This is a genomic window from Mesorhizobium sp. B2-4-3, from assembly GCF_006442815.1.
In the GTDB taxonomy this organism is placed as follows: Bacteria; Pseudomonadota; Alphaproteobacteria; order Rhizobiales; family Rhizobiaceae; genus Mesorhizobium.
This window is the reverse complement of the sequence record NZ_VFVL01000003.1, coordinates 230651-285673: the sequence shown is the minus strand read 5'-3', so window position 1 is coordinate 285673 and position 55023 is coordinate 230651. Positions and strand designations below refer to the sequence as shown.

Annotated in this window: 56 protein-coding genes and 1 riboswitch (2 of these 57 only partly in view); of the genes, 28 read left to right on the top strand and 28 right to left on the bottom strand. The window is 64.7% G+C overall.

Going from position 1 to position 55023, the window contains the following annotated elements; all coding sequences use genetic code 11:
- From FJ956_RS05480 to rpmB, 4 genes are all read right to left on the bottom strand, one after another.
- A protein-coding gene (locus FJ956_RS05480) for a GtrA family protein (protein ID WP_140679660.1) crosses the window boundary here: on the bottom strand, window positions 1-1059 show its 5' portion. 717 nt of this gene lie to the left of the window's left edge; the window shows 1059 of its 1776 coding nt (coding positions 1-1059); its start codon is at window positions 1057-1059; the stop codon falls past the left edge of the window.
- Between the two features lie 81 nt (window positions 1060-1140).
- Entirely contained in the window at window positions 1141-1815 is a 675-nt protein-coding gene (locus tag FJ956_RS05475) for a hypothetical protein (RefSeq protein WP_140679667.1), read from the bottom strand.
- Window positions 1816-1936: 121 nt separating this feature from the next.
- Window positions 1937-2623 (bottom strand): queuosine precursor transporter, encoded by a 687-nt coding sequence (locus tag FJ956_RS05470; RefSeq protein WP_140679674.1) that lies wholly within the window; start codon window positions 2621-2623, stop codon window positions 1937-1939.
- Window positions 2624-2733: 110 nt separating this feature from the next.
- The gene (gene rpmB / locus FJ956_RS05465; RefSeq protein WP_027167505.1) at window positions 2734-3030 is read right to left on the bottom strand and encodes a 50S ribosomal protein L28; all 297 of its coding nucleotides are present in this window, start codon (window positions 3028-3030) and stop codon (window positions 2734-2736) included.
- 257 nt (window positions 3031-3287) lie between these two features.
- Here rpmB and FJ956_RS05460 point away from each other — a divergent pair, with 257 nt between their 5' ends.
- The 3 genes from FJ956_RS05460 to FJ956_RS05450 are packed head-to-tail and all read left to right on the top strand — an operon-like array spanning window position 3288 to window position 5668.
- Entirely contained in the window at window positions 3288-4079 is a 792-nt protein-coding gene (locus FJ956_RS05460; protein WP_140679681.1) for a DUF3108 domain-containing protein, read from the top strand.
- Window positions 4080-4112: 33 nt separating this feature from the next.
- Window positions 4113-5000: a DMT family transporter gene (locus FJ956_RS05455; RefSeq protein ID WP_140679688.1), complete on the top strand. Its 888-nt coding sequence runs from the start codon at window positions 4113-4115 to the stop codon at window positions 4998-5000.
- Window positions 4997-5668, top strand: a complete 672-nt coding sequence (locus FJ956_RS05450) for a lysoplasmalogenase family protein (RefSeq protein WP_140679697.1) — start codon at window positions 4997-4999, stop codon at window positions 5666-5668. The genes FJ956_RS05455 and FJ956_RS05450 overlap by 4 nt, the downstream gene beginning before the upstream one ends.
- Here FJ956_RS05450 and FJ956_RS05445 read toward each other — a convergent pair.
- Complete coding sequence (locus FJ956_RS05445) at window positions 5665-6099, bottom strand: cupin domain-containing protein (protein WP_140679704.1); 435 nt, start codon at window positions 6097-6099, stop codon at window positions 5665-5667. The genes FJ956_RS05450 and FJ956_RS05445 overlap by 4 nt on opposite strands.
- A 65-nt stretch (window positions 6100-6164) precedes the next feature.
- The gene (gene gloB, locus FJ956_RS05440; protein WP_140679712.1) at window positions 6165-6932 is read right to left on the bottom strand and encodes a hydroxyacylglutathione hydrolase; all 768 of its coding nucleotides are present in this window, start codon (window positions 6930-6932) and stop codon (window positions 6165-6167) included.
- Window positions 6933-7050: 118 nt separating this feature from the next.
- Between gloB and FJ956_RS05435 the strand changes: the two genes are divergently transcribed.
- From FJ956_RS05435 to FJ956_RS05425, 3 genes are all read left to right on the top strand, one after another.
- Window positions 7051-7827: a methyltransferase domain-containing protein gene (locus FJ956_RS05435; RefSeq protein ID WP_140679720.1), complete on the top strand. Its 777-nt coding sequence runs from the start codon at window positions 7051-7053 to the stop codon at window positions 7825-7827.
- A gap of 117 nt (window positions 7828-7944) precedes the next feature.
- On the top strand, window positions 7945-9774 hold the full coding sequence (locus FJ956_RS05430; protein WP_140679727.1) for an ABC transporter ATP-binding protein/permease: 1830 nt from the start codon (window positions 7945-7947) through the stop codon (window positions 9772-9774).
- A 52-nt stretch (window positions 9775-9826) separates the two neighbouring features.
- Complete coding sequence (locus FJ956_RS05425; RefSeq protein WP_140679734.1) at window positions 9827-10627, top strand: DUF1194 domain-containing protein; 801 nt, start codon at window positions 9827-9829, stop codon at window positions 10625-10627.
- Window positions 10628-10643: 16 nt separating this feature from the next.
- Here FJ956_RS05425 and FJ956_RS05420 read toward each other — a convergent pair whose 3' ends face one another.
- Window positions 10644-11573 carry a glycosyltransferase family 2 protein gene (locus tag FJ956_RS05420; protein ID WP_140679738.1) on the bottom strand — a complete coding sequence of 310 codons (930 nt, stop codon included), beginning with the start codon at window positions 11571-11573 and terminating at the stop codon, window positions 10644-10646.
- Between the two features lie 332 nt (window positions 11574-11905).
- On the opposite strand from FJ956_RS05420, the gene FJ956_RS05415 reads away from it, so the two are divergent.
- Window positions 11906-12226 (top strand): DUF1330 domain-containing protein, encoded by a 321-nt coding sequence (locus FJ956_RS05415; RefSeq protein WP_140679744.1) that lies wholly within the window; start codon window positions 11906-11908, stop codon window positions 12224-12226.
- A 23-nt stretch (window positions 12227-12249) separates the two neighbouring features.
- On the opposite strand, the gene metW is transcribed toward FJ956_RS05415, so the two are convergent.
- Both metW and FJ956_RS05405 read right to left on the bottom strand, forming a co-directional pair.
- Window positions 12250-12864 (bottom strand): methionine biosynthesis protein MetW, encoded by a 615-nt coding sequence (gene metW / locus FJ956_RS05410; RefSeq protein WP_140679747.1) that lies wholly within the window; start codon window positions 12862-12864, stop codon window positions 12250-12252.
- A gap of 79 nt (window positions 12865-12943) precedes the next feature.
- Window positions 12944-14113: a homoserine O-acetyltransferase gene (locus FJ956_RS05405; RefSeq protein WP_140679749.1), complete on the bottom strand. Its 1170-nt coding sequence runs from the start codon at window positions 14111-14113 to the stop codon at window positions 12944-12946.
- A gap of 96 nt (window positions 14114-14209) precedes the next feature.
- A riboswitch (SAM riboswitch) is annotated at window positions 14210-14287 on the bottom strand.
- 148 nt (window positions 14288-14435) lie between these two features.
- Here FJ956_RS05405 and hisC point away from each other — a divergent pair.
- Together hisC and FJ956_RS05395 are read left to right on the top strand one after the other, a co-directional pair.
- A complete protein-coding gene (gene hisC / locus FJ956_RS05400) occupies window positions 14436-15539 on the top strand; it encodes a histidinol-phosphate transaminase (RefSeq protein ID WP_140679751.1) in 1104 nt (367 codons plus the stop codon).
- Between the two features lie 6 nt (window positions 15540-15545).
- Window positions 15546-16481, top strand: a complete 936-nt coding sequence (locus FJ956_RS05395) for a prephenate/arogenate dehydrogenase family protein (RefSeq protein ID WP_181170258.1) — start codon at window positions 15546-15548, stop codon at window positions 16479-16481.
- 120 nt (window positions 16482-16601) lie between these two features.
- Here the strand turns inward: FJ956_RS05395 and FJ956_RS05390 are convergent, their stop codons facing one another.
- Both FJ956_RS05390 and FJ956_RS05385 read right to left on the bottom strand, forming a co-directional pair.
- A complete protein-coding gene (locus FJ956_RS05390) occupies window positions 16602-17546 on the bottom strand; it encodes a sugar kinase (RefSeq protein WP_140679755.1) in 945 nt (314 codons plus the stop codon).
- 90 nt (window positions 17547-17636) lie between these two features.
- Window positions 17637-18635 carry a DUF2125 domain-containing protein gene (locus FJ956_RS05385; RefSeq protein ID WP_140679757.1) on the bottom strand — a complete coding sequence of 333 codons (999 nt, stop codon included), beginning with the start codon at window positions 18633-18635 and terminating at the stop codon, window positions 17637-17639.
- 125 nt (window positions 18636-18760) lie between these two features.
- On the opposite strand from FJ956_RS05385, the gene FJ956_RS05380 reads away from it, so the two are divergent.
- From FJ956_RS05380 to FJ956_RS05370, 3 genes are all read left to right on the top strand, one after another.
- The gene (locus FJ956_RS05380) at window positions 18761-19282 is read left to right on the top strand and encodes a gamma-glutamylcyclotransferase (RefSeq protein ID WP_140679759.1); all 522 of its coding nucleotides are present in this window, start codon (window positions 18761-18763) and stop codon (window positions 19280-19282) included.
- A 237-nt stretch (window positions 19283-19519) separates the two neighbouring features.
- Entirely contained in the window at window positions 19520-20467 is a 948-nt protein-coding gene (locus tag FJ956_RS05375; protein ID WP_140679761.1) for an aldo/keto reductase, read from the top strand.
- Between the two features lie 230 nt (window positions 20468-20697).
- Entirely contained in the window at window positions 20698-21318 is a 621-nt protein-coding gene (locus tag FJ956_RS05370; RefSeq protein ID WP_140679763.1) for a LysE family translocator, read from the top strand.
- A 4-nt stretch (window positions 21319-21322) separates the two neighbouring features.
- Here FJ956_RS05370 and FJ956_RS05365 read toward each other — a convergent pair whose 3' ends face one another.
- Together FJ956_RS05365 and FJ956_RS05360 are read right to left on the bottom strand one after the other, a co-directional pair.
- Window positions 21323-22117 carry a 1-acyl-sn-glycerol-3-phosphate acyltransferase gene (locus tag FJ956_RS05365; protein WP_140679765.1) on the bottom strand — a complete coding sequence of 265 codons (795 nt, stop codon included), beginning with the start codon at window positions 22115-22117 and terminating at the stop codon, window positions 21323-21325.
- A 195-nt stretch (window positions 22118-22312) separates the two neighbouring features.
- Window positions 22313-23215, bottom strand: a complete 903-nt coding sequence (locus FJ956_RS05360) for a LysR family transcriptional regulator (protein WP_140679768.1) — start codon at window positions 23213-23215, stop codon at window positions 22313-22315.
- Between the two features lie 102 nt (window positions 23216-23317).
- Here FJ956_RS05360 and FJ956_RS05355 point away from each other — a divergent pair, with 102 nt between their 5' ends.
- A complete protein-coding gene (locus FJ956_RS05355; RefSeq protein WP_140679770.1) occupies window positions 23318-23869 on the top strand; it encodes a peroxidase-related enzyme in 552 nt (183 codons plus the stop codon).
- Window positions 23870-23987: 118 nt separating this feature from the next.
- Complete coding sequence (locus FJ956_RS05350; protein WP_140679772.1) at window positions 23988-24614, top strand: pyridoxamine 5'-phosphate oxidase family protein; 627 nt, start codon at window positions 23988-23990, stop codon at window positions 24612-24614.
- 2 nt (window positions 24615-24616) lie between these two features.
- Here FJ956_RS05350 and FJ956_RS05345 read toward each other — a convergent pair whose 3' ends face one another.
- The 3 genes from FJ956_RS05345 to ftsE form a co-directional block, all read right to left on the bottom strand.
- Complete coding sequence (locus FJ956_RS05345) at window positions 24617-25306, bottom strand: YdcF family protein (RefSeq protein ID WP_246672123.1); 690 nt, start codon at window positions 25304-25306, stop codon at window positions 24617-24619.
- A gap of 194 nt (window positions 25307-25500) precedes the next feature.
- Entirely contained in the window at window positions 25501-26493 is a 993-nt protein-coding gene (locus FJ956_RS05340) for an ABC transporter permease (RefSeq protein ID WP_140679778.1), read from the bottom strand.
- Entirely contained in the window at window positions 26486-27145 is a 660-nt protein-coding gene (gene ftsE, locus FJ956_RS05335; RefSeq protein ID WP_027167480.1) for a cell division ATP-binding protein FtsE, read from the bottom strand. The genes FJ956_RS05340 and ftsE overlap by 8 nt, the downstream gene beginning before the upstream one ends.
- A gap of 222 nt (window positions 27146-27367) precedes the next feature.
- Between ftsE and FJ956_RS05330 the strand changes: the two genes are divergently transcribed.
- From FJ956_RS05330 to FJ956_RS05320, 3 genes are all read left to right on the top strand, one after another.
- On the top strand, window positions 27368-27955 hold the full coding sequence (locus tag FJ956_RS05330; RefSeq protein WP_246681605.1) for a hypothetical protein: 588 nt from the start codon (window positions 27368-27370) through the stop codon (window positions 27953-27955).
- Between the two features lie 178 nt (window positions 27956-28133).
- On the top strand, window positions 28134-28676 hold the full coding sequence (hpt, locus tag FJ956_RS05325) for a hypoxanthine phosphoribosyltransferase (RefSeq protein WP_027167478.1): 543 nt from the start codon (window positions 28134-28136) through the stop codon (window positions 28674-28676).
- An 83-nt stretch (window positions 28677-28759) separates the two neighbouring features.
- On the top strand, window positions 28760-29131 hold the full coding sequence (locus tag FJ956_RS05320) for a response regulator (protein ID WP_140679784.1): 372 nt from the start codon (window positions 28760-28762) through the stop codon (window positions 29129-29131).
- On the opposite strand, the gene FJ956_RS05315 is transcribed toward FJ956_RS05320, so the two are convergent.
- A complete protein-coding gene (locus tag FJ956_RS05315; protein ID WP_140679786.1) occupies window positions 29114-30079 on the bottom strand; it encodes a DMT family transporter in 966 nt (321 codons plus the stop codon). The genes FJ956_RS05320 and FJ956_RS05315 overlap by 18 nt on opposite strands.
- A 190-nt stretch (window positions 30080-30269) precedes the next feature.
- Between FJ956_RS05315 and FJ956_RS05310 the strand changes: the two genes are divergently transcribed.
- Complete coding sequence (locus FJ956_RS05310) at window positions 30270-31154, top strand: LysR family transcriptional regulator (RefSeq protein ID WP_140679788.1); 885 nt, start codon at window positions 30270-30272, stop codon at window positions 31152-31154.
- Between the two features lie 52 nt (window positions 31155-31206).
- Here FJ956_RS05310 and FJ956_RS05305 read toward each other — a convergent pair whose 3' ends face one another.
- A complete protein-coding gene (locus FJ956_RS05305; RefSeq protein WP_140679791.1) occupies window positions 31207-32229 on the bottom strand; it encodes a permease in 1023 nt (340 codons plus the stop codon).
- 73 nt (window positions 32230-32302) lie between these two features.
- Here FJ956_RS05305 and FJ956_RS05300 point away from each other — a divergent pair, with 73 nt between their 5' ends.
- Complete coding sequence (locus FJ956_RS05300) at window positions 32303-33175, top strand: LysR family transcriptional regulator (protein WP_140679793.1); 873 nt, start codon at window positions 32303-32305, stop codon at window positions 33173-33175.
- 35 nt (window positions 33176-33210) lie between these two features.
- Here FJ956_RS05300 and FJ956_RS05295 read toward each other — a convergent pair whose 3' ends face one another.
- Together FJ956_RS05295 and FJ956_RS05290 are read right to left on the bottom strand one after the other, a co-directional pair.
- Window positions 33211-35829 (bottom strand): TIGR02302 family protein, encoded by a 2619-nt coding sequence (locus FJ956_RS05295; RefSeq protein WP_140679795.1) that lies wholly within the window; start codon window positions 35827-35829, stop codon window positions 33211-33213.
- A 114-nt stretch (window positions 35830-35943) separates the two neighbouring features.
- Entirely contained in the window at window positions 35944-36885 is a 942-nt protein-coding gene (locus FJ956_RS05290) for a threonine/serine dehydratase (protein WP_140679797.1), read from the bottom strand.
- A gap of 50 nt (window positions 36886-36935) precedes the next feature.
- Between FJ956_RS05290 and FJ956_RS05285 the strand changes: the two genes are divergently transcribed.
- The gene (locus tag FJ956_RS05285) at window positions 36936-37238 is read left to right on the top strand and encodes a metalloregulator ArsR/SmtB family transcription factor (RefSeq protein WP_140679799.1); all 303 of its coding nucleotides are present in this window, start codon (window positions 36936-36938) and stop codon (window positions 37236-37238) included.
- 16 nt (window positions 37239-37254) lie between these two features.
- Here the strand turns inward: FJ956_RS05285 and lysA are convergent, their stop codons facing one another.
- From lysA to argH, 3 genes are all read right to left on the bottom strand, one after another.
- Window positions 37255-38523: a diaminopimelate decarboxylase gene (gene lysA, locus FJ956_RS05280; protein WP_140679801.1), complete on the bottom strand. Its 1269-nt coding sequence runs from the start codon at window positions 38521-38523 to the stop codon at window positions 37255-37257.
- Window positions 38524-38577: 54 nt separating this feature from the next.
- Entirely contained in the window at window positions 38578-38784 is a 207-nt protein-coding gene (locus FJ956_RS05275) for a lipoprotein (protein ID WP_127253283.1), read from the bottom strand.
- A gap of 153 nt (window positions 38785-38937) precedes the next feature.
- Window positions 38938-40338 (bottom strand): argininosuccinate lyase, encoded by a 1401-nt coding sequence (gene argH, locus FJ956_RS05270; protein ID WP_140679803.1) that lies wholly within the window; start codon window positions 40336-40338, stop codon window positions 38938-38940.
- Window positions 40339-40370: 32 nt separating this feature from the next.
- Here argH and FJ956_RS05265 point away from each other — a divergent pair, with 32 nt between their 5' ends.
- Entirely contained in the window at window positions 40371-41054 is a 684-nt protein-coding gene (locus tag FJ956_RS05265) for a TlpA disulfide reductase family protein (protein ID WP_140679805.1), read from the top strand.
- Window positions 41055-41059: 5 nt separating this feature from the next.
- Here the strand turns inward: FJ956_RS05265 and FJ956_RS05260 are convergent, their stop codons facing one another.
- Window positions 41060-43516 carry an EAL domain-containing protein gene (locus FJ956_RS05260; RefSeq protein ID WP_140679807.1) on the bottom strand — a complete coding sequence of 819 codons (2457 nt, stop codon included), beginning with the start codon at window positions 43514-43516 and terminating at the stop codon, window positions 41060-41062.
- A 159-nt stretch (window positions 43517-43675) separates the two neighbouring features.
- Window positions 43676-44716, bottom strand: a complete 1041-nt coding sequence (locus FJ956_RS05255) for an endonuclease/exonuclease/phosphatase family protein (protein WP_140679809.1) — start codon at window positions 44714-44716, stop codon at window positions 43676-43678.
- Between the two features lie 241 nt (window positions 44717-44957).
- Between FJ956_RS05255 and FJ956_RS05250 the strand changes: the two genes are divergently transcribed.
- The 5 genes from FJ956_RS05250 (at window position 44958) to FJ956_RS05230 (ending at window position 50229) form a co-directional block, all read left to right on the top strand.
- Window positions 44958-46310, top strand: a complete 1353-nt coding sequence (locus tag FJ956_RS05250; RefSeq protein ID WP_140679811.1) for an extracellular solute-binding protein — start codon at window positions 44958-44960, stop codon at window positions 46308-46310.
- Window positions 46311-46478: 168 nt separating this feature from the next.
- A complete protein-coding gene (locus FJ956_RS05245) occupies window positions 46479-47363 on the top strand; it encodes an ABC transporter permease subunit (protein WP_140679813.1) in 885 nt (294 codons plus the stop codon).
- Window positions 47364-47371: 8 nt separating this feature from the next.
- Complete coding sequence (locus FJ956_RS05240) at window positions 47372-48286, top strand: ABC transporter permease subunit (protein ID WP_140679815.1); 915 nt, start codon at window positions 47372-47374, stop codon at window positions 48284-48286.
- A 12-nt stretch (window positions 48287-48298) separates the two neighbouring features.
- Window positions 48299-49408 carry a sn-glycerol-3-phosphate ABC transporter ATP-binding protein UgpC gene (gene ugpC, locus FJ956_RS05235; protein WP_140679817.1) on the top strand — a complete coding sequence of 370 codons (1110 nt, stop codon included), beginning with the start codon at window positions 48299-48301 and terminating at the stop codon, window positions 49406-49408.
- Between the two features lie 23 nt (window positions 49409-49431).
- Window positions 49432-50229: a phosphodiesterase gene (locus FJ956_RS05230; RefSeq protein WP_140679819.1), complete on the top strand. Its 798-nt coding sequence runs from the start codon at window positions 49432-49434 to the stop codon at window positions 50227-50229.
- Window positions 50230-50380: 151 nt separating this feature from the next.
- Here the strand turns inward: FJ956_RS05230 and FJ956_RS05225 are convergent, their stop codons facing one another.
- From FJ956_RS05225 to FJ956_RS05215, 3 genes are all read right to left on the bottom strand, one after another.
- The gene (locus FJ956_RS05225) at window positions 50381-51463 is read right to left on the bottom strand and encodes an ABC transporter ATP-binding protein (RefSeq protein WP_140679821.1); all 1083 of its coding nucleotides are present in this window, start codon (window positions 51461-51463) and stop codon (window positions 50381-50383) included.
- Window positions 51460-53016 (bottom strand): iron ABC transporter permease, encoded by a 1557-nt coding sequence (locus tag FJ956_RS05220; RefSeq protein ID WP_246672125.1) that lies wholly within the window; start codon window positions 53014-53016, stop codon window positions 51460-51462. The genes FJ956_RS05225 and FJ956_RS05220 overlap by 4 nt, the downstream gene beginning before the upstream one ends.
- Before the next feature lie 193 nt (window positions 53017-53209).
- Window positions 53210-54211 (bottom strand): iron ABC transporter substrate-binding protein, encoded by a 1002-nt coding sequence (locus FJ956_RS05215; RefSeq protein WP_140679825.1) that lies wholly within the window; start codon window positions 54209-54211, stop codon window positions 53210-53212.
- A gap of 206 nt (window positions 54212-54417) precedes the next feature.
- Between FJ956_RS05215 and FJ956_RS05210 the strand changes: the two genes are divergently transcribed.
- On the top strand, window positions 54418-54954 hold the full coding sequence (locus FJ956_RS05210) for a sigma-70 family RNA polymerase sigma factor (protein ID WP_140679827.1): 537 nt from the start codon (window positions 54418-54420) through the stop codon (window positions 54952-54954).
- 1 nt (window position 54955) lies between these two features.
- Window positions 54956-55023 carry the start of an NrsF family protein gene (locus tag FJ956_RS05205; protein ID WP_140679829.1) on the top strand. Its footprint extends 571 nt past the window's final position, so the window shows 68 of its 639 coding nt (coding positions 1-68); the start codon lies at window positions 54956-54958; its stop codon lies beyond the right edge, outside the window.

The following is a 55023-nucleotide window of genomic DNA, read 5'->3' as shown; positions in this document are numbered from 1 at the left end:
GGGCGTCACATAGCGCGCCGCCATCAGCTTCGGCTGGTGGACGGCGACGCTCCAGAAGGGCTGCGCCTCGACCACGTCGGCCAGCCAATAGGCGCGGATACGCTCGTCCATGCCCGCATAGGGGGACGCCAGGCATTGCGGGAAGAACAGCATCGCGGCGGCCGCGACCACCAAAGCAAGCGCCAGCGTGAAGCCGAGCCGCGCCCGGGTTATCGACCCGGTCAATGCAGCGGCGATCGCCAGGCCGAAGCCGGACAGCGCGGCAACCGCGAGCTGGAAGGACGAGAAGGCGTCGCATTGGGCCACGCCCCAGTCGGCTGGCCGGATGGTCGCCACGAAGACCAGCGAGGCGATGCCGGCAAATCCGAGGCCGAAGCCTCGGGCGATGACGCGCTCATTGTCGTCGAGGATGAACAGCACAGCGGCACAGATGCCAAGCACCGCCACATAGGGAGCGGTCTCCATGCCGACAGCCAGCGTCAGGCCGGCGCAAATGCCCGACAGAAGGGCCGCGGGCCGCCAGGAAGGCGCTTCCATCAGGAGCCAGAGGCCGGCCGCCGTCAGCAACAGCTGGACGTTGTGGTGATCGATCACGCCCGGGCTGTAGATCACCAGGAAGAAAAGGCCCGCCGTCGACAGGACGAGCGCCGGCATCGCGACATTCGCGCCGGCGAAGCGCTGCGAGGCGCGCATCAGCACGAATATGGTCAGCCCGTAGAGCAGGGTCGGCCAGATGATCTGCGCGGTGCGTTCGGCGGTGGCGGTGCTGGCGCCGAGCGCATCGAAGGCCATGATGATCAGCGCGAGCGGCGTGTCCACAAGCCGCGACCAGTGCATGACGAAGCCGCCCGGGGCGCCCATCCTGTATTGATGGAGGTCGAACCAGCCCTGGCCGCCGAGCAGGTCGCGGACCTCGACCAGCCGCAGCATGCTGTCATTGTCGGCGCCGTAGTTGGCAAGGGTGGGGAAGCCGGAAACCGCGTTGATCGTCAGCACCACAAGCGTGGCGCACAACGCAAGCAGGAGATCGTTTTTCCAACCGGTGCCTTGCACGGTCATGCTGGTCGCAATGCCCTGGAGAATTTTCGCGATCCTGCATCATCGGGCGTAACAAAGCGTAAAGCTGCGGCTGGAAAGGCGTCAGGGCCTGTTGGCTGCAACCCAGATGACATGGCGAGCGCCGCGCTTGCCGTTGGCCCGCGTGTTGATCTCCTCAACCGCAAAGCCGGCCTCTTTCAGCCGCCGGGTGAAGCGGCTGTCCGGTCCCTGCGACCAGATAGCCAGAACACCGCCGGGCTTCAAGGCGCCGCGCGCGGCCGCGAGGCCGGCGGCGTCATAGAGCGCATCATTGCCCTTGTAGACGATGCCTTCGGGGCCATTGTCGACGTCGAGCAGGATGGCGTCCCAGGCGGCTTTTTCCACCCTTATCAGATGACCGACATCGGCCTCGCGAATGGTGACGCGGGGATCGTCGAGGCTGCCGTCGAAGATTCCCGCCATCGGGCCGCGCGCCCAGGCGACAACCGCGGGAACCAGTTCGGCGACGGTGACCGCGGCGTCGCGATCGAGCGCGGCGAGGGCGGCGCGCAAGGTGAAGCCCATGCCGAGCCCGCCGATGAGGATGCTTGGCCGCTTGCGGTCGGCGATCCGCTCGCAGGAAAGCCTGGCGAGCGCCTCTTCGGAGCCGCTGAGGCGGCTGTTCATCAGCTCGTTGGTGCCGAGCATGATCGAGAATTCAGCCCCGCGCCGCTTCAGGCGCAGTTCCTGCGCGCCATCAGGCGTGCGGGCCGAATCGAGCTGAACCCAGGGGATCACGGTCTCTCTTTTGGTTTGAGCACGATCTTTTCCAAAAACCGGGTCCCACTTTTCGGGATCATGCTCTCTCTTTTTGTTTGGAGCATGATCTTTTCCAAAACCCGAGTCCCACTTTTTGAGATCATGCTCCGACCGCGACCGCCGGCTGGCTCCAGCGGGCGGCGAGCAGCCGGTAGGGGATCAGCGCCACCACGGCAATGATCAGCTTGACCGAAAGGTCGCCAAGCGCCCAGGACACCCAGCGCATCGTCTCGACCGGCAGCACGCCCATCAACGGCGCGGTCTCCAGCGCGAAGCTGTCATTGGGGCCGGCAAAGGCGAAGGCGGCGGAGAAGGCGACGCCGAAGAAGACGATGGTGTCGAACACCGAGCCGACCAGGGTGCCGACGATGGGCGCGCGCCACCAGCTCTGCCGGCGCAGCCGGTTGAAGACGGTGACGTCTAGCAATTGCGCGGTGAGGAAGGCGGCACCCGAGGCAGCCGCGATGCGCACCAGTCGGTCGGCGGCGGTCTCGAACTCGATCAGGCCGTGGCGGAACAGGAAAGGCGGGATCAGGATCGAGCAGGTCACCGCCGTCATGAAGCCGACGAACACCACCTTGCGCGCCACGGCCGGACCGTAACGGCGGTTGGCGAGGTCGGTGACCAGGAAGGAGAACGGATAGGTGAAGGCGCCCCAGGTGAGCACGTCCGCCAGCGACAGGCCGCCGACCTGGCCCTGCATCGGGAACTGGACAAGGATGTTGGAGGCCACGACGACAAGCGCCATGGCGGCCACAAAGGGCAAATATCGCGTCAGGAAATTCATTTTTTTATCCTGGGTAATGGAACCAGCCGAGCGCCATGCCAACGCCCGCCCTTGTTTCGAGCACCGGTCTGGCCGGGCTCGAGGCGGTCGTCCCCCGCCTGAAAGCTGCTTTAAGCGGCCGGCTGCTCGGCCAGCTTCTTGGCGATCTGCTTCTTGAGCAGACGCGCGCGCTGCGACAATTCCTTGACGTCGGCCTTGGCTAGGAAGGCGTCGAGGCCGCCGCGGTGCTCGACCGAACGCAGCGCGTTGGCCGAAATGCGCAGGCGAACATTCTGGTTCAGCGCTTCGGAAATAAGCGTCACATTTACCAGGTTCGGCAGGAAGCGGCGCTTGGTCTTGTTGTTGGCGTGGCTCACATTGTTGCCGGTCTGAACTGCCTTGGCAGTGAGTTCGCAGGTGCGGGACATTTGTCTAACCTTCAGTTTCTAAACCTGCCAAACCATTCTGCCCGCGCCGGGCGGCGCGCGGTCTCGGTCAGGCGGCCTTTGGAAAAGTTGGCGTTCCATAGTGGCATTTCACCACTGCGTCAAGCTCCGGCACGCGGCCAGCCGTCAGGCACGCTCCATATAAAGGCCGGATTTCACAGTATAAGCCCATCGCGAAGGGATATGCCAGGCTGGAGCCGCTGCGTTCCGGCCGAACCGCCAGGGATTCGCCAGCCGCCATGCTCCGTCCATCTCATGCATTCGCCAGCCTGCTTGCCCTTGCCGTGCCGGCAACGAGCTTCGCCGCCGCGGCGCCGCAGTCCTTCAAGGGCGAGTATACGGTGTCCTATCTCGGCCTTTCGATCGCCAGGGCGACTTTTTCCAGCCGCTACGAAGGCGACAGCTATGCCATCGACGGCACCGTCTCGGCCGCCGGCCTCGGCAAGCTCTTCGACGACACGAAAGGCACGATCTCGTCGAAAGGCACGATTTCCGGCAAGCAGATGCAGCCGCATGCCTTCAGGGCCGATTACACGTCCGGCAAGAAAACCTCGATGGTCGACATCCGCTTCAACAATGGGGCGGTCGCCTCCACGCAAGTCGTTCCGGCGCCGAAGAAGCGCGATCCGAAGAGCTGGGTGCCGCTCGGCGATAGCGACCTGAGATCGGTGCTCGATCCCATGGCCGCGACCGTCATCCACGCCGACAGCCTGGATAAGGTCTGCGGACGGACAGTCAAATTCTATGACGGCGAGATGCGCGCCGACCTGACCTTGACCTATGCCTCCAAGGGCTCGATCTCGGTGCCCGGCTATAAGGGCGACACGGTGACCTGCAAGATGGGCTTCGAGCCGGTGGCGGGCTATCGCAAGGGCCGCAAGGCGCTGAATTTCCTGAAGAACAAGAGCCGCATGCTGGTGACGTTTGCACCGCTCGGCCAATCCGGCGTATATGCGCCGATCCGCGCCACGGTCGGGACCCAGATCGGTCCGCTGACCATCAGCGCGGGACGGTTCGAAGCAGTCAACTAGATCAGGCGCTACCGCGCGCCGGCGGGGGAACGAATGGCGCGCGCAACACTGATCGGGTTCTCGGCGGTCGCCATGTGGGCGCTGCTGGCGCTGCTCACCGACGCCTCGGGCCAAGTGCCGCCGTTCCTGCTGTCGGCCATCACCTTCGCCATCGGCACCTGCGTCGGCCTGGCGGCGCGGCTGTTGATGCCGGCGCCCGACCGGAGCCAGAAGATTCCGCCGCAGGTCTGGGTGATCGGCATAGCCGGGCTGTTCGGCTACCATTTCTTCTATTTCACGGCGCTGCGCAACGCGCCGGCGGTCGAGGCGAGCCTGATCGCCTATCTGTGGCCGCTGCTGATCGTGCTCGGCTCGGCGCTGATGCCGGGCGAGCGGCTTGCCTGGAACCATGTCGTCGGCGCGCTGCTCGGCCTTGCCGGCACCTTCCTGATCGTCACCAAGGGCGGCGCGCTCGCCTTCGACGCGCGCTACGCCTTCGGCTATGCGATGGCCGCCGTCTGCGCGCTGTTGTGGTCGTCCTATTCGCTCCTGTCGCGGCGCTTCCCGTCGGTGCCGACCTCGATCGTCACCTGGTTCTGCGCGGCGACGTCGGTGCTGTCGCTTATCTGCCATTTTCTGCTTGAGAAGACGGTGCTGCCGGATGGCCTTGGACAGTGGCTGGCCGTCATCGGGCTCGGCCTGATGCCGGTGGGCGCGGCCTTCTACGCCTGGGACATCGGCGTCAAGCGCGGCAACATCCAGGTGCTGGGCGCCGCGAGCTACGCCGCGCCGCTTTTGTCGACGCTGGTGCTGATCGCTGCCGGCGTCGCCGAGCCGTCGCTGCGCATCCTCGCGGCCTGCGTGCTCATCACCGGGGGCGCCACGCTCGCGGCAAAGTCGCTGCTGATGCGCAAGCCGGCGGCCAAAGAGGTCAACGCATGATGCCGTTTCCCGGCGGCGTCGAGGCCAACGCCAACGCGACGCTGCTGTTCTCGTTCGTCGCGGCGGTGATCTACGCCTTTGCGCTCGACATGCCGCCGAAATGGACGCGCACGGCGGCAAAGACGCTTGCCGTGGCTTTGCTGGCCGTGCTTGCCGCCATGCAGGGCGGTCCGTTGCTGCTCGTCGCGGCGCTGGCACTCAGCGCGACCGGCGACGCCTTCCTGTCGCGCGACGGCGAAAAGGCCTTTCTCGGCGGGCTGGCGAGCTTTCTCGCCGGCCACATCGCCTATATCGCGCTGTTTTTGCAGGTGGGCGGCGGGCTCGGCCTGTTGAGCGCCGAATCCTGGCGGGGCGCGATTGCGCTCGCCATGGCCGCATTCAGCATCGTCATGCTTGCCGCGCTCTGGCGCCGCGTCGGCCCGCAACTGCGCGTCCCGGTCGCCGTCTATGTCGCGGCGATCCTCGCCATGGGCATTTCGGCGCTCACGACGAACTATCCCGGGGTGATTGCCGGCGCGGTGCTGTTCATCGCCTCGGACGGGCTGCTGGCGGCCGAGCGCTTCCTGCTCGCGGCAATCTCGCCGCATCGCCTGTGGATGCGGTACGCGGTCTGGGGGCTTTACTACGCCGCGCAACTGGCGATCACGCTGGGTTTTCTTCTCAGTTAGGCGATATTCGGCTGCCAGCCCGGCTCGGCCAGCTCGAAGGCGGCAAAATCGAAGCCCGGCGCCACGGTGCAGCCGACCAGCGTCCATTCGCCGAGGCTGCGCGCCGACTGCCACCAGCCGGCCGGCACGACGATCTGCGGCCGCTCGCCGGCGGCAAGAGCCGTGCCCAGCACCTGTTCGATGACCACGCCCGCGCCTTCCCCGTGCATCGACAGCGCCAGCGGCGCGCCGGCATAAAAGTGCCAGACCTCGGCCGCGTCCTTCACCCGGTGCCATGCCGAAAGCTGGCCCTGCTCGAGCAGGAAATAGATCGCGGTCGAATGACCGCGCGAGCCGCCCGCGGCGTCGCGAAAGGTCTCGGCATACCAGCCGCCCTCGGGATGCGGCTTGAGGCCTAGCGTTGCGATGATCTCGGCGGCGCTAGTGGTCATTCGCATCCTTTGTCTTGATGCATGTCGTTATCCCAAAATCCGCCGCACACTTTGGGCGATATGCCTCAAAAATTATCCTTGCGCTTGCGGATCTCGGCAAAGACCTCGGCGTCCGAGGCTTTCTCCATGCCGAGATGCTTGCGGATCGCCGGGTCGTGCCAGCGCAGGAACGGGTTGGTCGACAATTCCTCGCCGATGGTCGTCGGCAAGGTCGGCTTGTTGTCGGCGCGCAGCGCTTCGATTTTAGCTGCGCGTTGCTTCAGCACCGGATTGCTGGGGTCGACCGTCACCGCGAAGCGGGCATTGGCCAAGGTGTATTCGTGGCCGCAATAGATGGCGGTTTGCGCCGGCAGCGCCGCCAGTTTCTTCAGCGATTCATACATGACCGGCGGCTTGCATTCGAACAGGCGGCCGCAACCCAGCGCAAATAGCGTGTCGGCGGTGAAGGCCACCTTCGAGGCCGGCAAATAATAGGAGACATGGCCGGCGGTATGGCCGGGCGTCTCGATGACTTCGACCCTTTCCTCGCCAAGGCGCACGACCGACCCCTGGCCAACCGTCTCGTCGATGCCGGGGATCTTCGCCTTTTCGGCTTCCGGGCCGACGATGCGCAATTTGAAGCGTTCCTTCAGCGCCAGATTGGCTTCGACATGGTCGGCATGATGGTGCGTGGTGAGGACCAATGTCGGCGTCCAGCCGGTGCGCTTGATCGCCGCCAGGATCGGCGCCTCCTCCGGCGCGTCGATGATCGCCGTCTGCCCGCTTTTCGGATCGTGAACCAGCACGCCGAAATTGTCGGTGCGGCACATGAACTGCTCGATTTCGACCGGCATCGACATTTCTCTCCGTTATCGCCGCAGAGATAGGGCGGCCGGCCGCCGATGTCATCCGCCTTTGTTGAGCTTGACCGCTTTGTTGAACTCGGGCTCCTTCGCGGCTACCGTCCCGCGCATGCATTCGGATATCGTCGACCTGCGCTCCTTCTACTCGACCACGCTCGGGCGTCTGGCCGAGCGTTCGATCACCATGGCGCTGTCGTCCATATGGGCAACCGTTCCCAACGAGCGGCTGGTCGGCCTCGGCTATACGCTGCCCTGGCTGGAACGCTTCGGCACCGATGCCGAGCGCGTCTTCGCCTTCATGCCGGCGACGCAGGGCGCGGTGGTGTGGCCGGTGTCGGGGCCGACGGCGACGGCGCTGGTCTTCGACGAGGAACTGCCGCTGGTCGATTCCTGCATCGACCGCGTGCTCCTGGTGCATTCGCTCGAACATGCCGAAAACCCGCGCGAGACGCTGAACGAGATCTGGCGCGTGCTGTCGCCGGCGGGCAGGGTCGTCATCGTCGTGCCCAACCGGCGCGGCGTCTGGGCGCGGTTCGAGCACACGCCCTTCGGCAATGGCCGGCCGTTCTCGCGCGGCCAGTTGACCGAGCTGCTGCGCGAGGCGAACTTCACCCCGGCGACATGGAGCGACGCGTTGTTCTTCCCGCCGTCGCCAAGGCGTTTCATGATGCGCTTCCACAACGTTCTGGAGAAAGCCGGCCGGCGGTTCTGGCCGATCTTTTCCGGCGTCATCGTCGTCGAGGCGCAGAAGCGACTCTATCAGGGCGTGCCGGTCGCGCAGCGCGCCTCTCGCCGCGTGTTCGTGCCGGTCTTCTCGCCACAGGGCGCAACGCGGCTTGGCCGGCGCGCGGCTGACGTCGCGCCCGGCCAAGTGACGCGTTCGTGATCGCTACCACGCCTTGCATCGCGCGGCGATCGTCACCCTATCTGAGGCATGCCCGATCTAAGCAATGCTTGTTTGGCGCGGCATTCATGACCGCCACGGAAACCAGGAATATCCTTCATGGACGATCAGACCGATAGAAAGCCGGGCCCGCAAAGATCCGCCGTCTCGGTGGAGGCGAGCAGCCTCGCCGACCAGGTGGCGACGATCAAGCTGGGGCTGAAGTCCTCGCCGGTGCGCAGGCAGCTTGGCTGGGTCTCCATCGGCATCGTCGCGGTCATCGTCGCAACCTCGATCGGACAGGTGCTGCTCAACCGCTGGAACCAGCCTTTCTACGATGCGCTGGCCCGGCGCGACATGGCGGCTTTCCTGCACCAGCTCCTCATCTTTGCGATGATCGCCGGCGGGCTTCTGGTGCTCAATATTGGCCAGACCTGGCTCAACCAGATGATCCGTCTGCGGCTGCGCGAGGCGCTGACGCTGGACCTGATCGATCAATGGATGCGTCCGGCGCGGGCCTTTCGGCTGGCCAATGCAGGCGCCATCGGCGTCAATCCCGACCAGCGCATGCAGCAGGATGCCGCTCATTTGTCGGACCTGTCGACGGATCTCGGCGTCGGCCTGCTGCAGTCGTTCATCCTGCTTGTCTCCTTCATCGGCGTGCTGTGGGAGCTGTCTTCCGGCTTCGTGTTCCACGTCGGCGGCTATTCACTGGAGATACCGGGCTACATGGTCTGGGCCGCGTTCCTCTATGCCGGCATCGCCTCGTGGCTGAGCTGGCTGGTCGGGCGTCCGCTGATCGGCCTCAACAGCGAGCGCTACACCCGCGAGGCGGAGCTGCGCTCCTCCATGGTGCGGGTCAACGAGAACGTCGACGCGATCGCGCTCTATCATGGCGAGCCCGACGCCAGGCGCCGGCTCGAGCTCGATCTCGGCACGGTGCTGGGCGCCATGCGACGCATCTTCACCGCGCAGATCAACCTCGCCTGGGTGACCGACACCTATGGCTGGATAACGGTGGTGGCGCCCATCCTGGTGGCGTCGCCGGTCTACTTCTCGGGCGACATCTCGTTCGGCGGATTGATGATGGCGGTCGGCGCCTTCAACCAGGTTCATTCATCTCTGCGCTGGTTCATCAACAACATCGGCAGTATCGCCGACTGGCGCGCGACGCTGATGCGCGCGGCCGATTTCCGCATCGCGCTCACCGAAACCGACGCGCTGCATGACACGGAAAAACACATCCAGTTCGGCGAAAACGCCAATGGCAGCCTGACTTTCGACACGCTTCAGGTGGCTTCGCCGGAAGGCTGCACCAAGCTTGCCCAGACGGATGTCGAAATCCACTCCGGCGAGCGCGTCATGATCACCGGCGAGCCGGGCGCAGGCAAGACTTTGTTCTTCCGCGCCATTGCCGGCCTGTGGCCATGGGGGAGCGGCCGGATCGGCCTGCCGGCCGGCGAGACTCCCATCTTCGTGCCGCGCGTGCCCTATTTCCCGGCCGGCACGCTGCGCGAGGTGCTCGATCACCCGAACGGCGAGGCCCCGGCCAGCGATGCCGAGATCGCGGCAGTGCTTGGCGAGGTCGGCCTCGATCGACTGGCAACCACCCTTGATCATCCCGGGCGCTGGGAACGCGAGTTGGGCGACGACGAACAACGCTCGCTCGCTTTCGCCCGATTGGCCTTGCGCAAGCCGAAATGGGTGATCATCGACGAAGCCCTGGATGCGTTCGACGGGCCTACGTTGCGGCGGGTGCTGGCCATGCTGCAGAAGCGCCTGCCCGAAACCGCGATCGTCAATATCGGACGCGGCCAGCACAACACTCAGTTCTTCCCGCGCGCGCTGAACATCGTGAAGGATACCGGCGCGCCGGCTTTGAAGCCGGCTCGTGTCCGCGCCGGCGCGATCGAGCCACCACCCATCGCCGCCCGTCACGGGAAGAAATAGCTTTATTTTCGCCGCGATCGCCCGGAAAATCGCCGGGTCGTTCGAGGCTGCCATGCTTGCGATGCTCGGCCTGCTTATGTGCCTTGCCTGCGCCGAGGCGGCGCCATTGCCCATGCCGGGCAAAGGCGCGCCGGTGGACTTGGAACTCGTGCTTGCCGTCGACATCTCGCAGTCGATGGACGAGCGAGAACTTGCCCTGCAGCGCGCCGGCTATGTCGAAGCGCTGCGCCACCCCGACTTCATCAACGCCGTACGCTCGGGTCCAAAAGGCCGCATTGCGCTCGCCTATTTCGAATGGGCAGGCGTCGTGCGCGAGGACGGGGCCATTGCCTGGCAGATCATCGACGGCGAGGACAGCGCCAACGCCTTCGCCGACAAGATCGCCGCGCGGCCGTTCCGCAGCTTCCGCGGCACCTCGATTTCAGGCGCCCTCGGCTTCGGCGCCGGGCTTCTGGAGAGAACCGGCTTTTCGGCGCCACGCCGTGTCATCGACATATCGGGAGACGGGCCGAACAATACCGGGCTGCCCGTCACCGCAGTCCGTGACGCCGCCGTCGCCAGCGGTATCGTCATCAACGGCCTGCCCATACTCATCAGTCCGTCGCCGAGTGTCGGCCGTCTCGACCGCTACTACGCCGACTGCGTGACCGGAGGAGCCGGTTCGTTCGTGCTGCCGATCTACCAGGCGTCCGAATTCTCGACCGCCGTCCGCCGCAAGCTGGTCCAGGAAGTCAGCGGCCTGACAGACGCCAAATCCTTCCATGTCGAGGATGCGACGCCGGTCGATTGCCTGCTGGGCGAGCGCCTACGGAAGCGGTTTTCCGATCCGTATTTTCCGGAACTCGACAGATAGCCGTCTTGCGGTTTTCTCAGACCGCCCGGGCGCCGTATTTGGCGCGGAACTCATCATAGCAGTCGCGCCGCCAGCGGCGGCCGACGACATAGCCGCGCAAGAGTTTGGCTGGCGAGTAGCCGAGCGACTTGGACGACCGGTTGGCGTGATAGCCCGAAAACGCCTGCGGCAACCTGCCTTTGAGGATATCGGCGATGATCTGCCGCGCGATCATGTAAGGCGGAACGTCGGGATAGCGGTCGGCGATGTAAGGATGCTTGTCGATCAGACTGGCATAGGCCTCGACATAGCCGTCGCGGCGGCCGGAGATCGAATTCTCCGAATTGTACTTCTTCCAGTCGATGTCCTGCGACAGCAGGGCGCCGCTGCGTTGGGCAAAGCGCAGCAGCAATTCGCGATCCTGCATGCGCGTGATGTCGCTGTCATAGCCGCCGATCGCGAGCAGCGACTCGTGCCTTGCCGTGATCGCCGAGCCGGCAATGAAGATGGTCTGCGAGACCAAAGCGCGTTGCAGCGTGCCCTTGTCGAGCAATGCGTCGCGATTGATGCATTTGGTGCTGCGGCCGCCCTTCAGTGACAGGAACGAGCTGATCAGCACCTCGAGCGAAGGATTTTCGTCGAAGCGCGCCAGCGTCCGCTCCAGCCGGTCGGGCAGATAGACGTCGTCCGAATCGAGGAAAGTCACCACCGGCGCCCGCGCGCGCTCGATGCCCGCATTGCGCGCCGCATTGGCGCCGCGCCATTTGGCGCCGACATAGATCAGCCTCGGGTCGCGGATTTCGGCCAGCGCGGCGGCCGTCCCGTCGGTCGAGCCGTCATCGACCACGATGTGCTCGAAGCGGGTAAGTGTCTGCGCCAGAACGCTTTCCACCGCGCGCACGACCTGGCTGCGCCGGTTGTGGGTCGGCGTGATCACTGAGATCAGCGGAACGTCCTGGTTCGACATCGGGCTGCCACTGCCGGTCGGATCTGGCGTTTGTCGGATGGGTCTGATGACTATCCTCGTACCCCACCTTTGATTTGCGGCTGACGCTACAAAAAAGCCACCCTTGTGTCACGCCAAGCTGGCCGAGAAATGCCGAAGTTAGTGGCTTTTCCGCAACATTGCGGTTTGATGGCAACACAACTGACGTCCTGGCTATGCGACAGCCCGCGGGGCGATGGTCGGAGGCCGGCCTTGTCTCGATGATCTCCGAGGTAATCGACCAGACTACCTGACTTTTGCATCATGATCCAACGAGGCCGGCCGATCGGCTTCAACCCTGAAGGAGCAGGATCATGACCGCTTACGCCGTTGCCCACATGCGCCAAGTCACGCCGGGTCCCTGGATGATCGAGTATCTGGAGAGGATCGACGCCACGCTGGCGCCGTTCGGCGGGCGCTTCGTCGTCCATGGCGGTGATGTCGAGGTCGTCGAAAACAACTGGCCCGGGCATCTGATCGTCATCGAATTTCCCGACAGGCGGCATGTTCGGGATTGGTATAGTTCGCCGGCCTATCAGGCGATCCTTTCGCTGCGCACCGAGAATTCGCTGTCCGACGTGGTCTTCGTCGACGGCGTCGAGCATCCGCACAAGGCTACGGATGTGCTTGGCTAGATTGTGGAATTCGCGCCGTGGCGTCAACGTCTCAGCAGAAACACCGCCTGCTGGCCGAAGAAATTCCAGAACCACCAGGGCATCGACAGGCCGATCTTCTGGCCGTTGGCGTCGAGCGCGGTCGCCTTCTCGACGGTCGCGCCGAGCTCCTCGCACAGGTTGACGAAGTCGCGGATGGTGCAGAAGTGGATGTTGGGCGTGTCGTACCAGGAGTAGGGCAGGTCCTTGGTGACCGGCATTCTGCCCTTGACCAGCAGCGAGAAGCGCACGCGCCAGTGGCCGAAATTGGGGAACGAGACGATGGCGCGGTTGCCGATCCGGAGCAGCTCGTCGAGCACGATCTTCGGGTTGCGCGTCGCCTGCAGGGTCTGCGACAGCACGACGAAGTCGAAGCCCTTGTCGGCGTAGAATTTCAGATCCGTGTCGGCGTCGCCCTGGATGACCGACAGCCCACGCGCCACGCATTCATTGACGCCGCGCTGCGACAGTTCCAGCCCGCGGCCGTCGACCTGCTTGGTCTCCTGCAAAAGCTCCAGAAGCACGCCGTCGCCCGAGCCGACATCGAGGACGCGCGAATTGGCCGGGATGAGATCGGTGACGACCTCGAGGTCGACACGCTGGGCGCGATTGACGCTCATGGCCTCGCCTCCTGCATGGAGCACGATCCCGCTCCGAAAAGTCCGCAACTTTTTGCGTTCGCCCACCTTCGGTTCGGGGTCATAGGCTGAGCCCCCTGACGCGGGCGGCCGACGCGATGAAGCCGTTGATGGCCGCGAACAGCTCCGGCTCGTCGAGCAGGAAGGCGTCGTGGCCGCGATCGGTCTCGATCTCGACGAAGGAGACGGAAGCGCCCGCCGCGTTCAAGGCATGCACGATCGACCGGCTCTCCTCGGTCGGGAACAGCCAGTCGCTGGTGAAGGAGACCAGGCAAAAGCGCGTCTTGGTGCCGGCGAAGGCATCGGCGAGGCGCCCGCCGTGATCGGCGGCAAGGTCGAAATAATCCATCGCGCGGGTGAGATAGAGGTAGGAATTGGCGTCGAAGCGGTCGACGAAGGTCATGCCCTGGTGGCGCAGGTAGCTCTCGATCTGGAAATCGGCGTCGAAGCCGAAGGTGAGCGCCTCGCGGTCCTGCAAATTGCGGCCGAACTTGCGGTGGAGCGCGGCTTCCGAAAGGTAGGTGATGTGAGCGGCCATGCGCGCGACGGCGAGCCCCTTTTCCGGGCGCTTGCCGAAATCGAGATATTTGCCGCCATGCCACTCCGGATCGGCCATGACGGCCTGCCGGCCGACTTCATGGAAGGCGATGTTCTGCGAGGAATGGCGGGCGCCGGTGGCGATCGGCAGGGCACAGAACACACGCTCCGAATGGCTCGCCGCCCATTCCAGAACCTGCATGCCGCCCATCGAGCCGCCAAGCACGCAAAACAGCTTTTCGATGCCGAAATGATCGACCAGCATCGCCTGCGCGCGCACCATGTCGCGAATGGTGATGATCGGCAGGTCGAGCCCATAGGGCTTGCCCGTCGCCGGATTGGTCGAGGCCGGGCCGGTCGAGCCGAGGCAGCCGCCGATGACGTTTGCGCAGATGACGAAGAAGCGGTTGGTGTCGATGATCTTGCCGGGGCCGATCAGCACCTCCCACCAGCCCGGCTTGCCGGTCACCGGATTGGTGTTGGCGACGTGCTGGTCGCCGGTCAGCGCGTGGCAGACGAGGATGGCGTTGGAGCGTGCGTCGTTCAAGCTGCCGTAGGTCTGGTAGGCGATCTGGAAAGGCGAAAGGATGGTACCGGCGTCGAGCTTCAGCGGCTTGTCGGGGCCGAACTGCAGCACCGGGCTCGACGGATGGTCGGCCTCGTTCTTGGTCCTTGCAGCGCGCTGAGCGGCCATGTCCGTCCTCATCCTGTGCCGCAACGGTCTCGTCCCGACGCGGTGTCCGGCCGGCGGCGGACAACAAAAAACCGGCATTGCCGTCGCAAAGCCGGTTACAGGTTGCAAACGGCCCTTTAGCGAGTTGTTTAACGTGGCTGCAAGCCGACCGGCCAAATCACCACGGAAGTCTGGCAGTCCTTCTAGGACCAGCGCCGCGCTTCGTCAACGGGTAGCCTCCTCGCTGGCGTTCGCATGCACCAGGCGCCGGCACTCGACATTCCAGCCCGTGGCCTGTATTTCCGCTGCGGCCTTGAAGAGGCCCTCTCGACGGATTTGTGACATGAAGCAGGATCAGCCCCGTCCGGCGCCCCGCGCGGGCATCATGGACATCGAGGCCTATGTGCCGGGAAAAAGCACCGCGCCGGCCGGCGTGGCGAAAGTCTACAAGCTGTCGGCGAACGAAAATCCGCTCGGGCCCTCGCCGAAGGCGATCGAGGCCGCACGCGAAGTGGCGGCGAAGCTCGATGTCTATCCGGACGGCTCTGCCCGCCGGCTGCGCGAGGCGATCGCCGAGGTGCATGGATTGAACCCGGCCAACATCATCTGCTCCAACGGCTCCGACGAGATCCTTGGTCTTTTGGCGCAGACCTATCTCGCGCCGGGCGACGAGGCCGTGTTCACCGAGCACGCCTTCATGGTCTACAAGATCTACATCCAGGCGGCGGGCGCCAAGCCGGTCGCGGTCAAGGAAACCGACGAACGCGCCGACATCGACGCGATCCTCGCCGCGGTGACGCCGGCGACGCGGGTCGTGTTCCTCGCCAATCCCAACAATCCAACCGGCACCTATGTGCCGTTCCAGGAAGTGCGCCGGCTGCACGCGGCATTGCCGAAGGACGTGCTCCTGGTGCTCGACGCGGCCTATGCCGAATATGTACGGCGCAACGACTATGAAGCCGGCATCGAGCTGGCGGGCAGCTCCGAGAACGTGGTGATGACCCGCACCTTCTCCAAGCTCGGGCTCGGCGGCGCGCGCGTCGGCTGGATGTACGGCCCGGCGCATATCGTCGATGCGATCAACCGCATCCGCGGCCCCTTCAACGTCAACGCCACCGCGATCGAGGCCGGCATCGCCGCGATCCGCGACCGCGCCCATATCGAGCGCAGCGCGACGCATAACGAGAAATGGCTGGCCTGGCTCAGCGCGGAGCTGACCGGGCTCGGCCTGCGCGTCACGCCGAGCGTCGGTAATTTCGTGCTGATCCATTTTCCCGACGGCAAGAAGCATTCGGCGGCGGCAGCGGACGATTATCTCAGTGCGCGCGGTTACATCCTGCGCCGCGTCACCGGCTACGGTTTCCCAAACGCGCTGCGCATGAGCATCGGCACCGAAGAGGCCAATCGCGGCGTTATCGACGCGCTCAAGACCTTCCTGAAAAGCTAGAACACCATGACATCACCGATGTTCGAGAAAATAGCGCTGGTCGGCATCGGCCTGATCGGCTCGTCGCTCGCTCGCGTCATCCGCCGCGAGAGCCTGGCGCGCCATATCGCCATCGCGACGCGCAGCGCATCGACGCTGAAGCGCGCCGAGGAGCTTGGCCTTGGCGACTCCTACGGCACAGACGCCAGCGAAGCGGTGCGTGACGCCGACCTCGTCATCGTCTCGGTGCCGGTCGGCTCGTCCGGCGAGGTAGCGGCCGAGATCGCGTCGGCGCTGAAGAAGGGCGCCATCCTCACCGATGTCGGCTCGACCAAGGCCTCGGTGATCGCGCAGATTGAGCCGCATGTGCCGGAAGGCGTGCACTTTATCCCCGGACATCCGCTGGCCGGCACGGAAAAGTCCGGACCCGATGCGGGCTTTGCCGATCTCTTCGAGAACCGCTGGTGCATCTTCACGCCGCTGCCGGGCACCGATCCCGCCGCGCTCGAGACGCTTTCGGAATTCTGGCGGCGCTGCGGTTCCAACATCGACACGATGGACCCGCAGCATCACGACATGACCTTGGCGATCGTGTCGCACCTGCCGCACATCATCGCCTACAACATCGTCGGCACGGCGGACGATTTGGAAGCGGTGACCAAGAGCGAAGTCATCAAATATTCCGCTTCCGGTTTCCGCGACTTCACCCGCCTTGCCGCTTCCGACCCGACCATGTGGCGGGACGTGTGCCTGCACAACAAGGACGCCATCCTGGAGATGCTGGCGCGTTTCTCGGAGGACCTGGCCTCGCTGCAGCGGGCGATCCGCTGGGGCGACGGCGAAAAGCTGTTCGACCTCTTCACTCGCACCCGCGCCATCCGCCGCTCGATCATCGAGGCCGGCCAGGACATTGATGTGCCGGACTTTGGCCGGCAGGCGGTCGAGCACCCCAAAGGGAACTGATATTCAGGTGAGGCCGGCCTGCAAATGACGGCTTTCTGCGCTTCCGGTGCTCACGTACGAAAAGTACGCTCCGCTCCGGTTCTCGAAATCCGCCATTTTCGACTCGGCCTGACCTGAATCTCAGCTCCCTTTGCCTTCTTGGGATGCCGGCCAGTGCGCCGCCATCATCGCCATCGTCTCAGCCCGATCCGGCGCGCCGAGGCGGCCGCCGAAGCGCCGGCATTTGAGCGCCGCGGCGGCGCTGGCGAAGCGCAGGGCTTCCTCCATGCGCATGGCCTCGGCGAGGCCGACGGCGAAGGCGCCATGGAAGACGTCGCCCGCGGCGAGCGTATCAATCGCCTTGACCCTCGGCGTCTCGACATGGCGCACGCGCCCGGTCGCCCGGTCATGCCACCAGGTGCCGGCGGCGCCGCCGGTCACCGCGACGAAGGCATCGGTGCGCGAGGCAAGGTCGGCGCAGGCGCTTTCGGGGTCGAGCGCGTGGCCGCAGACGATGCGCGCTGCCGGCTCCGAGGCGACGATGTGCGAGGCCAAGGGCAGGAGCCGCTCCAGCACCTCGACGGGCGCGGTGTCGGCATCCAGGATCGCCGGGCGGCCGATCGATCTGGCTGCGCTCAGAGCAAGCGCCGCGGCCCCCGGCCAGCGGACATCCACCAGCACCGCATCGAAAGCGGAGAGGTCGGCTAGCGGCAGCGCCTCGGGATCGGCTTGCGCCTTTTTGTCGTAGAAGGGGACGATGACGCGCTCGCCATGCGCATCCACCAGGATCGCCGCCAGCGCCGACCGCGCGCCGGCGACGCGACGGATGAGGCTGCAGTCGACGCCTTCGACCTCGATGTCGGCGATCAGCTGGTCGCCGACCGGGTCGTCGCCCGCGCTCGCCCATAGCGAGACCTGGGCGCCGAGGCGCCGTGCGGCGCAGGCGGCGCTCGTCGCCATGCCGGAGGCGATCTGGACGCCGTCGCTGGCGATGAACTTGCCTTGATGCGCGGGCAGCGTTTCGACGCGAAGGATCGTGTCGAGGGTGAAGGCGCCGACGCTGAGCAGTCTGACCGGCTGTGCCATCGCCGTGTTACTCTTCTTAGCCGGCATGGTCTTACCCGAAAACCGGTGCCCAATTTTTTGCTACGCGGACCTTCGGTTCGGGACCATGCTCTATTCAAGCGGCTTGATCTTGCCGAGCGGGATGAAGCCCAGCGAGGCCTTGCCCTTGACGATCCTGAGCGGCAAGGACGGTTCCTTGCCAAGCATGGCGATGGCGGCAAAGCCCTGGTCGATTTCGCTTTTGTGCTCCGGCATGGCACCGCCAAGGATGGCCGCCACCGCCTTGGGGTCCTTGAGCTTGATCGTCAGGCTTGCGTCGATCAGGCCTTCCGCGTCGACGGAGACCGGTCCGGACACCGTGATGCGCGCGGTTCCCGACGACAGGTCGAGCTTGGCGATGTCGATCGATTGGCCGCGCAGGCTTTTAGGCGGTGCCGCGATCAAGGCCACGCCGTTCTTCAGCGTCACGTCGCCGCTGCCGTCCAGCGCCGGCAGCACGCGCCCGTCGATAGCATCCGCGTTGATCTCCAGGTCGCCGAAGCTGCCGACATAATTGACGTCCTGGCCGGACGGCCGCAACTGGCCGTCCGCCTTGCCGGCGCTGAACAATTGCATCGGATCCGTATCGTCTTGCGGATCGGTCTGACCGTTCAGGCCTTCGGCCCGCAGCGAAACGCTCCTTGGCAGCGGCCACCACACTTTGACATTGGCCTGCAACCGGTCCCAGTCGATCCAGAGCGGCGGCATGCCGGGCGCCATCGTCCGCAGCGGCCCGCGCAGATCGGCGACCGGCGACAAGGGTCCGGTGATCCCGGCGACGGCATTGAAGCTTCCGGTGGAGGCGGCGACCTTCCGGGCGTCGTCCTCGTAGGCGATGTTGTCGCAGGAGACCGTGAAGCTCATCGGATAGCCGCTGACGGCGAAGTTGGCGCAGCCGGCGGCGATCCCTTTGCTGCCCAGCCTCGCTACCGCCTGGTCGGCCTCGGCCTTGAGCCTGTCGGCGAGATAGAACCAGCCGCCGCTGTAAATGGCGAACAGCACGAGGATGAGTGCGGCAAGCCAGAACAGCCGGCGGCGAGGTTTGGGCGATCGCTCGTCACTTGACGTCATGCTGCGGCTCTCGTTAACCCCTCATCCAGCGAGCGGGCATTCACTCTCACGCAGACAAGCGGGCGACAGATGAAGCACCTTGGCGGTGCGGTGTCGTTCACTCGAATGCGATCAGGCTTGGCGATATGGGCGATTTTTGGGTTTTTGGCTATGGGTCGCTGATCTGGCGGCCCGGATTTGCCCATATCGAGACGCGTCGGGCCCGGCTTTACGGCTATCGCCGCTCGCTTTGCGTCTATTCCTTCGTGCATCGCGGCACACGCACCCGGCCGGGCCTGGTGCTCGGCCTCGACCGGGGCGGCTCCTGCATCGGCCTGGCATACCGTGTTCCCGGCAATTTGCGCGACGAGGTGCTTTCCTACCTGCGCGAACGCGAGCTGGTGACCAGCGTCTATCTCGAACGCATGCTCGACATCCGGCTGAATGGCGGCGGTTCGGTCGAGGCGGTCGCCTACATCGTCGACCGGCAGCATGAGCAATATGCCGGCGCGCTCGACGCCGGTCACGCGGCAAAAATCGTTCGCGGCGCCACCGGTCGGTCCGGCAAGAACGAGGACTATGTGCTGAGCACGCTCGAGCATCTCAAGGCACTCGGCATCCGCGACCATTGGCTGGAGGAGGTGGGCCGTCAGGTCGCGTCTTCGTGAAGAGTATTTCCGGCGAAAAAAGATCGCCGCAATGCTCTGTCTTTTTGTCTTTACGCAATTCCGGACGCAAGGCCACGGCGAAGCCGCCGAGCCTAACCGCTACCCACTTTTGCTGGAATTGGCTCTGGTCCGATCAAAAAGCAAAACCATGCCTTTGACCTCGGCCGGGCACGACCTAGCTTAGCGGCAACCCCATCCCTGGGCATCAAGCCCTTTCCAGCACCACGGAGATCAGTCTTGCAGAAACGCCGTCTCGGTCGCACCGACCTTTCCATCGCGCCTCTGGTCCTGGGCGGCAACGTCTTTGGCTGGACCGCCGACGAGAAGACCTCCTTCGACCTGCTCGACCGGTTCGTCGGCGCCGGCCTGAACGCCATCGACACGGCCGATGCCTATTCGCGCTGGGTTCCCGGCAACAAGGGCGGCGAATCGGAAACGATCATCGGCAACTGGATGAAGAGCCGCGGCAACCGCGATAAGGTCGTCATCATCACCAAGGTCGGTTCCGACATGGGCCAGGGCAAGCGCGACCTTTCCGCGGCCTATATCGAAAAGGCGGTCGACGCGTCGCTGAAGCGGCTGCAGACCGATGTCATCGATCTCTATCTATCGCATTGGCCGGATCCGGCGACGCCTTACGAGGAAACGCTCGGCGCCTATCAGCGGCTGCTCGAAAAGGGCAAGATCCGCTATCCCGGCGGCTCCAATCTCGATGCCGGGCAGTTGCGCGCGGCGCTCGACGTCGCCAGCCTGCGCAGCCTGCCGCGCTACGAGGTGCTGCAGCCTGAATACAATTTGTACGACCGCTCGTCGCTCGACGGACCGCTGCTCGACCTCTGCAAGGCCGAGGATATCGGCGTCATCACCTATTTCAGCCTGGCCAAGGGATTCCTGAGCGGCAAATACCGCAGCAAGGCCGATCTCGGGCAAAGCGCGCGCGGCGAAGACGTCGCCGAATATCTCAACGAGCGCGGCATGCGCATCCTGTCCGCTCTCGACGCCCTGGCAGAGCGTCATTCGGCCAAGCAGGCGGAGGTGGCGCTGGCCTGGATCATCGCGCGGCCGGGCGTTGCCGCGCCGATCGCCAGCGCCACGACGCCCGCCCAAATGGACAGTTTGATCCGCGCCGCGTCGCTCAAGCTTTCGGCCGACGACATTGGGGCGCTGGACCGCGCCAGCGCCTAAGGCGTGTTGATCTTCGGGTGAGGCCGGTCTGCAAAATGGCAGCTTCCTGCGCTTCCGGTGCTCACGTACATAAGTACGCTCCGCTCCGGTTCTCGGAACCCACCATTTTCGACTCGGCCTGACCTGAATCTCAGCGCGCCTTAACGCCGTGGGCGTCGTGCACGATCGTCCAAGACGGCCATGACCAATCTTTCGTAAATCCTGTCGCATCGCGGCAGGAGAGTTTCGGCATGGCTGGTGGCGTTCTGGCTGAGGCGCAGCCTTGGCAGCAATTGCTGGCGCTGATCGTGGCAGCAACTGTCGTCATGGGCAGCCCAGGGCCATCGACCATCAGTGTCACAGCCGTCGGAGCGGCGTTCGGCCTGCGTTCCTCGCTGGGCTACGCGTCAGGGCTCGTGCTTGGAACGATCGCCGTGCTGTTGGTCGTGGCGGCCGGCATCGTCGGCATGCTTGCTTCGATGCCTGAGCTGGCCAAGGTTCTGACCATCCTCTCGGCCGCCTACATCCTTTATCTCGCTTTCAAGATTGCGACGGCGCCGCCGCTGGCCGAAAGCGGAAGGCAAGCGGCACGTCCGACCTTTGCCGGCGGCTTCACGCTCGCCGTCGCCAATCCGAAAGCCTATGTGGCGATCGCCGCCGTCTTCGCCGGCGCTTCATCGCAAGTGCATGCGCTGGGCGGTCCTGCGAAGTTGCTGGTGCTTGCCGCGATGATCGTCGCCATCCATGTCGCGTGGCTGCTTGCCGGAACGGCTTTCGCGCGCTTCCTGCGCCATCCGCTGGCCTCGCGGATCATCAATCTGGCGTTTGCCGCCACGCTCGTGCTGACCACTGCGCTGGCGGCGTTGCGGTAGCCGATCAGGTCTTCGCGGCCACGCCGAGCTCCGCCAGCCGCTTCAGCGCCGTCGGCGGCATGGGCGGCGGGTTCGGCGCCTGCGCTGCCTCGACAAGCATCTGATCGCAGGCGGCTTCGGTCTCGCCGATCAGCCGCTGCATGAATTCGTCCTTGCCGAGACCGGGCGGGATCGGCGGCAGGAAGCGGGCCTTGATGGTGCCGGGATAGCGCAGGAACTTGCGGCGCGGCCAGTAGAGGCCGGCGACATGGGCGACCGGCACCACGGGCACGCCCAGTTGCGAATAGATCTCGACAATGCCGTATTTGTAGGACGGCTCGGCGCCCGGCGGGCGGCGGGTGCCTTCGGGGTAGATGATGAGCTGGCGCGGATTGCGATCCATTTCCTGCCTCGTCGCGGCAACGACCGCCTTCAGCGCCTTCGAGCGGCTGCCGCGATCGACCGGGATCATGCGCATCTTCAAGATGTACCAGCCGAAGAAGGGGATCCAGGTCAGCTCGCGCTTCAGGATGTAGAGCGCATCGTCGAGATAGGGGAAGAAGGCTATCGCATCCCAGAAGGACTGATGCTTCGGCGCCAGGATGAAAGAGCCTTCGGGCAGGTTCTCGACACCCGTGATCTCACTCTTGGTCGCGGCGATCTTGTCATAGAGCCACATCGAGGTGCGCGACCAGAATTTCGGCACGAACCAGGCGCGGTGGCGCGGCGACAGGAAATAGAAAGGCGTCCAGAAGATCATCTGGACGATCAGGCTGAGATAGAAGACGAAGTTGAACGCCAGCGAGCGGATGATGAGCATGCAAGGGGCCCGTGAGGAAGTGTGCGTTGGTTACACCAAGCGGCGGCAAAAAGGAAACGGCGCCGTGGTGGAGTGCCGCCGCTAGAGCCGGATGATTTCAGGTCGAACCGACCTGAAATCTGAATCCGGCTCTAAATCAAAGAGATAGAGCATGATGTCGTCCGAAAACCGCTCCACACTTTTCGGCATCATGCTCTAGAGTGACCGCGCCAGCCGCTCCCTGAGACGCGGCGCGGCGAAATCGAGGAAGGCGCGCAGCTTCACCGGCAGCCGGCCCTGGCCGGCGTGAACGAGGCTGACGGGCCAGGGCGGCGGCTCGAACGGCTCCAGCACCAGCCGCAGCGCGCCGGCGCGCACCGCGGCATCGGCCTGGTAAGAGAGCACCTTCGTCAGGCCAAGCCCGGCAATCGCGGCATCGATCGCCGCCTCGGCGGTGTTGACCTGAAGGCGTGAGCGGACCGGCACTATGGTTTCCAACTTGCCGGTTCCGAAACTCCATGCCGCCGGCCCGGCAAGACCTTCGAAGGTGATGCAGTCGTGGCCGGCGAGCTCGGGCGGTTTCGCCGGCGTGCCATGCCCGGCGAGATAGGCCGGGCTTGCACAGACGATGCGGCGGATCGAGCCGACGCGGATTGCGACCATGGCCGAATCCGGCAGCTCGCCGATGCGCACGGCCAGATCGATATGCTCCTCGACCAGCTGGGTGATCCGGTCCGACAAGGTCAGACGGATATCCACTTGCGGATAGACGGCGAGAAAATCGACGATTACCGGCAGCACATGCAGGCGGCCGAAGACGACCGGCGCGGTGATGACCAGCTCGCCCGTCGGGCTCGAATATTCGCCGGCAGCGGAGCGCTCGGCCTCGCTCACCTCGTCGAGAATGCGGCGGCAGGCGTCCAGATAGGACTGGCCGGCATCGGTCAGCGCCAGGCGCCGCGTCGAGCGGTTGAGCAGGCGCGTCTTCAAGTGCTTCTCCAGTTCGGAGAGCTTGCGGCTGACAGTCGCCAGCGGCACGCCGGCGTGCCGCGCGGCAGCGGAAAGGCTGCCGCCCTCCACGGTGGCGACGAACAGCGACATGGCATCAAGGCGGTCCATGATTCTTCCGTAAAATGGAATAATAAATTGCAGTTATGCCATCTACAATTCGAGAGCGGAAGAATGCATTTTGCTCGTACCAACAGCTCGACAGGAGTTCACATGCCACGCATCCCCACGCCTGACACCATCTCTGACGCACCTGAGGCCTCGCAGGCAATGCTCAAGGCCGTCGAGAAACAACTTGGCGTCGCACCGAATCTGTTCCGGCTGGTCTCCAACAGCACGGCGGCGTTGGAGGGCTATCTTGGAATGTCGGCGGCACTGTCCAAGGGCCGACTGCCGGCACCGACGCGGGAGCGCATCGCACTGGCTGTCGCGGAAATCAACGAGTGCACCTACTGTCTTTCCGCCCACACCTATCTGGGCAAGAATCTCGCCGGTCTGGACGATGCGGAGATGGCTGCAAACCGGGAAGGGAGTTCCAACGACAGCAAGGCCGCAGCGGCCGTCCGCTTCGCGGCCAAGGTCGCACGAGAGCGTGGCCATGTCGGTCAGGCTGACCTCGATGCGGTGAGGCTTGCCGGCTACGACGACGCGCAGATCGTGGAGATCGTGCAGCATGTCGCCCTCAACGTCTGGACAAACTACATCAACAAGGTTGCGGATACGGAAGTCGACTTCCCCGTCGTTCAATCCCGTCAGGCGGCCTGACTTGGACTTAGCCTGACGATCGTCGTTCGCTTTCGGAGCTCGGCCATTAGAGCCGGAGCATGATGTCGTCAGAAGACCGCTCCACACTCTTCGGGATCATACCCTGGAGGACGTTGCCATGATTGCCCCCGCCTTCACCAGCGACGTGGCCTTCACGCCGACCGTCAAGGCCATCCAATCCCGCAAGGGGTCGCGTGATTCCTATGCGCGCGTCGAGCAGCGCGGCGGCTGGCGGGCAACGATCGCGCCCGACCTCGCAGCCTTCATCGAAGCACAGACCAGCGTGTTCCTGGCGACGGCCAATGCCGAAGGCCAGCCCTACATCCAGCATCGCGGCGGGCCTGCCGGCTTCCTCAAGGTGCTCGACGAGCACACGATCGGCTTTGCCGATTTTTCCGGCAACCGGCAGTTCATCACCCAGGGCAATATCGAGGACAACGACCAGGCTTTCCTGTTCCTGATCGACTACATGCTCAGGCAGCGCATCAAGATCTGGGGCAGGGCGGGTGTCGTCGAGAATGACCCGGAGCTGACGGCGAGGCTGATGCCGCCGGATTACAAGGCCCGGCCGGAGCAGGCGATCCTGTTCACGGTTACGGCCTGGGATGCCAATTGCCCGCAGCACATCCCGCAGCGTTTCGAGGCGGCGGATGTCGCGGCGGCGCTGGCCGAGCGCGACCGGCGCATCGCAAGCCTGGAGCAGGAGATTGCGCGCCTGCGCGATAATGCGGCGGCTAAAGTTTAAATTTAGTTCTTCACCACGGTCGATGCTTCCGCCAGCGTGACGCCCTCGGGCGCCGCGTGAAGCGGCAGGAAGCCGCGCGCCAGCGACAGCACATATTTGCTGTATTCGGTGAGCAGCACCCGCAGGGCCTCCGGCTTGGTCAGCCAGCCGCCATTGCCGAGATTGGTGTTGACCACCGGATAGGGCTCGAGGCGCGCGCCATGCAGCAGCCGGCTCATTTCGAGCAGGCTGCGCGGCATGTGGTAGTTGTTGGTGACGATGATGATGCTGCCATAGGCGTGGTTCTCCACCCATTTGGCGCTTTCCTCGGCGTTGCCGATGGTGTCGAGCGCGGCGCGGTCGATATCGACGCAGCAGGAGAAGAGCTGCTTGTCGCCGCCCATCGCCGCCTGCAGCTGGCGCTTGGAGGCCGACGGATGGACGCCGCTGATCAGCAAGCGTTCGCCCTTGCCGGAAGCCAGCAGGTCCATTGCCGCGTCTAGCCGCGACTGACCGCCGGTGAGCACGATGATGGCGTCGGCCCTGGCCGGGTTGAGCGGAGTGGTCATGTGGCTGACCTTGTCGGCGAACCAGCCGAAGCCGCCGGCAAAAAGCACCAGCGCGGCGAGAACGATGAAACCGCAGACGCGCAGGGCGAGCCTCAAACGGCCGGGCATGGCGGAAGCAGTGGCGCGTGCACGCACCACCGGCATCCGTCCAGTTGTCCCGATCGAATCCCGCGCTTCCATCATCCCCAGGTTAATCCCGAAAACATCCCATGGTTAACTCCGAAATGCGGCCTTTGACAGGTAAAACGCGCACATTGCGTTACGGCAAGTGTCCCATGTGTGATCGTTGTCTTGTTTGTTTATAACGCTTTGCGCCGACTTTCGGTTGGAACTCATGGTCAGCCTGCGTCCGGTTGGCGAACGTCGATGTCGCTGAGATAGGCGACGACGGTTGCGTGCGAGGTCGCCGCGGTCAGCGCGCCGATCACCAGCACCATCAGGCCGACGCCGAAATAGCCGGCGGAGCCGATGGCGAAATTGCCGAACAAGGCGGTCGCCTGATCGGCCTGGGGCGTCGCCATATTGCGCGACGACCACCAGGAAAAGACGATGAAGACGGTGATCGCCAGGGCCCCGCCGGCAGCTGCGCCCTTCATGCCGGTGACCAGGAAATGCCAGCGGAATTCGCGCGCGATGAAGCGCGCCTCGGCGCCAACGAAATGCAGCACCTCGATGATGTGGCCGTTGCCGGCCATGGCGCCGCGCGTGGCGAACACCACCGTCAGCACGGTTGCCGACAGCATCAGCACCAGCACGGCGATGCCGATCGTCACCGTCGTGCGCGCCATGGCGACAAGACGGTCTACCCAGGTGCGGTGATCGTCGAGCGCCGCGGTCGGGATCTTGGGCGAGATGGCGGCGCGCATGGCGGCAAAGTCCGGCGGGCTGGCCTCGTCGATGGTGACGATGATGAGGCGCGGCACCGGCAGCTCGTCGATGTTGAGGCCGCTGCCCAGCCATGGTTCCAGAAGGCGCGCGGTCGCGTCGCGGTCGATGATCTTGGTGCCCTTCACGCCGGGGAACTCGCCGGCGATCTGCGAGGCCTGCGCAAGGGCCGCCTCCATGTCGAGGCCGTCGGCCGGCTTGATCTGGATCGTCGCCTCGCGCGATATCTGGTTCTCCCAGACGGAGGCGGTATCGCGCACCAGCGTCACCGCGCCGAAGGTGAGGCAGGACAGGAAGGTCATGATGGCGATGACCAGCACCAGTGCCCGGCCGGCGATGTTCTGCGCCGGCACGATCGGCGCCGTCTTGCGCTGCACACGCCGGACCGTCACCGGCGCCTCGGCGTCGGCTTCATCTTGCAGACGATCGGCCGGAAAGTCAGTCATAGACGTCCAACCTTCCACCGGCCAGGATCATGCGGCGCGCATCGACCTGTTCCATCAGGCCGAGGTCGTGGGTGGCGATCACCACGGCGGTGCCCAGCCGGTTGAGCTCGATGAATAGCCTGAGCAGCCGGCGCGCCAGCGGCGGGTCGACATTGCCTGTCGGCTCGTCGGCCAAAAGGATCTCGGGCTGTTCGATCAGCGCGCGGGCAATCGCGGCGCGCTGCTTCTCGCCGCCCGAAAGCACTGGCGGCAGGACATGCATGCGGTCGCCGAGGCCGACCCATTTCAGAAGCTCGGTGACGTCGGTGCGATAGCTCGCTTCCTCGCGCCCGCGCACGCGCAGGGGCAGCGCGACATTCTCGTAGGTGGTCATGTGGTCGAGCAGGCGGAAATCCTGGAACACCACGCCGATGCGGCGGCGCAGCAGCGGCAGCTCGCCGCGCGAGATGCGCGAGCGGTCCTTGCCGAAGATGGTGATCAGGCCGCGCGTCGGCTTGAGCGACATGAATAAAAGGCGCAGCAAGGTCGTCTTGCCGGCGCCCGAGGGGCCGCTCAGGAACTGAAAGGAGCGCTCCGGAATGTGCAGGGAGATGTCGCGGAGAATCTCCGGACCCATGCCATAGCGGAGGCCGACATTTTCGAAGCGGATCACGTTCGGCGACCTGAAACTTTCGGCGGCGACGCGCCACAATCTACTTTAACAGACCATCGGCCGGCATGGTTAACCGGCGGTTAATTTTGCGACGTTCAGCGCGCATCAAAGCCATTCCGGTGGGGAAGCGTTAACCAATTGCGTTTACGCAAAAGAAACGAAGACTGCACTGGTGCCGTAATGGCTGACGAGAGAACCGCGCGCCCTGTTTCCGGCGAAATCATGACCGGCACGGCATCAAATGCCGCGCCGGGGCGCGTCATGTTCGATGCAGCCGACATCGTCGATGCCGATTATGTGGTGCTGCCACGATTTGCCGCGGCGCCGTCGGCGCTCCCGCCGCCGGTCCCGCCGACCCCATCGATGGAAGGCATGGGCATGCTGCGCAAACCGGAGGCCGCACCGTCGCGATCCTCGCGCGGCGGCCCGACGTTCTGGATCGCCGGCGTCGGCATAGCGCTGATCTCTTTCTGGGTGTCGGGCGGTCATGCGCTGGTCCGGCAGAGCCCCTTCTGGGCGACCACGGCGCCAGCGAGCGCGCTCACCATTTCCGACGTGACGTCGCGCATCGATGAATCGGGCCTGAAGCCGGTGCTGTTCGTGGATGGCGAGGCTGCCAATGACGGGATGAGGTCGGAAACGCTGCCGCCGCTCGAGATCCGCGTCACCGACAACAACGCCAACATCATCCGCTACAGGCTGGGGACATCCAACCGTTCGCTGGGGCCGGGCGAAAGATTCGGCTTTTCCAGCCGCCTCGATGTGCCTAAAGACGGCGTCAGGACAGTCTCCGTAATCTTCGCCGGCTAGGTGCGTCGATATTCAGGTGAGGTCGGCCTGCGAACGACGGCTTCCTTCGCTTCCGGTGCTCACGTACTTAAAGTACGCTCCGCTCCGGTTCTCGGAAGCCATCGTTCTCGACTCGCCCTGACCTGAATCTCGACACACCTAGCGCCTGGCGTCCTAGGTGATTTTGAAGGACGAAAGAATGCCAGTTGTGCGCGGCAAGGACATCGAGGTCCTGTTTTCGGCGTCGGCGATCGCGCGCCGCAATCTCGAGCTCGCCAAGGAAATCGCCGGGCGCGATTACCACGACCTGCTGGTGATCTCGATCCTCAAGGGCTCGTTCGTCTTCGCCGCCGATCTCATCCGCGCCATGCATGATGTCGGCCTGTCGCCGGAAGTCGAGTTCATCTTCATTTCCAGCTACGGCGCCGGCACCACGAGCGGCGAGGTCAGGGTGCTGCGCGATATCGACAATGAGGTCGCCGGCCGCGATGTGCTGTTGATCGACGACATACTGGAATCCGGCAAGACGCTTTCCTTCACCCGCGACCTGATGCTTTCGCGCGGCGCCAAGAGCTGCGCCATTGCCGTGCTGCTCGACAAGCGGATGCGCCGCCAGACCTCGCTCAACGCCGACTATGTCGGCTTCGACTGCCCGGACTATTTCGTCGTCGGCTACGGCATGGATGTCGCCCATGCCTTCCGCGAGCTGCCGTTTGTCGGGGTGGTGAAGGGCGACGCCTGAAGGGGCGTTGAGGTCACCTCGAAAAGCCGCCGTTCGTTAGAATTTTCAGAAAACGTCAACGTTTCGGCGGCATCTATCTCGGCATGGCAAAGCTTCTGATCGTCGAGGACGATGAGTCCGTCCGCACCCTCGCCGCCCGCGCGCTCGAACGCGACGGCCATAACGTCACCATCGCCACCGACGGCGCGCAGGGGCTGGACATGATCCGGCAGGCCCGTGGCGGCTACGATCTGGTGGTGTCCGACATCCGCATGCCGGAGATGGACGGCATCGAGATGGCGACTGCCGCCGCGCGCGAGTTCCCGACGATGAGGATCATGCTGATGACCGGCTACGCCGATCAGCGCGAGCGCGCCGAGGAACTCAACGGCATCATCCTTGATGTCGTGCAAAAGCCGTTCACGCTGGCCGAGATCCGCGCCCGCGTCGGCAAGGCATTAAGCTGCTTCGCTTGAGACCGCATCGGTCGTAACAGGGACGGCCGGCGCGGCCCTTCGCCGACGCCCGCCGCCGAGCGCAAGCAGGCCCGCGCCGATGATCAGTGCCGCGCCGAGCACGGTCGTTTCGCGCGGCACCTCGGCGAAGAACAGGAACCCCCACAGCGGCGACCACAGGATGCCGGTGTATTCGAACGTGGCGACGCGATTGGCCGGCGCCATGCGGTAGGCCTGCGACAGCAGGATCATGCCGGCGGAAGCGACGAAACCGCAGGCGGCCATCTTCAGGAAATCCGGCATCGTCGGCCATACCCAGGGCCGCACCAGGAATTCGACGCTCGGATGCGCCGCATGGGTGATGCCGGCGAGATGAAAGACGGCTGCGACGGCAACGGCGCCGCTGAGATAGGCGCCGTTCTGGTAGAAGGCCATCACCGTCGATGATTCGGTGTCGCCGATGCGGCGCGCCATCAACTGCGAAAAGCCGTAGAGGAAGGCCGAGCCCAGCGACAGCAGCGCCGCCCAGTCGAACACGCCGGCGCCCGGACGCACCATCACAAGCACGCCGATCAGGCCGATCAGCACCGTCGCCAGCGTCTTCCACGAGACTCGCTCGCCGAGATAGGGACCGGCCATGGCCATGATGAACAACGGCGCCATGAAATAGAGCGCCACCGCGTCGGCCAGCGGCAGGGCGGCGATCGCCAGATAATAGACCGTGTAGGACGAAAACTGGATGAAGGCGCGCAGCGTCAGCATGCCTGCCCGCTTCGACAGCACCGCTTTCAGGCCGACATCGGCCTGGACGAGCACGATCAGGATCGGCAGCGCGACGATGGCGCGGATCGCCATCACCTCGGTCACCGGATAGCCGCTCGACACCGCCTTCACCAGCGGATCCTGCAGCGAAAAGACCAGCACGCCGAGGCAGAGGCTCAAAATGCCAAGCACCGTCCGGTTCTGCATGATCGATCCAGCGAAAAAGAACCCGCCACCATTTTCAGGCAGCGGGTACGAGTGAGGACTCTTCGAATTGGTCCGCTGCCGATTTCGCGACCGCATATCCAATGGGTGCAGCGACTATCCTGCGGCGTTTGACATCTTGCAAACGAATTGGAATGATGCCAGCAATCAAATTTTCTTATGGCGGAAATCGATGAAGCCCGTGCTCGACAGCGACCTCCTGCGGACCTTCGTGGCGGTGGCCGAAACCGGCAATTTCACACGCGCGGCGGAGAAAGCCGGGCGCACGCAATCGGCCGTGTCGATGCAGATGAAGAAGCTGGAGGACATGGTCGGCGACGATCTGTTCGAGCGCGGCTCGCGCGGCGTGGCATTGACGCGCCGCGGCAGCGAATTGATCTCGAACGCGCGGCGGATCGTCTCACTGCTCGACGAGACGGCCGCCTCGCTGGTGGCGCCGCCGCTCGGCGGGCTGGTGCGCATCGGCATCCCGGCCGAATATGGCCGCTCGATCCTGTCGCGGGCGCTCGGCGAATTCGCCAAGCGCCATCCGCGCGTCGAGGTCACGGTGCGCTACGCGCATTCTGATTCGCAGGTAAGGGCGCTCGCGGCCGGCGAGCTCGATCTCGCGGTTGTGTTCGAATGGGAGGGCTCTTCCGGCGGCGAGGTGCTGATGCACGACCCCACGGTGTGGGTGACCTCGACGCTGCACCACATGCATGAGGAACGGCCGGTGCCGATCGCGCTTTACAGCCGCAACGGCTGGTGCCGCGACTTCGCGATCAAGTCGCTGCAGCAGCGCGGCCTCGACTACCGGGTCGCTTATACGAGCGACACCAATGGCGGCCTGACGCTCGCCGTCACTTCCGGCCTGGCGATCGCGCCGATCTCGCGCAGCAACATCCCGGACGATTGCCGCGAGCTGACGGTCGCCGACGGCTTCGGCGACATCGATTCCTCCAACGTCGTCCTGCACCGCAATCCGCTGGCGACGGGCGAAGCGATCGACGGCATGGAGAATGCGATCCGCGAGGCTTTCATGCTGACAAGGCAGACGGGCGCGGCGGTCGGACTTTAGAGCCGGAGTGCACCCAATCCGGCGGGTCATCTAGCCCTGCGGCTTTCGGTGCTCACGAAAAAAGCGCCCAGAGCGCCTGGAAGACATAGCCAATGACCAATGATCCGGAAACCGCGAGCGCGACGAACAGGACGATCGTTGCCGGTCTGAGGACCAAAGCGACTGCCATGACGCCCCAAATGCTCACCGCGCCCCCTGAGACGAGGAGCGCCATTGCCGCGCCGGGTGACATGCCGAGAGCAAGCAAAGCTTGAACCAGTGGCAGTGCCGCAAGACCATCGAAATACATCGGTGCGCCGACCAGCACGGCAAGGGGGATGGCATAATGAGAGTTTGCACCGACGTAAGCGGTGAGTACCTCGGGCGGCAGAAGATCGCGCAGCAGGAATTCAGCCGAAAAGGCAAACGTCAAACAAGTCACGACGGTTCCAGTCGTGGAAACGAGATTTTCTCCAAATGCACGCATACGCGCCGGTTCGCGCCAAATTCTGAAAGATAAGCCCGTTGACATGCATGTGCCACATAGTCCCACCTGCCTGATGCCCGATGCCCGCAACGGGTTTTGGACCATCTGCGTACGGGCCAGCAGAGCTGTCATCGCGCCCGAAAAGACTCCCAGCGCAAACGCCGCAAGCAACTTTCCAATGGCGAATCCAGGGCCGAGTAGTGCCCAGGTCGCGGTGAGCATGGTGGGTCCGGTAACAGGCGAGGAAAGCCAAAATGCCATAATGGGCGCAAGCGGAACGCCCGAAGCAAGAAGCCCTGTCGTGAGTGGCAGCACCGTCACGCCGCACACGGGTATCACGGTGCCGATTGCCGATGCGATAAAAACAGTTGCGATGGGCCGGCCCTTGAACCACCGAGCTGTAAGGGTCGCCGCCCCACTGGCCGCAACCCATGCTGAAATAACAAGCCCGATTGCAATCATCAACGCGACGTCCGTGAAACTCTGCAGGACGAAGTGGACCGTCTCATTGACCCTTTGCGGCCAGGTAAGTGCTACAGCGACTGCAACAGCAGTGGCGGTCGTCAGGATGAGTTTCTTTCGTTGAAGCCTCGCGAGCGTGACGATCATGGCACTACTCTCTTTGTGGCATCTATAGAACGCCTGTCTTCCATATGTGAAACGAATAGCTTAAATATCAGCTATGAGCATTGACGATGGGAAAAGCGCTCAACTGGACAGCGAATTGCTGCGTACGTTCCTCTCTGTGGCCAAGGCTGGGAGCCTTAGCGGGGGCGCGGCTCGCCTGTTCCGAACGCAGTCCGCTGTCAGCCTCCAGGTGCAGAAGCTGGAGAGTGCCATCGGGCAACGCGTATTTGAAAGGCATGGGCGCGGAGTTGCCATGACTGCTGCTGGCGAGCGCTTACTACCCGTCGCCCGCGATGTCGTAGAAATGCTGAACCAGGTGGTGGCCGATCTGCGCGGGTTGCCAGCCGAAGAGGAAGTCCGACTCGGTATACCCGAGGAATATGGCGACACGATTCTACCGTCTATTTTGGCCACCTTTACGCAGGAGGAGCCTGCGGCTCGAATTTTCGTGCGATGCAGTTCGAGCATGGAGTTTCCGCATGCGCTCGCTGCCGGCGAATTGGATATCGCCTTGCACTCGCCTGAGCGCATCTCGAACGGCGACGTCGTTGTTCATAGTGAGCGAGCCGTGTGGGCCGGCTCCGCTTTCCACAGTGTCGAGACCCGGCGACCTCTGCCCGTTGCGCTGTTCGACAAGGCTTGCTGGTGGAGAGAGCGCTGTCTCGACCTCCTTCGGAAATCCGGACTGGACTATCAGATCGTTTGCACCAGTCAGAGCGTCTCAGGGGTTCGGGCCGCGATCGCTGCGGGAGTCGCGATCGGCGTATTGCCGCAAAGCACCCTGACCGATCGTATCAGGGCGCTGAGCGATGAGAAGCTGCCTCAGCTAGGCGAAACGCATCTGGTGCTCAGCGGCTCACCGAAAGCTCCTCGACACCTAGCCGACAAATTGGCCGCGATCATCTCACGGACGTTCGAGGGAAGTTAGCCGTGCGCCACCGTGCGCAACGGAACGGGTGGGCTTTATTTCAGCTCCAGCAGCCGCTCGAGATAGCTGCGCTCGATATCGGGGCTGAGCGCATTGCCGAGCCGCTTGCGGATGGCGTCGAGGATCTGGCGCGCGCGCTGCACGTCGATCTCGTCGGGAACCTTGACCGAGGTGCCGTCGTCGGGGCCGTTGGTGGCGCGCGGCCGTCCCAGCGGATCGCGGTCGGCGTCCTGCTGGCGGCCGCCCTGCTCGCTGCCGCCCTGATCGCCCTGCATGGCCTGCATCTGTTTCATCATATCCTTGGCGCCACGGCGCAGCGCCTCCAGCGCGCGGCCCTGGTGGCCGACGGCCTGGTCGCCGTCGCCCTGGCCAAGCGATTGCTCGGCATTGCCCATCGACTTGCCGGCCTCGCCGAAGCCCTCATTGGGCTCCATGCCCATGCCCTCGAGCCCCTTCTTCAGCTGGTCGAGCTCACTCTGCAGCTGGCCTTGGCCTTCCTGTAGCTGCTTCAGCGCGTCGGCCAGGTCCTTTGGCGACATTTTCGGCCGTCCGAGCGGATCGCGATCCTGGCCGGGGCCTGGCCGCTGTTCGTCCTGACCCTGCTGCTGCTCGCCATCCTCGCCGAACTGTTGTTCGCCATTGTCGCGTGAGCCACGCTGCATCTGGTCCAGCCGGAAGGTGTCGTTCATCATTTCCTGCTGGCGGCGCATGATGTCGCCAAGCTTGTCCATCTGCTGGCGCATCTCGCTGTCCTGCTCGCCGCCCTGCTGCTGGCGGCCGGCCTGCAGGTTGTTCATCATGTCCTGCAGCTCGGAGAGAAGCTGCTGGGCCTTGTCGCGATCACCCGATTTGGCCAGGTTCTCGATCTGGTCCATCATGCGGTCGATGTCGCTCTGGCGCAGCTCGCGGCCGTTCTGCTGCATCTGCGGCGCGTTCGGGTTCTGCTGCGCGCGCTGGGCGAATTCCTGCAGGAACTGGTTCATCGCCTCGCGCAGTTCCTTCATCGCCTTCTCGATCTCCTGATCGCTGGCGCCGTTCTTGATGGCATCCTGCAACGCCTGCTGCGCCTGGCGCAGCCGCCGCTCGGCGGCCGACAGATTGCCTTCCTCGATGCCGAGCGCGATCTCCCACAGATAGGACACGACGTTGCGCAGCTGGTCGTCGCTCTCGGAGAGCTTCAGCCGGCTCCTCGCGCTCATGACGGCGAGATAGTTCGACATGTTGTCGAACGTGTCCTCGGGACGCAGCGTGATCGCGTCCATCAGGTCAAGGACGCGCGGCTTGGCATTGGTGTCGAGCGCCAGCAGCCGGCGCTGCTCGATCACCGCGCGCGCAAGCGGATTGGCGAAAGGCCGCTCCGGCATCACCAGCGTCTTGGTTTCGCTGGCCGCGGTGTGGCCGGCGTCGTCCGTGGCAGTGAGCGTCAGCTTGATGTTGGTGCCGGCCCAGACATGCTCGGTCAAGTCCTTGGTCGTCTTGGCCGCGTTCGCCTTGCCGCCGCGGCGCGGCAGCGTCAGCGGCATGTCGGGCGCGCCGTAGAGCGGATGGGCGTTGGCAGCCGGCGGGTCCGATGGCTCGAAAACGGCCTTGGCGGAGGCGGCACCGTAGTCGTCGTCGATCTGGTAGTTCAGCTCGATGGCGCCGTTGACCGCGCGCTTCGGCTCGCCGACGAAGCGGATCGTCGGCGGCTTGTCGGGAATGACGGCAAAGGCCCAGTGGCCGAGATCGCCCTCGCCGGATTTCAGCGTCAGCGTGCCGTTGGTGTTCAGCTTGCCGGAGAACTGTCGCACCTTTGGCGCCGTCTGGCTGGCGGCGGCGGGCGTGGTCCCTTTGGCTACGGGGCGCGCCGCTGGCTCGATGGCGCGGTCATTGCCGCCTTGATCGGCATAGCTCAGCGTTTCCTCGCCCGAGCCGCCAGTGACGCGCAGCGAAACGTCGCTGCCTTGCGGGACGGAAAAGGTCTGGACGGCCTGGTTGGCATCGGCGGTCAGGAACAGCGGCGCCTTGCCGGTATAGGCGGGCGGCGTCACCCAGGCGTCGATGCGCGGCGGCACGGCGTCGTGCGCGGCGCGGGCGACAAAAGCGTCGCTGACCCTGCCGCCAAAGGGTCCGAAGGAGAAGGCCAAAGCCGTGACGAACAGCAGCCCCGCCACGGCGCGCAGGCCCCAGCGGTCGTAGTCCGGCACGCCGGTGCGCGGCCGGTCGGCGCCGAGGCTCGAAAGCCGCTCGGCCATGCGCTTCTGGTGCTCGCGCCACAGCGCCTGCGAGAAGATGCTGTCGGCGCCGCTTGGCCGGTCGGTCTGCACCTGCACCGGGCTGTGCAGCAATTCGTTCGCCGCCTCGATGCGCCGGTCGATCTCGGCTGCCGAGGGCATGCGGAAGAAACGAAGCGGATAGAACGCCGCGACCGCCGCCAGCGCGAACAGGATCAGAAAGCTGATGCGCACGACGTCCGGCAGACGCGGGAACAGGCCGAACCACGAAAAGCTGAGGAACAGGCCGGCGACGACCAGCAATGGCAGCACGAGCGGCCAAGCGCGCTCGAAGGTCATCGAGGCCCGCGTCGCCAACCGGCTGAGCGCCAGACGCCCGGCCAACCCGCGTCCACCGCTGGCCCGGCCGCGTTCGCCGCTGGAAATGGGTCGTTCGGTCATCGGCCCTTCCTGCCCGGGCACGATAGCCCGGACGTCATCAGCAGAAGGATACCAACAAACACGGCAAAGGCGAGGCGGGTTCCAAAAACGTGAAGCGGTTTGGCCCGGTTATGATCAGAAATTGGCGGGATTCGTGTTGGAACCGCAGACGAGGACCGCTACGCGCTCGCCCTCCGCCGGCACATAGCGTTCGGAAAGCATGGCGGCGAAGGCCGCGGCGCCACCGGGCTCGGCGATGATTCGCACGCGATCCCACAGCGCTTTCTGCGCCGCGACGATGTCGTCGTCGCTGACCAGGATCGAGCGTTCGACGAAGGCCTCGGCGATCGGGAACATCATTTCGCCGACGCGCTTCGGCGCCAGCGAATCGGCGGCGATGCCTTCGGCGGGTGCATCGACTGGCTGGCCGGCCTCCAAGGCGCGGTAAAGTGTCGGCGCCCCTTCCGGCTCGATGGCGACGATGCGGATGCGCCCCGAGAACCAGGCGGCAATGCCGCCGATCAGGCCGCCGCCGCCCACGGCGACCAGCAGCGTGTCGATTTCGGGCAGGTCGGCTTCGATCTCCAGGCCGAGCGTGCCCTGGCCGAGCAGCGTTTCCTCCTGGTTGAAGGCGTGGATCTGCAGGGCGCCGGTCCTGGCCGCGAAATCCTCGCTGGCGGCGAGTGCCTCTGCATAACGCGCGCCGCCGACCACCAGCTCGGCGCCGTAGCCGCGAATGCGCGCGAGCTTCGCCGGCGGGCTGACCTCCGGCACGAAGATGGTCGCCTTGTGGCCGAGCTTCAAGGCGGCGTAAGCGACGGCCGCGCCATGATTGCCGCCGGACGCGGCGACCACGCCGGCTTCGGGCACCTGGCGTTCGAGCAGGTTGGTGAAGGCGCCGCGCGCCTTGAAGGAGCCGGAGTGCTGCAGGCATTCAAGCTTCAGGTCGACCGGAAAGGCCGTCCGGCCGAAATCCGCCATGTCGACGCGCATCACCGGCGTGTGACGGACATATGGCCGGATGCGCGGTTCGACTGCGGCGATGCGTTCGCGCGTGATCGTCCTGGTGTTCAACATGACCTGCTCCTCGGGATTGACTTCAATTAGTAACTTAGCAAAATAGCTAAATGCAAGAGGTCGACATCTTCAAGGCGTTTGCCAATGAGCGAAGGCTGCAGATCCTCGAGTGGCTCAAGGATCCGCGCGCGCATTTTCCGCGCCAGGCCGATGGCGACCTGGTCGAGGACGGCGTCTGCGCGCTGCTGATCGCCGAAAAGCTCGGCATTACCCAGGCGACACTGAGCGAGCATATGCGCGTGCTGACCCAGGTCGGCCTGCTCTCGACCAAGCGAACCAAGCAATGGATATTCTATCGCCGCGACGAGGGCCGGATCGCCGAGGCCAAGGCGCTGATCCAAGAGAAGATCTAGCGTCAGGCGGAATGGCCTATTTCAGCCAGTCGGGGATCGAATCCAATCCGATCAGGTCCTCATAGGTCTGGCGCGGCCGCACGACGTGAAAACGGTCGCCGTCGACCAGCACCTCGGGCACCAGGAGCCTGGTGTTGTATGTGCCGGCCTGCACCGCGCCATAGGCGCCGGCGGTGGAAACCGCGATCAGGTCGCCCGACTTCAGCCTCGGCAGGTCGCGGTCGAGGCCGATGAAATCGCCCGTCTCGCAGACCGGGCCGACGACGTCCACCTTCATACGGGGCGCCGAAGCAGGCGGCTGCACCACCGGCCTGATGTCGTGGAAGGCGTCATAGAGCGTCGGCCGGATCAGGTCGTTCATGGCGGCGTCGACGACGAGGAAGTTCTTGGCGTCGCCTTCCTTCACATAGATGACCTCAGACACCAGGATGCCGGCATTGCCGACGATCAGGCGGCCGGGCTCGAACATCACCTTCAGGCCAAGCCTGGTGACGTGCTTCCGGACGATCTCGGCATAGGCGTCGGGAAGCGGCGGCGGACTGTTGTCGACGCGGTAAGGAATGCCGAGGCCGCCGCCGAGATCGACATGCTCGATCGCATGTCCGTCGGCGCGCAGCGCGCCGACCAGTTCGACCAGTAATGCGAAGGCATCGTCGAAAGGCTGCAATTCGGTGATCTGGCTGCCGATATGGGTGTCGATGCCGGTCACCTTGATGCCCGGCAATTGCGCAGCACGGGCATAGACCTGCCGCGCGCGCTGCCACGGAATGCCGAACTTGTTCTCGGCCTTGCCGGTCGAGATCTTCTTGTGGGTCCTGGCATCGACATCCGGATTGATGCGCAGCGAGATGGGCGCCACCTTGCCGAGGGCCACGGCGCGCGCCGACAGCAATTCGAGCTCAGGCTCGGATTCGACATTGAAGCAGAGAATGCCTGCCGAAAGCGCGAAGTCCATCTCGCGCGCGGTCTTGCCGACGCCGGAAAACAGGATCTTGCCGGCCGGGATGCCTGCGGCCAGGGCGCGGCGCAATTCGCCCTCCGAGACCACGTCGGCGCCTGCGCCCTGCCTGGCCAGCGTTCTCAGCACCGCCTGGTTGGAGTTCGCCTTCATGGCGTAGCAGACCAGCGCGTCGAGGCCGGAAAAGGCTTGCCTGAAGACGCGAAAATGCCTGGTCAGCGTCGCTGTTGAATAGCAATAGAAGGGCGTGCCGACCTCGGCTGCGATGTCAGGGATGGCGACGTCCTCGGCATGGAGAACGCCGTCGCGGTAGTCGAAATGGTTCACGGGTTCGGTTCCGGAAGGTTGAAGCTCGATGAGATCGGGTCGATCTCTTCGGCTCTAGAGCAGGGGATCGAGGATGAACTTCCTGTCCTTGACCGGTTTTTCCGGCTCGGGCGGCACCGGCTGCTTGGCCTTTTCCGCATCCTTGCGCGCCTGCTCCGCCGCCTCATAGGGCGTGTCGAGGCCGGTCTTCCTGCCGCAGGCCGTGACGGTGACAACCGCCGCCAGCAGCGCGAGTGTCACCAAAATCCTGCTACGGGTCATCGATCCATCCGTTCGAAACTGATTGCGTGCTGCGCTTTTAGCCGAGTTTTCAGCGCTTTGCATCCCGGCAATTTAAAGCGCAACGCGCTTTAAATCTTTGTTTTGACGCATGTCATTGTCCCAGAACCGCTGCACACTTCTGGGCGACATGCATTAAGCCTTGGCGAGCCGCTTTTTCCAATAGCGGATCTGCTTTCGCACTTCCGACGGCGCGGTGCCGCCGAAGCTTGTGCGGCTCTTCACCGAATTCTGCACGGCAAGCACCGAGAAGATGCCGTCGGTTATGCCTGGATGGATCGAGCGCAGGTCGTCCAGCGAGAGCTTTTCCAGCCCGAGCTTCTTCTCCTCGGCAAGCGCCACGGCGCGGCCGGTGACATGGTGCGCCTCGCGGAAGGGGAGGCCGAGATTGCGCACCAGCCAGTCGGCAAGGTCGGTCGCGGTGGCGTGACCGGCGCCGGCGGCCTTCTTCATGGCGGCGGCGTTGACGGTCATGTCGCGCACCATGCCGGCGGTCGCCGCCAGCATCAGGTCGAGCGTCTCGGCGGCGTCGAAGACCGCTTCCTTGTCTTCCTGCATGTCCTTGCCATAGGTCAGCGGCATGCCTTTCATCACGGTCAGCAGGCCGACGAGGTGGCCGTTGACGCGGCCGGTCTTGCCGCGCACCAGCTCGGCGGCGTCCGGGTTCTTCTTCTGCGGCATGATCGAGGAGCCGGTGGAGAAGGAATCCGATAGGCGGACGAAGCCGAATTGCGGCGTCGACCAGATGATGATCTCCTCGGCGAGCCTGGACAAATGCGTCGCGCAGATCGCGGCAAGGCTCAGGAATTCGAGCGCGAAATCGCGATCCGAAACACTGTCCAGCGAATTGCGCGTCGGCTCGCGGAAACCCAGCGCCTTCGCGGTCATGTGGCGGTCGATGCCGAAGCTGGTGCCGGCAAGCGCCGCCGCGCCGAGCGGGCTTTCGTCCATGCGCTCGATGGCGTCGCGGACGCGCGAGAGGTCGCGGCCGAACATCTCGACATAGGCCATGCAATGGTGGCCGAAGGTCACCGGCTGCGCCGCCTGCATATGGGTGAAGCCGGGCATCACGGTCGCTACATGCTCCTCGGCGCGTTCCAGGAACGCGGCGATCAGGTCCTTCAGCGCCCGGGCGACGCGCTGGCATTCCTGCTTGACCCAGAGCCTGAGATCGACGGCCACCTGGTCGTTGCGCGAGCGGGCGGTGTGCAGGCGTCCCGCCGCCGGGCCGATCAGGTCGGCAAGGCGGGCCTCGACATTCATGTGGATGTCTTCCAGCTTGGTCGAGAATTCGAACGTGCCGGCCTCGATCTCTTTCAGAATCGTGTTCAGCCCGTGAGCGATTTTTTCTTGATCGGCGGCCGAAATAATGCCCGTCTCGGCCAACATCTCGCTATGGGCGATCGATCCGCTTATGTCCTGCGCATAGAGCTTGCGGTCGAAGCCGATCGACGCGTTGATCGCTTCCATGATTGCGGCCGGACCCGAGGCAAAACGTCCGCCCCACATCTGGTTGCTGGCCTTCTTGTCGCTCATCGCTATAACCCGTGCTCCGGAGCAGTTTTAAAATGGCAGACGGCAAGAGATTCTTTTTTCCGGCTACGCGCCTCATCCTCGCCGCCCTGGTGGCGGGCGTGCTGGCGGGCGCGGTCGCGGTATATGTCAGCGAGAGCGGTTCTGGCAACAACGCTCCCGAGAAGGTCGCCGCGGTCGCCGGCAAGGATGACGCCGTCTGCGCGGCGAAGGCAGCACGCGCCAAGACTGTCGCCGCCAAGGCCGTCGGGCAGGTCGCCGCGCTGCAGCCGGCCGACCCGCCGCAGTCGCTGAAGAGCCTTGCCTTCAACGGCCCCGACGGCAAGCCGATGACGCTGGCCGACCATGCCGGCAAGACGGTGCTGCTCAATCTATGGGCGACATGGTGCGCGCCGTGCCGTGCCGAGATGCCAGCGCTCGATGCGCTGCAGAAGGAGAAGGGCAGCAAGGCCTTCGAGGTGGTCGCGGTCAATGTCGACACCGGCGACGACGCGAAGCCCAAGAAGTTCCTCAAGGAGATCGGTGTTCAAACGCTTGGTTTCTACCGGGACCCGACGATCGCCCTGTTCAATGAAGTCAAGACGCGCGGGCTGGCGCTCGGACTTCCCGTGACCATGCTGATCGACGCGGATGGCTGCCTGATCGCGCATATGAACGGCCCGGCCGAATGGTCGAGCCCTGACGCCAAGCGGCTGGTGGAAGCGGCGCTGGAACCTTGATCGTATCAGGCCGAGCGCGCCGCCGCGGCAGGCTCGAGCATCAGGATGCTGCCGCCGCTCCTGACGCCGGCAGGCTTGACGCCGTCATCGGCGGCCGGAACGCCCGTCAGCTCGCCGAACGCCTCGATCGGGCCAGGCCTGCCGAGATAATATCCCTGGCCGATGTCGCAATCCTCGGCATCGAGAAAGCGCAGCTCGTCCAGCGTCTCGACGCCTTCGGCCAGGACCGGCAGGCCGAGGCCGCGCCCCAAACCCAGCACGGCGCGCACGATGGTCGCCACCTGGTCGTTGCGGTCGACCGATTTGATGAAGGATCCGTCGATCTTGATCTTGTCGAACGGGAAGGCGCGCAGGTTGGACAGCGACGAATAGCCGGTGCCGAAATCGTCCATCGCCACGCGCACGCCGAGCGCCTTGATCTGGCGCAAGGTGGCCAGCGCCCGCGGCATGTCCTTCACCAGCGCCGTCTCGGTGATCTCGAGCTCGAGCCGGCCCGCCGCCAGGCCTGAACGAAGCAGCACCTCATGCACCCGGCGGCTGAAATCGGGATTGTGGAGCTGCACCGCCGAGACGTTGACGGCGACCGTCAGCGGGTTCTTCCATGTCGCGGCCTCCTTGCAGGCCGTCGCCAGCACCCACTCGCCGATCTGGGCGATCGAACCGCTATCCTCGGCCACCGGGATGAACACCGAGGGCGGAACCTCTCCGCGTTCGGGATGCTGCCAGCGGAGCAAGGCCTCGAAGCCGATCATCCTGCCGCTGCTGATTTCCTTCTGCGGCTGGTAGACGAGCCGGAATTCGCCGCGCGCCACGGCCTGGCGCAAGTCCTGCTCCATGATGCGCCGGTCTCGCGCCTCGGCGCCCATCGAGGCCTCGAAGTAGCGGAAGGTATCCTTGCCCTCGGCCTTGGCGCGGTAGAGCGCGGTGTCGGCATGGCTGACCAGCGACGCCTGTTCGTCGGCGTCGAGCGGGTAGAGCGCGATGCCGATGCTGGCCGACACCATGCCGCCGGGCGACAGCCGGTTTTCCTGACGCAGCGCCGAAAGCACCGCTTCGGCAATGCGGCCGGCCGCCTGCGGGTCGGGAAGATTGGGGGCGATGATGGCGAATTCGTCGCCGCCGAGCCGGGCCAGCAACTGGCCGTGGCGCAGCACCCCGGAGGCGCAGTGAGCCACGTTCTGCAGCACGGCGTCGCCGGCGGCGTGGCCGAAGAGGTCGTTCACCTCCTTGAACCGGTCGAGATCGAGAAGCATGAGCGCCAGCTGGCCACCCTTGCCGCTGTCTCTGCCGCCCGGCACGGACGCGGCGATCTCGGCTTCCAGGCGGCCGGTGAAACTGCGGCGATTGGCAAGACCGGTGAGCGGGTCGTAATGCGCGAGGCGCATGATCTCCTGCTCTGCCTTCCGGCGCTCGCGGATGTCGCGGACGGCAACGACCAGATGCGGCTTGCCGCAATAGTCGATGCTCCTGGCGATCAGTTCCACCGGAATCCGGCTTTCGTCCTGGCCGCGGAGGTCGACTTCCTGCGCCTGTCCGTTGCCGGCGACGACGGCGGAGGCAATCCGCTCGCCGAACAGGTCGCCCAGCGTCATCGCGTTCAGCGTGCCGGCGGCGATGCCGCTCAGCGCAGCGATGCTGTCATTGGCGCTGACGATGCGGCTGCCGTCGCAGACGATGAGGCCTTCGACGGCGGCATTGGCGAGGCCGTGCATACGCTCCGCCTCGATCCTGTGGCGGCGGAAGCGCAGGTCGATCCATAGCGCCGTGGCCGACAGCACCAGGATGACGAGGCTTGCCGCCGCGGCGGCAAAGGCCTGCGACATCGGCGCAATCGTGAATTTCGAGATCTCGATCGAGGAATCCGGGTAGATCGAGACGGCGGCCATGGCGATGAAATGCAGCGTGCAGATCGCCAGGGTGAGCAGCACAGCGCCGGCGACCGTCGCCTGTATGGACGGCCGGCGAAGCACGACAAGCATGGAGAGCGCGGCAAGCGTTACGCCCGATACCAACGAAGCGGCGACCAGCAGCCGGTTCCAGACGATCCGGCCTTCGACTTCGAAAGCCGCCATGCCGGTATAATGCATCGCCGCAATGCCGATGCCGAGCACGGCGCCGCCGACGAGGTAGTGGTCGATGCCACGGCGCACCGTCGCGATCCACATACCGGCCGCGGTCAGGACGACGGACATCGCCAGCGAAGCCACCGAAAGCTCGGCGTTGTAGGCGTTGGGTATTCCCGGCGTGAAGGCGATCATGGCGATGAAGTGCGTCGCCCATATGCCGAAACCGGTCGACGCGGCTGCAATCAGCAGCCACGCATGACGGTTTCGGCTCGTCGATTGGTCGACATGGCGAAGCAGGTTGACGGCGGAGAAACAGGAGATTCCGCAAATGAGCGCGGCCAGTGCCACCAGTCTCAGATCGTGCTCGTTCACGATGCAATTATAGACGGTCAGCATCTTGCTTCACCTGATCTTCCCGCATCAATCAAGGCAACGTGATTGATTAGGGCCGGACGGCTGAAGAATCGATTATGCTGCCCGCAACCGTTGCGTGCTTTCCAGGTTGTATTGATGCCGGAACGATCTCGGGGTCGAATGTATCGATCCGGGAGGCCGTTACGTCACCTGCACCGTGACCACCAGCGCCTCGTGATCGGCGCTCGGGCTGCCGTCCGGCAAGACCGCCGGCAGCGTCGCCGGCGCGCTTGCCGTGAGGCCGCGGGTGAAGAACCAGTCGATATGGCCGGCTGGCGTCAAGTCGCCGGCCGCGCGGCGCTGGGTCGGCTTGTCCAGCGCGTTGGCATCGCGCCAGTCATAACCGCGCCCGGCCATGATCGCGAAGAGGGGCTCGTGGCGGTCGGGGCACATCAGCCGATCCGGTTCGGCGTCGATGCGCCCCTGCCACGCGGCCGGATCGGCGTGACGCTCTTCATAGGTGGCGGTCAGCGTGTTGAAGTCGCCGCCGATCAGGACCGGCGCCTCCGCGTCATACCTGTCGATGGCGTCGAGGAGATGGCGCGTCTGGTCGGCGCGGCCGGCCGGCGTGGTGCGGTTTTCGAGATGCACCGAAACGACGGTGACCCGGCGGTCGCCGACCATCACCTGGCCGCCAAGCGCCATGCGGCCGCCGATGCGCGGCTGGCCGTGCTCCGGCAGGAACCAGGCGCCGGCCGCGTCCAGGCGAATGAGAAAAGGCCGCAGCAGCGGAACGGCGCTGGTCACGGCATTGCCATGGAAGCCCTCAATGTTCTCGGCGCCGCCATTTGCCGCTTGTTCCGTCTCATTGCCGGTGCCGAGTTCCAGGAACTCGACGCCATAGGCGTAGGAGTGGCTCAGACGATCGGCAAGCCGGCTCAACAGATGGCCGTTGCCGGAACGCGCCATGCCCTTGTCGACTTCGGACAGCAGCACGACGTCCGGTGCCCGGCCGGCGATCGTTGCGGCGATGGCATCGACATGGCGGAGCCGCTCGACGTTCCAGGCCATGACGGTCAGGTTCCCGCCGACGCTCTCACGCGACGCCTGGCCGCCGATCTCGATCTCGCCCAGGGCGGGCACGGCGGCGGCGTGGCGCAGATGGGTGGCGCTGTCGCGCGGTCCGTTCCGCATCGCGTTGCGGAGGGCGACAGGCACGTGCGTGAGCTGCGGGACCAGCATGTCTCTTCTCATCCAGTTAGCCGGTTAATCACGGAAGGTCTTTTCGCCGCTTGGCGGCGCCCTAGCTTCCTAGAGCGCCGATGTGACGTTTTCATGCCGGCGCGACCGCTGCCAGGGGGAGGAGAGATTGGCTGTCCACAGGGCCTCAGGGTCACAACAGAACTGTCACATACCTTCTCTATGAGAGCGGGCAAGGACTTGCGCAAAACCTTGTCACACTGCCACTCAAGAGGGAAAAACCATGACCATCATCAAGCGGGGCTTTGCCGCCCTTGCCGCCGGCGCGCTCAGCACCGCGCTTGCGGTTCCTGCATTTGCGGAGCCGGTCAAATTCGACTTCTGGTTCGGCCTTTCGGGCGATCTCGCCCGCGTCGTCGACACGCTGTGCAAGAATTTCAACGATTCCCAGAAGGACTACGAGGTCGTCTGCACCAGCCAGGGCAATTACGACGCCACGCTGCAGAACACGATCGCCGCCTTCCGTGCCGGCAAGCAGCCCACCGTCGTCCAGGTCTATGACGTCGGCACCGCCACCATGATGCTGTCGGGCGCCTACAAGCCCGCCGACAAGCTGATGGAAGAAAACGGCTACAAGATCGACTACAGCGATTATTTCCCTGGCATCGCGCGCTACTACGCGACCTCGAAGGGCGAGATGCTGTCCTTCCCGTTCAACTCGTCGACGCCGCTGATGTACTGGAACAAGGACGCCTTCGCCAAGATCGGCAAGACCGAGGCGCCGAAGACCTGGGAAGATGTTGCCGCCGACCTCCAGGCCCTGAAGGACGCCGGCTATGATTGCCCGATGGCGATCAACATCTCGGCCAACGAAAGCTGGCAGCTGATGGAGCAGTTCTCGGCGCTGCACAACCAGCCGGTCGCCACCAAGAACAACGGCTATGACGGCCTCGACGCGCGCCTCGAAGTCAACAAGACCAAGTTCGTCCAGTATGTCACCGACCTCAAGAAGTGGTATGACGCCGGCCTGGTCAAGATCAAGTCGAAGGACCTCGGCCAGGATATGGTGCAGGCCTTCGCCACCGGCACCTGCCAGCTCATCCTGACCTCGGTCGGCGATCACGGCACGGTCGGCCGCACCCAGAAGGAAGGCATGAACTGGGACGTCGCCGAGCTGCCGGTCTATGCCGGCACCGAGCGCAAGAACTCGCTGGTCGGCGGCGCTTCGCTGTGGGTGCTGTCGGGCAAGTCCGACGCCGAGTACAAGGGCGCGGCCGCCTTCCTCAACTTCATCCACGACCCCAAGACCGCTTTGTTCTGGTCGACCAACACCGGCTACATTCCGGTGACGAAGTCGGGCTTCGATTTCATGAAGTCCAACGGCTTCTACGACAAGGCGCCCTTCAAGGGCCGTGAAGTGGCTATCGCCAGCCTGACCGCGTCAGAGCCGACCGAGATCACCCGCGGCGTCCGCCTCGGCAACTTCACCCAGATCCGCGCCGAGTTCGGCACGCAGATGCAGGCGATCTTCGCCAACAAGGTCAGCGTGCAGGAAGGCCTCGACGCGCTGGTCAAGAATGGCGACGCGATCCTCGATCGCTTCCAGCAGACCTATCCGGGTAAGACCCTGCCCTGATCCCGGGTACTGGAACGGCCGCCCGCCGAGCATCGACGGGCGGCCATTTCATATGGGTTTTTGATTTGCGCATGTCTTTGTCCCGAAACCGGTTCCCACTTTCGGGAGACATGCTTTAGTTCTTGTGCCGCGAGAGCGGGTTGGCGGTTCAACGACATCGGCGGATCGATGGAAAAACGCGTCACTTTCAGCAAATGGACGATCGGCATCCTGTTCGCCGTGCCGCAGCTTTTTCTGATCTTCACCTTCTTCTACTGGCCGGCCGGGCAGGCCGTGTACTGGTCGCTGACGCTGCAGCAGCCCTGGGGGGGCGGCAATATCTGGGTCGGGCTCGACAATTTCCGCTCGATCCTGTCCAACGCCAGCTACTGGGACTCGATCACCGCCAGCATGATCTTCGCCGGCATCAGCACGGGTCTGGCGATGACAATCGCGCTGGTTCTCGCCGCCTTGACCGACCGTCAACTTGCCGGCTCATGGCTGTATCGCGTGGTGCTGATCTGGCCCTACGGCATCGCCGCGCCGGCGCTTGCACTGGCATTTCGCTTCATCCTGGCGCCGGAAGCCGGCTTCATGGCCGTCGTCAACCAGGCCTGGCCCGGCTTCTGGGACCCAGGCCTCGACGGCGCCGACGCCATGGCCTCGATCATCATCGCCTTCTCGTGGAAATATGTCGGCTACAATTTCATCTTCTTCCTCGCCGCCTTCCAGGCGATTCCGCGCTCGCTGATCGAGGCGGCGGCGATGGACGGCTCCGGCGTCATCAGGCGCTTTTGGGATATCCAGTTCCCGCTGATCACGCCGACGATCTTCTTCCTGCTTGTCATCAACATCACCGAGAGCTTCCAGGACTCTTTCGGCATCGTCGACATCATGACCGCCGGCGGCCCGGCCAACGCCACCAATCTGATGGTCTACAAGATCTATTCCGACGGCTTCAAAGGTTTGGATTATTCAGGCGCCGCCGCGCAGAGCATCATCCTGATGCTGCTCATCATCGCGCTCACTATTGTCCAGTTCCGCTTCATCGAGCGGCGCGTGCATTATCGCTGAGGCGGGCCATGGTCGAGCGCACCCCGATCCTCAATTTCTTCACGCATCTGATCCTGTTCGTCGGCTTCATATTCTGCGTGGCGCCGTTTGCCATCGTCGCGATCGCCGCCTCGCACAATCTGAAGGACGTCAACGACGTGCCGATGTCGCTGCTGCCGGGCAGCGATTTCTGGGTCAACATCAAGACGGCGTGGACGACCGCCGATCTCGGTCCGAAGCTGCTCAACTCCTTCATCATGGCGTTTGGCGTGGCCGCCGGCAAAGTGATCATCTCGGCGCTGACCGCCTTCTCGATCGTCTATTTCCGCTATCCCGGCCGCATGCTGATGTTCTGGCTGATCTTCATCACGCTGATGCTGCCGCTCGAGGTGCGCATCGTGCCGACCTACGCGGTGGTCGCCAACGTGCTCGAGCCCTATCAGGCGATCATGGACCTGACCGGCCTCTCCTGGCTGATCGAAAAGGTCTCGGGCGTGCAGGTATCGCTCAGCCTGGGACTGCTCAACTCCTATAGCGGCCTGATCCTGCCGCTGGTCGCGACCGCCACCGGCACGTTCCTCTACCGCCAGTTCTTCCTGACCGTGCCGGACGAGTTGACCGAGGCGGCGCGCATGGACGGCGCCGGCGCGCTGCGCTTCTTCGTCGATATCCTTCTGCCGCTGTCGCGCAACAACATGGCGGCACTCGGCACCATAATGTTCCTGTGGGCCTGGAACCAGTATCTGTGGCCGTTGCTCATCACCACTGACCAGTCGCATGCGATGGCGGTGACCGAGCTGAAGCAGCTCATACCCAATGTCGGCGGCGCGCCGGAATGGCATATCGCCATGGCCGGCACGCTGATCGTCATGCTGCCGCCGCTGATCGTCGTGGTCTTGATGCAGCGCTGGTTCGTGCGCGGCCTGATCGCCACCGAAAAATAGGGAGACGATAAAATGGCCTCCATCGCCATTCGCGGCGTTAAGAAGAACTACGCCAAGACGCAGGTCGTGCACGGCGTCGACCTCGACTTCGCTTCGGGTGAATTCGTCGTCATCCTCGGGCCGTCCGGCTGCGGCAAGTCCACGCTGCTCAGGATGATCGCGGGACTGGAAGAGATTTCCGACGGCACGATCGCGATCGACGGCACGGTGGTCAACAGGCTCGAGCCGCGCGAGCGCGGTTGTGCCATGGTGTTCCAGAACTACGCGCTCTACCCGCATATGAGCGTGGCCCAGAACATCGGCTACTCGCTGAAGGTGGCCGGTGTTGCGTCGGCCGAACGCGCTCAGCGCGTCCAGGCGGTGGCCCGCGTCCTGGAGCTGGAGCACCTGCTCGACCGCAAGCCGATGGCGCTGTCCGGCGGCCAGCGTCAGCGCGTCGCCATGGGCCGCGCCATGATCCGCGAGCCGAAGGTGTTCCTCTTCGACGAGCCGCTCTCCAACCTCGACGCCAAGCTGCGCGTGCAGATGCGCTCCGAGATCCGCAAGCTGCACCGGCGCCTCAGCGCCACCTCCGTCTTCGTCACGCATGACCAGGTCGAGGCGATGACGCTGGCCGACCGGCTGGTGGTGATGAATGGCGGTCGCGTCGAGCAGGTCGGCACGCCGGCGGAAGTCTACAGCCGGCCGGCAAGCCGCTTCGTCGCCACCTTCGTCGGCGCGCCGGCGATGAACATGCTCGAAGGCACCGTCACGCTGGACGGGCTGTCATTGCTCGGCGGCAGCCGCAAGCTCAACGTGTCGCGCACGGGCGTTCCCGTGGGCTCTAAAGTCGCGGTCGGGATCCGGCCGGAGGCTGTGCGCATGGTGGCGCCGGGCACGCCGGGGGCGCTTACGGCGACAGTCGACCTCATCGAGGAATTGGGCGCCGGCCGTGTGATCTATGTCGATCTCGACGGTGTCCCGTTCTCCATCGTGACGTCGGAGACCGTCCACCCCGAACCGGGCAGCTCGATCGGCCTGCAGTTCGCCGAGACGGACCTGCACTTCTTCTCCTCGGAGACAGGCGCCAGGCTCGACGTGTTCAAGGCCTCGGTGCCGGAACCGGCTCCGGCGACGTTGTGAATTTGATTTGAGGGGTCATGGGAATGAAGATCATCCAGGTCACCGACGTCCATCTCGGTCGTCGGCGCGAGATACGCTACGGCGCAAACCTGAATGAACGACTCGATCGATGCATCGATCATATCAATCAACGTCACAGCGATGCGACGCTCTGCATCTTCACCGGCGACCTGACCGACGACGGAGAGGCCGAGAGCTATGCCGATCTCAAGGTGGCGCTGAGCCGGCTGACCGTGCCTTACCGTCTATTGCCCGGAAACCACGACCGGCGTGCCAATCTCATCGCCGCCTTTCCCGAGAATGGAACCGACGGCAACGGCTTCGCGCAGTCGGTTTTCGACACGCCGGAAGGGCGGCTGGTTTTTCTCGACAGCCTGGCGGAAGGTCGTGTCACCGGCGAGTTGTGCGACAACCGGCTTGCCTGGCTCGATGCACGGCTTGGCGAGGCAGCAGGCAAGGCGGCTTATATCTTCCTGCATCATCCGCCGGTCGAGCTCGGGCTTACGCTGCTCGATCCGCTCGGCCTCGAAGAGCCGCAGCGGCTACTCGATGTGCTGACGCGCCACGGCAATGTCCGCTACATCTTCTTCGGCCACGTCCACCGCGACATCGCCGGCACCGTCGCCGGTATTCCGTTCTCGGTGCAGCGCGGCCTGCATGCCCGCTTCATGCTCGATCTCGTCGGCGACGAGGTGGTCGAACAGGCGCCGCCCGCCTATTCGATCATCCTGATCGATGGGCAGCGCGTGGTCATCCACAGCGTTGATTTCCTGGAGCAATGGCCGCTTTGGTCGCCTGCGACCGGGCAGCGCGTGCGCTGAGGCATGCCGATATTCAGGTGAGGCCGGCCTGCAAACGGCGGTTTCCTGCGCTTCCGGTGCTCACGTACTTCAAGTACGCTCCGCTCCGGTTCTCGGAACCCGCCGTTTTCGGCTCGGCCTGACCTGAATCTCGACACGCCTCAACCCCGACCTAAGCAAAGACATGCGCCTTGCCGGTGACGGTCAAGCGCACGATCTCGCCGATCTCCGGCGCGTCCATGCCTGTCCTGCGCAGGATGAGCGGCGTGTTGCCGATGGCAGCCGCGTCGGGCGGGTCCGGGCTGTTGAGCAGCCGCACCGCGACGGTGCAGACCGAGCCCGCGAATTCGCAGTCCGTCACTTCGCCGAACAGCATGTCGGGTGTGCCCGACATGCCTTCGCGCGAGGTCCGTTTGAGCAGGATCTGCTCGGGCCGCAGCATGATGCGGGCGACATCGCGCCGTCCCTTCGTGTCGACGGCGACGCGGCCGAGCCGCGATACGGCGAAGCCGTCCGCGATCCTGGCCGGCACGATGATGGCGTCGCCGAGGAACTCGGCGACCATCCTGTCCCTGGGCTGGAAATACAGCTCGCGCGGCGTGCCGACCTGCGAGAAAGACCCTTCGCGCATCACTGCCACTTGGCTGGCGAAGGACAGCGCCTCGGCCTGGTCGTGCGTGACCAGTATGGTGGTGATGCCGGCCTCTTCCAGAAGCTCGGCCACGGCCTTGCGCATCGACGCGCGAAGCCCGGTGTCGAGCGCCGAGAACGGCTCGTCGAGCAGCATCAGCCTGGGCTTCATCGCCATGGCGCGGGCAAGCGCCACGCGCTGCTGCTGGCCGCCGGAAAGCTCGTGCGGCCGCCGCTTCAGGATCGCCTTGTCCAGTCCGACGATGTAGGCGAGCTCGACGATATGCTCGGCTCGTTTATCGGCATTCCGCGCGATGCCGAAACCGATATTGTCGGCGATGGTGAGATGCGGGAACAGAGCGCCGTCCTGCGCGACGACGCCGATGCCGCGACGATGCGCCGGCACGGCCGCGCCGCCATTGGCGAGCACCTTGCCGTCGAGCGCGATGCGACCGCGGTCCGGTGCCTCGAAGCCGGCGATCAGCCTGAGCAAGGTTGTCTTGCCGCAGCCGGACGGCCCGACGATCGCGGTGCGGCTGCCGCTCTCGACAGCCAGGTCGACGCCGGCGAGCGCCGCCACCGGGCCATAGTTCTTCGCGACGCCGCTGAGTTCGAGAAAGCTCATCGTCCGGCCATCCGCTTCGATTGGACGTAGAGCCACCAGGTCATCGGCAACGACATCGCCACCATGATCAGCGCGTAAGGGGCGGCGGAGGCGTAGTCGATCTCGCCGCTGTAGGACCAGAAGGCCATCGCCAGCGTGCGGGTCCCATTGGGCGCCAGCATCTGGGTGGCGGTGAGCTCGTTGGTGATGCCGAGCGCCACCATCGCCATGCCGGCCGCCGCACCCGGCGCCGACAGGCGGATGGTCGTCGACCACAGCGCCTTGACCGGCGGACGGCCGAGGCTGGAGGCGGCGCGCTCCAGCTCCACCGGCGCCTGCGCGATCGAGGCGCGCAGGCTTATCAGCGCGCGCGGCAGGAACATCAGCGCGTAACCGAACAGGATGGTGAACAGCGTCTGGTAGAGCGGCAGGGCGACGCGCACGGTGATGGTCACCAGCGCCAGCGCGATGACCACGCCCGGCAACGCGCCGACGATGTAGTTGCAGCTCTCGAGCAGGCGCTGCAGCCGTCCCGACGCGCGGATCGAGATCCAGGCCATCGGCATGGCGGCCAGCGTTGCAAGCACCGCGCCGGCTATGGCGAGGAACAGCGTCTGGCCGAGCGCCAGGCCGATCTCGTCCCAACGCCAGACTTCCGTGCCGCCGGCGAGCAGCCAGCGGCTGACGGTGACGAAGGGCACGCCGAGCGACAGCAGCGCGACGCCCGCCGGCAAAAGCAGGCAAGGCAAGGTGGCGCGGCCAAGGCGAGCGCGCTGCTGCTGGCGCGCGGCGCCGGAACCGACGCGGGCATAGCGCTCCTCGCCGCGTATCATCACCTCGAGGGCGAGCAGGAAAAGGCAGCAGACCACCAGCACGGCGGCCAGCATGTTGGCCGCCGGACCGTTGAAGGTCGACTGGAACTGGTCGACGATCGCGGTGGTGAAGGTGTCGAAGCGGATGAAGACATAGAGGCCGTATTCGGCCAGCAGATGCAGGCCGACCAGCAGCGAGCCGCCGCAGATGGCGAGCCTGAGCTGCGGCAGCACGACGCGCGCGAAAACCCGCCACGGGTCGAGACCAAGCGCCGCGGCCGCATCCTCCAGCGCCGGGTCGAGACGGCGCAGCGCGGCGGCGATCGGCAGGTAAAGGAACGGGAAGTAAGCGATGACAGAGACCAGCACGCCGGCCCACAGCCCGTGCAGGCCCGGAACGAAGCTGATCCAGGCATAGCTGTGCACGAATGCGGGGATGGCGAGCGGCGCGACCGAAAGCCACGACCACCAGCGGCTGCCTGGCAGGTCGCTGCGCTCGGTCAGCCAGGCCAGCGCCACCGAGAGCACGATGGCGATCGGCACGGCGACAACGACGAGGAGCAGGGTGTTGACCAGCAATTCGCCGACGCGCGGACGGAGGATCAGCGCCGCCACGGTGTCCCAGCCCGTCTGGATCGCGACCCAGACGATGAAGGCGAGCGGCAGCAGCGCGGTGAGCGAGATCAGGGCCGCGGCAAGCGTGATCCACGAGATGGACCGGCGTTTCTTCATCCCGGCCGCCGGCAGCCTTGCCGGCGTCATGTCGATCGCCGACTGCATCAGGCAGGCTGCTGGGCCGCCTCCGCCTGCCGGCGGAAGCGGTCCGATGCGCCGCGCGAGCGGCTCGAAGCGCAGTCGATGGTCATCGACGAAGCCATCTCCAAACAAAAACGCTCCCGCGGAAGGCAAATTCCCGCGGGAGCACGGTCGTTTGCCCTTTTAGGACCAACGCGAACTAAAGCAAGCCGGCTTGCGTCATCAGGTCGATAACCTTCTTGGAATTCAGCGTCGCCGGATCGACTTTCGGCGCCTGCAGGTCGGGGAGCGGCACCAGCTTCGGGTTGGATTCGGCACCCTTGCCGACCGCATATTCATACGACGTGCCGGTCTTCAGCACGTCCTGGCCGCCTTTGCCGGTCACCCATTTGAGGAACGCCTGGGCTTCCTTCGGATGCTTGCTGGAAGCCAGCACGCCGCCGCCCGACACCGAAACGAACGCGCCCGGGTCCTGGTTCTTGAAATAGTGCAGGGCGACATTCCCGCTGTTTTCGCCGGTCTTGGCCTGATCGCCGATGTAGTAATAATGGTAGATCACGCCGCCTTCGATCTCGCCGGCATTGACCGCCTTCATCACCGTCGAGTTGCCCTTGTAGGCGGTGAAGTTCGCCTTCATCGCCTTCAGCCAGTCGGCGGTGGCGGCCTCGCCCTTGAGCTGCAGCAGGGCGCTGACGATGGCCTGGAAGTCGGCGCCCGACGGCGAGGCGGCCCAGCGGCCCTTCCAGCTCGAATCGGCAAGATCGAGCAGCGACTTGGGCAACTGGTCTTCCTTGAGCTTGTCCTTGTTGTAGGCAAAGACGGTGCTGCGGGCGGCGACGCCGACCCACTTGCCGCTCGAAGGCTGGTATTCCTGCGGAACCTGCGCCAGCGTATCGGCGTCGACCGGCGCGAACAAGCCGGCCGCCTCGACCAGCGCCATGGCCGGCGAATTCTCGGTCAGGAACACATCGGCCGGCGAGGCCGCGCCCTCGGCGACGATCTGGTTGGAGAAATCGCTGTCGCCGCCGTTGCGCAACGTGACCTTGATGCCGGTTTCCCTGGTGAAGCCTGCCGCCCATTCCTTGGCGAGGCTCTCATGCTGGGCATTGTAGACGATGATGCCTTGATCCTTGGCCATGGCGGAGCCTGCGATCAGGCCGAGCGCCAGCGCAGTGGCGAGCGTGGAAAGGGCAATCTTCATGGGCATCGTCCTCAAATCTGGAGACAGGAGTTCGGGTATGGCTGCACCTACCAATACCTGATTATTGTAGTCAACATTGTGACCCTGCTTCAATCGGTCGCCGTGCCGCAAACTTTCGTGATTTTGCGGTAGTTTGGCTTGGACATTATTTCGCCGGCCACGTAACAAACCAAGGCCGAGACGCGAACATCTGGGGGTAAACTCTTGTGACCGGCAAGGACGAGGCCGAGCTTTCCCGGCTGCTCAGGGCCGCGATCGGTGGAGACGAAAGGGCTTATGCCGACTTTCTGCACCGGGTCGCCACCCTCGTTCGCGGCTTTGTCCGGCGCAAAATCGTTCAAGGCGGGGTCGACCCCGAGGATGTCGTGCAGGAAACCTTGCTGGCCATTCATGTGAAACGCCACACTTGGCGGCCGGATGCGCCGGTGTTGCCCTGGGTCTATGCGATCGCCCGCTTCAAGCTGATCGACGCGTTCCGCAGGCGCGGGCGGCGCATCGAGATCGAGATCGACGAGATCGCCGAAACCTTCGCCGAGCCGGAGACGGAGACGGTGAGCGAGCGCGATATCAACAGGGCGCTCGACGGGTTGCCGCCGGCGCAACGCTCGGTGGTCTCCTCGATCTCGGTCGACGGGCAGTCGATCGGCGAGACGGCGGCCAAGCTCGGCATCAGCGAGACGGCGGTGCGGGTGTCGCTGCATCGCGGCCTCGCAGCGATCGCCAAAAGATTTGGACGACAGTGACATGAGGACCGAGGATCTCATCAAGGCGCTCGACGCCGATGCCCGCGACAAGGCGATGCCGATGGGCAA

Bases quoted from the DNA above. Each gene is read 5' to 3' on its own strand.
- FJ956_RS05255 (WP_140679809.1), bottom strand. From the start codon at position 44,716: ATGCTGGTCCCGCAGCTCACGCACGTGCCTGTCGCCCTCCGCAACGCG.
- FJ956_RS05275 (WP_127253283.1), bottom strand. From the start codon at position 38,784: ATGACCCGTAGCAGGATTTTGGTGACACTCGCGCTGCTGGCGGCGGTT.
- FJ956_RS05285 (WP_140679799.1), top strand. From the start codon at position 36,936: ATGCAAGAGGTCGACATCTTCAAGGCGTTTGCCAATGAGCGAAGGCTG.
- hisC (WP_140679751.1), top strand. From the start codon at position 14,436: ATGAAGCAGGATCAGCCCCGTCCGGCGCCCCGCGCGGGCATCATGGAC.
- FJ956_RS05315 (WP_140679786.1), bottom strand. From the start codon at position 30,079: ATGCAGAACCGGACGGTGCTTGGCATTTTGAGCCTCTGCCTCGGCGTG.
- FJ956_RS05455 (WP_140679688.1), top strand. From the start codon at position 4,113: ATGGCGCGCGCAACACTGATCGGGTTCTCGGCGGTCGCCATGTGGGCG.
- FJ956_RS05450 (WP_140679697.1), top strand. From the start codon at position 4,997: ATGATGCCGTTTCCCGGCGGCGTCGAGGCCAACGCCAACGCGACGCTG.
- FJ956_RS05365 (WP_140679765.1), bottom strand. From the start codon at position 22,117: ATGCTCATCATCCGCTCGCTGGCGTTCAACTTCGTCTTCTATCTCAGC.
- FJ956_RS05355 (WP_140679770.1), top strand. From the start codon at position 23,318: ATGCCACGCATCCCCACGCCTGACACCATCTCTGACGCACCTGAGGCC.
- FJ956_RS05290 (WP_140679797.1), bottom strand. From the start codon at position 36,885: ATGTTGAACACCAGGACGATCACGCGCGAACGCATCGCCGCAGTCGAA.
- FJ956_RS05460 (WP_140679681.1), top strand. From the start codon at position 3,288: ATGCTCCGTCCATCTCATGCATTCGCCAGCCTGCTTGCCCTTGCCGTG.
- FJ956_RS05310 (WP_140679788.1), top strand. From the start codon at position 30,270: ATGAAGCCCGTGCTCGACAGCGACCTCCTGCGGACCTTCGTGGCGGTG.
- metW (WP_140679747.1), bottom strand. From the start codon at position 12,864: ATGAGCGTCAATCGCGCCCAGCGTGTCGACCTCGAGGTCGTCACCGAT.
- FJ956_RS05295 (WP_140679795.1), bottom strand. From the start codon at position 35,829: ATGACCGAACGACCCATTTCCAGCGGCGAACGCGGCCGGGCCAGCGGT.
- FJ956_RS05470 (WP_140679674.1), bottom strand. From the start codon at position 2,623: ATGAATTTCCTGACGCGATATTTGCCCTTTGTGGCCGCCATGGCGCTT.
- FJ956_RS05260 (WP_140679807.1), bottom strand. From the start codon at position 43,516: ATGCTGACCGTCTATAATTGCATCGTGAACGAGCACGATCTGAGACTG.
- FJ956_RS05435 (WP_140679720.1), top strand. From the start codon at position 7,051: ATGCATTCGGATATCGTCGACCTGCGCTCCTTCTACTCGACCACGCTC.
- FJ956_RS05390 (WP_140679755.1), bottom strand. From the start codon at position 17,546: ATGGCACAGCCGGTCAGACTGCTCAGCGTCGGCGCCTTCACCCTCGAC.
- gloB (WP_140679712.1), bottom strand. From the start codon at position 6,932: ATGCCGGTCGAAATCGAGCAGTTCATGTGCCGCACCGACAATTTCGGC.
- FJ956_RS05215 (WP_140679825.1), bottom strand. From the start codon at position 54,211: ATGAAGATTGCCCTTTCCACGCTCGCCACTGCGCTGGCGCTCGGCCTG.
- FJ956_RS05430 (WP_140679727.1), top strand. From the start codon at position 7,945: ATGGACGATCAGACCGATAGAAAGCCGGGCCCGCAAAGATCCGCCGTC.
- FJ956_RS05250 (WP_140679811.1), top strand. From the start codon at position 44,958: ATGACCATCATCAAGCGGGGCTTTGCCGCCCTTGCCGCCGGCGCGCTC.
- FJ956_RS05350 (WP_140679772.1), top strand. From the start codon at position 23,988: ATGATTGCCCCCGCCTTCACCAGCGACGTGGCCTTCACGCCGACCGTC.
- FJ956_RS05225 (WP_140679821.1), bottom strand. From the start codon at position 51,463: ATGAGCTTTCTCGAACTCAGCGGCGTCGCGAAGAACTATGGCCCGGTG.
- ugpC (WP_140679817.1), top strand. From the start codon at position 48,299: ATGGCCTCCATCGCCATTCGCGGCGTTAAGAAGAACTACGCCAAGACG.
- FJ956_RS05395 (WP_181170258.1), top strand. From the start codon at position 15,546: ATGACATCACCGATGTTCGAGAAAATAGCGCTGGTCGGCATCGGCCTG.
- FJ956_RS05330 (WP_246681605.1), top strand. From the start codon at position 27,368: ATGACCGGCACGGCATCAAATGCCGCGCCGGGGCGCGTCATGTTCGAT.
- FJ956_RS05305 (WP_140679791.1), bottom strand. From the start codon at position 32,229: ATGATCGTCACGCTCGCGAGGCTTCAACGAAAGAAACTCATCCTGACG.
- hpt (WP_027167478.1), top strand. From the start codon at position 28,134: ATGCCAGTTGTGCGCGGCAAGGACATCGAGGTCCTGTTTTCGGCGTCG.
- FJ956_RS05420 (WP_140679738.1), bottom strand. From the start codon at position 11,573: ATGTCGAACCAGGACGTTCCGCTGATCTCAGTGATCACGCCGACCCAC.
- FJ956_RS05345 (WP_246672123.1), bottom strand. From the start codon at position 25,306: ATGCCGGTGGTGCGTGCACGCGCCACTGCTTCCGCCATGCCCGGCCGT.
- FJ956_RS05445 (WP_140679704.1), bottom strand. From the start codon at position 6,099: ATGACCACTAGCGCCGCCGAGATCATCGCAACGCTAGGCCTCAAGCCG.
- FJ956_RS05380 (WP_140679759.1), top strand. From the start codon at position 18,761: ATGGGCGATTTTTGGGTTTTTGGCTATGGGTCGCTGATCTGGCGGCCC.
- FJ956_RS05300 (WP_140679793.1), top strand. From the start codon at position 32,303: ATGAGCATTGACGATGGGAAAAGCGCTCAACTGGACAGCGAATTGCTG.
- rpmB (WP_027167505.1), bottom strand. From the start codon at position 3,030: ATGTCCCGCACCTGCGAACTCACTGCCAAGGCAGTTCAGACCGGCAAC.
- FJ956_RS05360 (WP_140679768.1), bottom strand. From the start codon at position 23,215: ATGGACCGCCTTGATGCCATGTCGCTGTTCGTCGCCACCGTGGAGGGC.
- argH (WP_140679803.1), bottom strand. From the start codon at position 40,338: ATGAGCGACAAGAAGGCCAGCAACCAGATGTGGGGCGGACGTTTTGCC.
- FJ956_RS05320 (WP_140679784.1), top strand. From the start codon at position 28,760: ATGGCAAAGCTTCTGATCGTCGAGGACGATGAGTCCGTCCGCACCCTC.
- FJ956_RS05415 (WP_140679744.1), top strand. From the start codon at position 11,906: ATGACCGCTTACGCCGTTGCCCACATGCGCCAAGTCACGCCGGGTCCC.
- FJ956_RS05220 (WP_246672125.1), bottom strand. From the start codon at position 53,016: ATGACGCCGGCAAGGCTGCCGGCGGCCGGGATGAAGAAACGCCGGTCC.
- FJ956_RS05240 (WP_140679815.1), top strand. From the start codon at position 47,372: ATGGTCGAGCGCACCCCGATCCTCAATTTCTTCACGCATCTGATCCTG.
- FJ956_RS05265 (WP_140679805.1), top strand. From the start codon at position 40,371: ATGGCAGACGGCAAGAGATTCTTTTTTCCGGCTACGCGCCTCATCCTC.
- FJ956_RS05425 (WP_140679734.1), top strand. From the start codon at position 9,827: ATGCTTGCGATGCTCGGCCTGCTTATGTGCCTTGCCTGCGCCGAGGCG.
- FJ956_RS05385 (WP_140679757.1), bottom strand. From the start codon at position 18,635: ATGACGTCAAGTGACGAGCGATCGCCCAAACCTCGCCGCCGGCTGTTC.
- FJ956_RS05370 (WP_140679763.1), top strand. From the start codon at position 20,698: ATGGCTGGTGGCGTTCTGGCTGAGGCGCAGCCTTGGCAGCAATTGCTG.
- FJ956_RS05230 (WP_140679819.1), top strand. From the start codon at position 49,432: ATGAAGATCATCCAGGTCACCGACGTCCATCTCGGTCGTCGGCGCGAG.
- FJ956_RS05405 (WP_140679749.1), bottom strand. From the start codon at position 14,113: ATGGCCGCTCAGCGCGCTGCAAGGACCAAGAACGAGGCCGACCATCCG.
- FJ956_RS05340 (WP_140679778.1), bottom strand. From the start codon at position 26,493: ATGACTGACTTTCCGGCCGATCGTCTGCAAGATGAAGCCGACGCCGAG.
- FJ956_RS05245 (WP_140679813.1), top strand. From the start codon at position 46,479: ATGGAAAAACGCGTCACTTTCAGCAAATGGACGATCGGCATCCTGTTC.